The organism is Chondromyces apiculatus DSM 436 (genome assembly GCF_000601485.1).
Taxonomy (GTDB): domain Bacteria; phylum Myxococcota_A; class Polyangia; order Polyangiales; family Polyangiaceae; genus Chondromyces; species Chondromyces apiculatus.
Genome location: NZ_ASRX01000042.1, coordinates 57,672 through 115,342 on the forward strand (window position 1 = coordinate 57,672; position 57,671 = coordinate 115,342).

42 protein-coding genes and 2 tRNA genes (1 of these 44 only partly in view) are annotated in these 57,671 nt (G+C 70.8%); 20 read left to right on the plus strand and 24 right to left on the minus strand.

The window, feature by feature from the left end; genetic code table 11:
- Positions 1-138 precede the first annotated feature (138 nt).
- From CAP_RS24935 to CAP_RS24945, 3 genes are read left to right on the plus strand one after another with little or no spacing between them, the layout of a single operon-like run.
- A complete protein-coding gene (locus tag CAP_RS24935; protein WP_044245351.1) occupies positions 139-1,608 on the plus strand; it encodes a phytoene desaturase in 1,470 nt (489 codons plus the stop codon).
- The gene (locus CAP_RS24940; RefSeq protein WP_081865234.1) at positions 1,589-2,566 is read left to right on the plus strand and encodes a phytoene/squalene synthase family protein; all 978 of its coding nucleotides are present in this window, start codon (positions 1,589-1,591) and stop codon (positions 2,564-2,566) included. Before CAP_RS24935 ends, CAP_RS24940 begins: the two co-directional genes overlap by 20 nt.
- Entirely contained in the window at positions 2,563-4,014 is a 1,452-nt protein-coding gene (locus tag CAP_RS24945) for a geranylgeranyl reductase family protein (RefSeq protein ID WP_044245353.1), read from the plus strand. Before CAP_RS24940 ends, CAP_RS24945 begins: the two co-directional genes overlap by 4 nt.
- Here the strand turns inward: CAP_RS24945 and CAP_RS48630 are convergent.
- Positions 3,914-4,492, minus strand: coding sequence for a sterol desaturase family protein (locus tag CAP_RS48630; protein ID WP_231511677.1), 579 nt, complete (start codon positions 4,490-4,492; stop codon positions 3,914-3,916). The genes CAP_RS24945 and CAP_RS48630 overlap by 101 nt on opposite strands.
- A 47-nt stretch (positions 4,493-4,539) precedes the next feature.
- On the opposite strand from CAP_RS48630, the gene CAP_RS24955 reads away from it, so the two are divergent.
- On the plus strand, positions 4,540-5,349 hold the full coding sequence (locus CAP_RS24955; RefSeq protein WP_044245359.1) for a lysophospholipid acyltransferase family protein: 810 nt from the start codon (positions 4,540-4,542) through the stop codon (positions 5,347-5,349).
- On the opposite strand, the gene CAP_RS24960 is transcribed toward CAP_RS24955, so the two are convergent.
- The 3 genes from CAP_RS24960 to crtD are packed head-to-tail and all read right to left on the minus strand — an operon-like array spanning position 5,306 to position 9,035.
- Entirely contained in the window at positions 5,306-6,556 is a 1,251-nt protein-coding gene (locus CAP_RS24960) for a glycosyltransferase (RefSeq protein WP_044245361.1), read from the minus strand. The two genes, CAP_RS24955 and CAP_RS24960, sit on opposite strands and share 44 nt — an antisense overlap.
- Positions 6,553-7,470, minus strand: coding sequence for a carotenoid 1,2-hydratase family protein (locus CAP_RS24965; RefSeq protein ID WP_044245363.1), 918 nt, complete (start codon positions 7,468-7,470; stop codon positions 6,553-6,555). The genes CAP_RS24960 and CAP_RS24965 overlap by 4 nt, the downstream gene beginning before the upstream one ends.
- Positions 7,467-9,035 carry a 1-hydroxycarotenoid 3,4-desaturase CrtD gene (gene crtD / locus CAP_RS24970; protein ID WP_044245455.1) on the minus strand — a complete coding sequence of 523 codons (1,569 nt, stop codon included), beginning with the start codon at positions 9,033-9,035 and terminating at the stop codon, positions 7,467-7,469. The genes CAP_RS24965 and crtD overlap by 4 nt, the downstream gene beginning before the upstream one ends.
- 98 nt (positions 9,036-9,133) lie before the next feature.
- On the opposite strand from crtD, the gene CAP_RS24975 reads away from it, so the two are divergent.
- The gene (locus tag CAP_RS24975; RefSeq protein ID WP_044245366.1) at positions 9,134-10,045 is read left to right on the plus strand and encodes a polyprenyl synthetase family protein; all 912 of its coding nucleotides are present in this window, start codon (positions 9,134-9,136) and stop codon (positions 10,043-10,045) included.
- Between the two features lie 57 nt (positions 10,046-10,102).
- Here CAP_RS24975 and CAP_RS24980 read toward each other — a convergent pair whose 3' ends face one another.
- A complete protein-coding gene (locus CAP_RS24980; protein WP_044245369.1) occupies positions 10,103-11,719 on the minus strand; it encodes a sensor histidine kinase in 1,617 nt (538 codons plus the stop codon).
- Positions 11,720-11,722: 3 nt separating this feature from the next.
- Positions 11,723-13,621 carry a GAF domain-containing protein gene (locus CAP_RS50880; protein WP_231511678.1) on the minus strand — a complete coding sequence of 633 codons (1,899 nt, stop codon included), beginning with the start codon at positions 13,619-13,621 and terminating at the stop codon, positions 11,723-11,725.
- A gap of 249 nt (positions 13,622-13,870) precedes the next feature.
- On the opposite strand from CAP_RS50880, the gene CAP_RS24990 reads away from it, so the two are divergent.
- From CAP_RS24990 to CAP_RS25010, 5 genes are all read left to right on the plus strand, one after another.
- Complete coding sequence (locus tag CAP_RS24990) at positions 13,871-16,219, plus strand: hypothetical protein (protein WP_197041345.1); 2,349 nt, start codon at positions 13,871-13,873, stop codon at positions 16,217-16,219.
- A gap of 2 nt (positions 16,220-16,221) precedes the next feature.
- A complete protein-coding gene (locus CAP_RS24995; RefSeq protein WP_044245374.1) occupies positions 16,222-18,672 on the plus strand; it encodes a hypothetical protein in 2,451 nt (816 codons plus the stop codon).
- A gap of 87 nt (positions 18,673-18,759) precedes the next feature.
- On the plus strand, positions 18,760-19,119 hold the full coding sequence (locus CAP_RS25000; RefSeq protein ID WP_044245376.1) for an HU family DNA-binding protein: 360 nt from the start codon (positions 18,760-18,762) through the stop codon (positions 19,117-19,119).
- Between the two features lie 139 nt (positions 19,120-19,258).
- The gene (gene tyrS, locus CAP_RS25005) at positions 19,259-20,467 is read left to right on the plus strand and encodes a tyrosine--tRNA ligase (RefSeq protein ID WP_044245462.1); all 1,209 of its coding nucleotides are present in this window, start codon (positions 19,259-19,261) and stop codon (positions 20,465-20,467) included.
- A 20-nt stretch (positions 20,468-20,487) separates the two neighbouring features.
- Positions 20,488-21,522, plus strand: coding sequence for a hypothetical protein (locus CAP_RS25010; RefSeq protein ID WP_044245380.1), 1,035 nt, complete (start codon positions 20,488-20,490; stop codon positions 21,520-21,522).
- Here CAP_RS25010 and CAP_RS25015 read toward each other — a convergent pair.
- Genes CAP_RS25015 through CAP_RS25025 form a run of 3 tightly spaced genes read right to left on the minus strand, consistent with a single transcriptional unit; the run spans position 21,512 to position 27,512 of the window.
- On the minus strand, positions 21,512-24,634 hold the full coding sequence (locus CAP_RS25015; protein WP_044245383.1) for an efflux RND transporter permease subunit: 3,123 nt from the start codon (positions 24,632-24,634) through the stop codon (positions 21,512-21,514). The two genes, CAP_RS25010 and CAP_RS25015, sit on opposite strands and share 11 nt — an antisense overlap.
- Entirely contained in the window at positions 24,631-25,989 is a 1,359-nt protein-coding gene (locus tag CAP_RS25020; RefSeq protein WP_044245385.1) for an efflux RND transporter periplasmic adaptor subunit, read from the minus strand. The genes CAP_RS25015 and CAP_RS25020 overlap by 4 nt, the downstream gene beginning before the upstream one ends.
- Positions 25,986-27,512 (minus strand): TolC family protein, encoded by a 1,527-nt coding sequence (locus CAP_RS25025; RefSeq protein WP_052375883.1) that lies wholly within the window; start codon positions 27,510-27,512, stop codon positions 25,986-25,988. The genes CAP_RS25020 and CAP_RS25025 overlap by 4 nt, the downstream gene beginning before the upstream one ends.
- Positions 27,513-27,625: 113 nt before the next feature.
- Between CAP_RS25025 and CAP_RS45500 the strand changes: the two genes are divergently transcribed.
- From CAP_RS45500 to CAP_RS25045, 4 genes are all read left to right on the plus strand, one after another.
- Positions 27,626-29,017 carry a sensor histidine kinase gene (locus CAP_RS45500; RefSeq protein WP_052375884.1) on the plus strand — a complete coding sequence of 464 codons (1,392 nt, stop codon included), beginning with the start codon at positions 27,626-27,628 and terminating at the stop codon, positions 29,015-29,017.
- Positions 29,014-30,294, plus strand: a complete 1,281-nt coding sequence (locus CAP_RS25035) for a sigma-54-dependent transcriptional regulator (protein WP_044245388.1) — start codon at positions 29,014-29,016, stop codon at positions 30,292-30,294. Before CAP_RS45500 ends, CAP_RS25035 begins: the two co-directional genes overlap by 4 nt.
- Positions 30,295-30,644: 350 nt before the next feature.
- Positions 30,645-31,697: a fatty acid desaturase family protein gene (locus tag CAP_RS25040; RefSeq protein WP_044245391.1), complete on the plus strand. Its 1,053-nt coding sequence runs from the start codon at positions 30,645-30,647 to the stop codon at positions 31,695-31,697.
- Between the two features lie 34 nt (positions 31,698-31,731).
- Entirely contained in the window at positions 31,732-32,670 is a 939-nt protein-coding gene (locus CAP_RS25045; RefSeq protein WP_044245394.1) for a toll/interleukin-1 receptor domain-containing protein, read from the plus strand.
- 12 nt (positions 32,671-32,682) lie between these two features.
- Here CAP_RS25045 and CAP_RS45505 read toward each other — a convergent pair whose 3' ends face one another.
- The 3 genes from CAP_RS45505 to CAP_RS25060 form a co-directional block, all read right to left on the minus strand.
- Complete coding sequence (locus CAP_RS45505; protein WP_081865237.1) at positions 32,683-34,476, minus strand: serine/threonine-protein kinase; 1,794 nt, start codon at positions 34,474-34,476, stop codon at positions 32,683-32,685.
- 130 nt (positions 34,477-34,606) lie between these two features.
- On the minus strand, positions 34,607-35,116 hold the full coding sequence (locus tag CAP_RS48640; protein WP_231511679.1) for a Uma2 family endonuclease: 510 nt from the start codon (positions 35,114-35,116) through the stop codon (positions 34,607-34,609).
- A gap of 36 nt (positions 35,117-35,152) precedes the next feature.
- Positions 35,153-36,370, minus strand: coding sequence for a putative sensor domain DACNV-containing protein (locus tag CAP_RS25060; RefSeq protein WP_044245396.1), 1,218 nt, complete (start codon positions 36,368-36,370; stop codon positions 35,153-35,155).
- Between the two features lie 188 nt (positions 36,371-36,558).
- Between CAP_RS25060 and CAP_RS25065 the strand changes: the two genes are divergently transcribed.
- Positions 36,559-36,846, plus strand: coding sequence for a hypothetical protein (locus CAP_RS25065; protein WP_044245398.1), 288 nt, complete (start codon positions 36,559-36,561; stop codon positions 36,844-36,846).
- Between the two features lie 88 nt (positions 36,847-36,934).
- Here the strand turns inward: CAP_RS25065 and CAP_RS25070 are convergent, their stop codons facing one another.
- Both CAP_RS25070 and CAP_RS25075 read right to left on the minus strand, forming a co-directional pair.
- The gene (locus CAP_RS25070) at positions 36,935-37,867 is read right to left on the minus strand and encodes an AraC family transcriptional regulator (protein WP_052375888.1); all 933 of its coding nucleotides are present in this window, start codon (positions 37,865-37,867) and stop codon (positions 36,935-36,937) included.
- Positions 37,868-38,104: 237 nt separating this feature from the next.
- A tRNA-Met gene (locus CAP_RS25075) sits at positions 38,105-38,178 on the minus strand.
- Between the two features lie 124 nt (positions 38,179-38,302).
- On the opposite strand from CAP_RS25075, the gene CAP_RS25080 reads away from it, so the two are divergent.
- The 3 genes from CAP_RS25080 to CAP_RS25090 all read left to right on the plus strand — a co-directional run bounded on the left by CAP_RS25080 (position 38,303) and on the right by CAP_RS25090 (position 42,063).
- Entirely contained in the window at positions 38,303-40,984 is a 2,682-nt protein-coding gene (locus tag CAP_RS25080) for a metallophosphoesterase (protein WP_044245401.1), read from the plus strand.
- A gap of 255 nt (positions 40,985-41,239) precedes the next feature.
- Positions 41,240-41,593 (plus strand): ArsR/SmtB family transcription factor, encoded by a 354-nt coding sequence (locus CAP_RS25085; protein WP_044245403.1) that lies wholly within the window; start codon positions 41,240-41,242, stop codon positions 41,591-41,593.
- The gene (locus tag CAP_RS25090) at positions 41,590-42,063 is read left to right on the plus strand and encodes an SRPBCC family protein (RefSeq protein WP_044245406.1); all 474 of its coding nucleotides are present in this window, start codon (positions 41,590-41,592) and stop codon (positions 42,061-42,063) included. The genes CAP_RS25085 and CAP_RS25090 overlap by 4 nt, the downstream gene beginning before the upstream one ends.
- Positions 42,064-42,186: 123 nt before the next feature.
- Here the strand turns inward: CAP_RS25090 and CAP_RS25095 are convergent, their stop codons facing one another.
- The 4 genes from CAP_RS25095 to CAP_RS25110 form a co-directional block, all read right to left on the minus strand.
- Positions 42,187-43,461, minus strand: a complete 1,275-nt coding sequence (locus tag CAP_RS25095; protein WP_044245409.1) for a DNA cytosine methyltransferase — start codon at positions 43,459-43,461, stop codon at positions 42,187-42,189.
- Between the two features lie 36 nt (positions 43,462-43,497).
- Entirely contained in the window at positions 43,498-44,616 is a 1,119-nt protein-coding gene (locus CAP_RS25100) for a hypothetical protein (RefSeq protein ID WP_156041127.1), read from the minus strand.
- A gap of 227 nt (positions 44,617-44,843) precedes the next feature.
- Positions 44,844-44,920, minus strand: a tRNA-Met gene (locus tag CAP_RS25105).
- A 785-nt stretch (positions 44,921-45,705) separates the two neighbouring features.
- Positions 45,706-47,997, minus strand: a complete 2,292-nt coding sequence (locus CAP_RS25110) for an ATP-binding domain-containing protein (RefSeq protein ID WP_081865238.1) — start codon at positions 47,995-47,997, stop codon at positions 45,706-45,708.
- 393 nt (positions 47,998-48,390) lie between these two features.
- Between CAP_RS25110 and CAP_RS25115 the strand changes: the two genes are divergently transcribed.
- Complete coding sequence (locus CAP_RS25115; protein WP_231511680.1) at positions 48,391-49,425, plus strand: GHMP family kinase ATP-binding protein; 1,035 nt, start codon at positions 48,391-48,393, stop codon at positions 49,423-49,425.
- Between the two features lie 100 nt (positions 49,426-49,525).
- A complete protein-coding gene (locus CAP_RS25120) occupies positions 49,526-50,644 on the plus strand; it encodes a hypothetical protein (RefSeq protein WP_044245415.1) in 1,119 nt (372 codons plus the stop codon).
- A gap of 47 nt (positions 50,645-50,691) precedes the next feature.
- Here CAP_RS25120 and CAP_RS25125 read toward each other — a convergent pair whose 3' ends face one another.
- From CAP_RS25125 to CAP_RS25150, 6 genes are all read right to left on the minus strand, one after another.
- Positions 50,692-51,099 (minus strand): PAAR-like domain-containing protein, encoded by a 408-nt coding sequence (locus CAP_RS25125; protein ID WP_044245417.1) that lies wholly within the window; start codon positions 51,097-51,099, stop codon positions 50,692-50,694.
- Between the two features lie 12 nt (positions 51,100-51,111).
- Positions 51,112-51,675: a DUF3540 domain-containing protein gene (locus CAP_RS25130; RefSeq protein ID WP_044245420.1), complete on the minus strand. Its 564-nt coding sequence runs from the start codon at positions 51,673-51,675 to the stop codon at positions 51,112-51,114.
- 32 nt (positions 51,676-51,707) lie between these two features.
- Positions 51,708-55,187: a type VI secretion system Vgr family protein gene (locus CAP_RS50885; RefSeq protein WP_063748749.1), complete on the minus strand. Its 3,480-nt coding sequence runs from the start codon at positions 55,185-55,187 to the stop codon at positions 51,708-51,710.
- Positions 55,188-55,225: 38 nt separating this feature from the next.
- The gene (locus tag CAP_RS25140) at positions 55,226-55,882 is read right to left on the minus strand and encodes a YkgJ family cysteine cluster protein (protein WP_052375890.1); all 657 of its coding nucleotides are present in this window, start codon (positions 55,880-55,882) and stop codon (positions 55,226-55,228) included.
- Positions 55,883-55,919: 37 nt separating this feature from the next.
- Positions 55,920-57,101 carry a pentapeptide repeat-containing protein gene (locus CAP_RS25145; RefSeq protein ID WP_052375892.1) on the minus strand — a complete coding sequence of 394 codons (1,182 nt, stop codon included), beginning with the start codon at positions 57,099-57,101 and terminating at the stop codon, positions 55,920-55,922.
- Positions 57,098-57,671 carry part of the coding region annotated (locus CAP_RS25150) for a pentapeptide repeat-containing protein (protein WP_197041347.1) on the minus strand (this coding region is incomplete at its 5' end). 498 nt of the annotated region lie beyond the right edge of the window, so 574 of the 1,072 annotated nt are shown. The genes CAP_RS25145 and CAP_RS25150, both read right to left, overlap by 4 nt.

Sequence of the window (57,671 nt, forward strand, 5' to 3'; positions counted from 1 at the left end):
GCGTTTGTCAAAGAGTGTACAAACATTATACTGCCCTTCGTGACAACTTCCAGTGCTTCGTCGGACGCGGGACTCCAGGGGACAGGGGAAGGTGGGGGTGAGGGGGGTTGCGGGGGGCGCGGGCGGCAGCCCCACGCGGTGGTCATCGGCAGTGGATTCGGGGGGCTGGCGGCGGCGGTCAGGCTCGGGGCGCGGGGCTTCCGGGTGACGGTGCTGGACAAGCTCGATGCGCCGGGAGGCAGGGCGTACGTGCACCGGCAGGATGGCTTCGTCTTCGACGCGGGGCCGACGGTGATCACGGCGCCGTTCCTGTTCGAGGAGCTGTGGAGCCTGTGCGGTCGAAAGATGTCGGACGACATCGATCTCCGGCCGGTGACCCCGTTCTACCGCATTCGCTTCCACGACGGCGCGGTGTTCGATTACACGGGCGACGCTGCGGCCATGCGCGAGGAGATCAGGCGATTCTCTCCGGACGACGTGGTGGGCTACGAGCAGTTCGTGAAGAGGAGCGAGGAGATCTTCCGGGTGGGGTTCGAGCGGCTCGCGCACGTGCCCTTCGGCACGGTGATGGATATGGCGCGCATCGTGCCGGATATGGTGCGGCTGGAGAGCTACCGCACGGTCTACGGGCTGGTCGCGAAGTACGTGAAGGACGACCGGCTGCGGCAGGTGCTCAGCTTTCATCCGCTGCTGGTGGGCGGCAATCCGTTCTCGACCACGTCCATTTACACGCTGATCGCGTTCCTGGAGCGGCAATGGGGGGTGCATTTTCCCATCGGGGGGACGGGGGCGCTGGTGAAAGGGCTGGTGTCCTTGATCGAGGGGCTGGGGGGGGCGGTGCGCTGCAATGCCGAGGTGCGCCGGATCTTGGTGGAGCAGGGGAGGGCCCGGGGGGTGGTGCTGGCCTCGGGGGAGCGCCTCCCGGCAGACGTGGTGGTCTCGAACGCGGATTCGGCGTGGACCTACCGGCACCTGGTCGCCCCCGAGCACCGGCGGAGCTGGACGGATAGCCGGGTGGAGAGGCAGCGGTACTCCATGAGCCTTTTCGTGTGGTACTTCGGCACGAAGCGTCCGTACCCGGACATCAAGCACCACACGATCATGCTGGGGCCGCGCTACAAGGGGCTGCTCGACGACATCTTCGAGCGGCACGTGCTCGCCGACGACTTCAGCCTGTACCTGCACCGGCCGACGGCGACGGACCCTTCGCTCGCGCCGCCGGGGTGCGATGGGTTCTACGTGCTGTCGCCAGTGCCGAACCTGCTGAGCGGGACGGACTGGCCGGCGCGCCAGGAGGCGTACCGGGCATCCATCGAGCGGCTGCTGGAGGCCACGGTGATGCCGGGGCTGGGGGAGGCGATCGTGACGTCGCGGCTGCTCACGCCGCAGGACTTCCAGGACCGGTTGCTGTCGTTCCGGGGGGCAGCCTTCGGGGTGGAGCCGGTGCTGGGGCAGAGCGCCTACTTCCGGCCGCACAATGCGAGCGAGGACGTGAAGCACCTCTACCTGGTCGGGGCAGGCACGCATCCCGGGGCAGGGATGCCGGGGGTGCTGTCTTCTGCCAGGGTGCTGGATACAGTGGTGCCGGATGCCTCGACGTTCGCCTGAGGGGGCCGGCGCTGATCGCGCTGGCAAGAGCGACAAGGGTGGCGCGTCGGGCGATGCCGCGGCCGACGTCGCGGCGTGCAAGGAGCTGCTCCGGCGCGGGTCGAAGAGCTTCGCGGCGGCGTCGCTGCTGCTGCCGGAGCGGGTGCGCGATCCGGTGGCGGTGGTGTACGCGTTCTGCCGCGTGGCCGACGACGAGGTGGACGAGGGGATCGGCGGGCTCGGGGCGGTGAGGGCGCTGGAGCGGCGGCTCGATCGGGCATGCGCCGGGACGCCGGAGGAGGGGCCGGTGGACCGGGCGCTCGCGCGGGTGATGGCGGAGCGCGCGCTGCCGCGGGTGTTCCTGGAGGCGCTGCTGGAGGGGCTCCAGTGGGACGCGGAAGGGCGGCGGTACGCGACGTTGTCGGCGCTGAATGCCTACGCGGCGCGGGTGGCGGGGGCGGTGGGCGCGGTGATGGCGGTGCTGATGGACACGCGGTCGGAGGAGGCGCTGGCGCGCGCGTGCGATCTGGGGGTCGCCATGCAGCTCACCAACGTGGCGCGCGACGTGGGCGAGGATGCGCGGCGAGGGCGCCTGTACCTGCCCGAGGCGTGGCTGCGCGAGGAGGGGATGGATCCGGATGCATGGCTCGCGCGGCCGCTCTTCGACGCACGGGTGGGGCGGGTGGTGGCGCGGCTGCTCGGGGCCGCGGAGGCGCTGTACCGCCGCGCGGACGCGGGGATCGCGATGCTGCCGCGCGACTGCCGGCCGGCGATCCGGGCGGCGAGCTTGATCTACGCGGACATCGGGCGGGTGGTGGTGGCGCGGCGCCTCGACTCGGTGACGGGCAGGGCGGTGACGTCGAAGGGGCGGAAGGCGTGGCTGCTGATGCAGGCGCTGGCGTCGCCGACGCCGGAGGTGAGGGGCGGGGGCGATGCGCCGCCGCTCGCGGAGACGCGCTTTCTGGTGGAGGCACGATGACGGGCGCGATCGGACGCGAGGAAGCGCGGCGGAGGGTGCGCGAGGCGGGGGGCGACGCGCTGCTGGAGCGGCTGGAGCACCTGGACGCGACGCGGGCCGGGCGGCTGTCAGGAAAGCAAGGCGCGCAGGGCGGCGCGGCGCGGCCGCCGGACGGGAAGGCGAGGCCGGATTTCGATGTGGTGATCGCGGGGGGCGGGCTGTCGCTGCTCCTCGCGCCGCTGCTCGCGGATCGGGGGCTGCGGGTGGCGGTGCTGGACCGGGCGCGCGTGGGCGGTGCACACCGGGAATGGAACGCCGGGGTGGCGGAGGTGCAGGCGCTGTCGTCGTGCGGGCTGTTCTCGGCCGAGGAGGTGGAGCGGTTCGTCGTGGCGCGCTACCGGGAGGGGTTCTGCCGGTGGCACAGGGGCGGGACGTACCCGGTGCGGGGCGTGCTGGACCACGCGATCGACGCGCGGGCGCTGCTGGAGGGGGCGCGGGCGCGGGCCGAGGCGGGTGGGGTGACGCTGCTCGACGGGCACACGCTCTCGGGGCACGCGGAGGGGCGGGAGGCAGTGGCGCTGGCCGTGGAGGAGGGAGGCGCGCGGCGGACGCTGGTGACGCGGCTCCTGGTCGATGCGCGAGGGTCGACGAGCCCGCACGCGACGGCGGACCTGATCTGTCCGACGGTGGGCGGGGTGATGGTGGGGATCGAGGAGGGAGAGGGGCCGCTGCAGATCCAGCCGGACGTGGGGGAGATCCTGGTGTCGACCGAGGGGCTCGTGGGCGGGTTCCAGCACCTGTGGGAGGCGTTCCCGGGGAGGCCCGGGGAGACGACGGTCTACCTGTTCTACTACGCGCCGTCGGAGGACGTGGGGCCAGGGGCGCTGGTCTCGCTGTACGCGCGGTTCTTCGCGCAGTTCGGGCAGTACAAGGCGGGAGAGGCGCGGCTCCTGCGGCCGACGTTCGGGTACATTCCGGGGTGGTCGCGGCTGACGCCGGCGCCGCGGGCAGGAGGGCGACGGGTGCGGCTCGTGGGAGACGCGGCGGCGCGGCACTCGCCGCTGACGTTCTGCGGGTTCGGGTCGACGGTGCGGGGGCTTTCGCGGACGGCGGAGGGGCTGGGACGCGCGGTGGAGGATCCGGAGGTGCGCGAGGTGGCGTGCGATGCGCCGGTACACGCAGGGGCCGGCGCGCTGGCAGCGCTGATGGCGCGGCCGCCACGGAGGATGGGCACGGAGGGGATGAACGCGCTGCTCGACACGGCGTTCGCGGTGCTGCACGCGGGGGGGAACGAGTTCTATGCGTCGCTGCTCCGAGACGAGATGAGCGCGGCGGATTTCGTGGGGTTCCTGCGGAAGACGGCGGCGCTCAGGCCGAGTGTGTACCGGGAGGCGCTGGGCGCGCTGGGTGCAGGGGGGATCGGGCGGTGGGGGACGGGCCTGCTGCGGGAGTACGTGAGGGCGGGGTGAGTGGGCGGGGAAGATGCGCGGGGAGGCGGGCCACCACCCAGGGGCCGAGGAAGAGGCCATGCGGTGCGGCGTTGGTGCGGTGGTGCACGAGGTGGGCGTCGCGGACGCGGGCGAGGTAGGGGATGCGGGCGAGCCATGCGACCGGGAGTCGCCGATGCACCAGGCCATCATGGACGAGCACATAGGCCACGCCGAAGAGGGTCATGCCGATGCCCACGCCAAAGGCGATCTCCCGGGTCACGCCAGGCACGGCCAGGCAGCCGTGGAGGATGAGGGCCATGGCGAGGGGGGCGTGGAGCACGGAGAGGGCGTCGTTGCGCTCCCAGGCGCCCTTGCGTCGTCGGTGGTGCGAGCCGTGCACGGACCAGAGGGGGCCGTGCCAGAGGCGGCCGTGAAGGAGTGCGGCCCAGAGTTCCATGGCCACGGCGGTGAGGAGGGCGGTGCCGATCCAGAGGGCAGTCGCGGTGGTGCTCGTCACGGGGGAACCTCCAGGGGTGGGCCGCGCCGCGCGCGGGGAGGGGGGCGATGATCCCGGCGCGGAAGGGGCGCTGGTTCAATGCGTGGTTCGCGGGGCACGCGCGGGGGCGCATCCACGGCGCCTTCAGCGAGGTGTGGGTGCGGGGGGTGGAGGAGACGCGGGCGCTCGTGGCGGAGGCGCCGCTCCTGCTCGTCGCGAACCACACGTCGTGGTGGGATCCGCTGCTGATCCTGCACCTGTCGCAGCACACGCTGGAGGTGGACGGGCACGCCATGATGGACGCGAAGAACCTCCGGCGGCTGCCGTTCTTCGCCAAGGTCGGGGCGTTCGGGGTCGATCTGGAGAGCGCGGCGGATGGCGCGGCGGCGATCAAGTACGCGGCGAAGCTGCTCGATCGGCCAGGGCGCGCGGTGTGGGTCTTTCCGCAGGGGAGGGAGCGGCCCGCGGGGCAGCGGCCGCTGGGCTTCAAGGCTGGCTCCGCGGAGATCGCGCGTGTGGCGCGGCGGGCGCGGGTGGTGCCGGTGGGCATTCGCTACGAGATGGGGGGCGAGGAGCGGCCCCGGCTCTACGTGTCGTTCGGGGCGCCGCTCACGGCCATGCGGGAGCCGCGGGAAGCGCGGCAGGTGCAGGAAGAGGCGGTGCAGGCGGAGCTGGATCGGATCCACGAGGCGCTCTGCGCGGCGGCGGAGGTGGCGGAGGTTGGCGGAGGGCCAGGGCTCGCGGAGTTCGCGCGCCTCCACCGGGCGAAGGTGTCGCCGCTGGGGCCGCTGCTGGAGGCGTGGCTCGCGCACCTGACCCGTCCCCCCCGCGCGTCTAGGCCTCGGCTTCCCGGAGGAGGCCGCGGCGATCCACGGTGAGGACCGCGCTGCGCCACACCACCTTGCGGCTGACGAGCGCGCGGGTGAAGGCGGCGAGCAGGAGGAGGTCGGCGAGGAGGGCGTCGGCGATGGCGGTGCGCAACGAGGTGGGGCGCCCCGCGGCGCGCGCGGCGGCGAAGGCGGTGAGCAGGCGCGCGCCGAGGGCCAGCGCGATGGCGGCGAGGGCAGGCCAGGAGACCGTCGCGGTGGTCGCTGGTGCGGTGGCGGTGGCGGACGCCGTGAGCAGCGCGAGGAGGACGATGAGCGGCGTCGCGGCGAAGAGGGCGGGGTAGCTGGCGAGGAGGAGGGGGCGCTGGGCGCGGATGACGGTGAGCCAGCGGGCGTAGCGGGAGACGATGGCGGGGATGGAGCGGTGAGAGGCGAGGGAAGGGGCGACGAGGGGGGCGACGCGGATGGCGCTGCCTTGCGCGCGAAGGCGGCGGCCGAGCTCCATGTCCTCGCCGAGGTGCGCGGTGAGGGCGTCGAAGCCGCCGATGCGGTGGAGGGCGTCGGCGCGCAGGGCGCAGAGCTTGCCCACGAGGGAGCCGGGGTCGAGGCCGGCGAGGAGGGGGAAGGCGTGGAGTGAGCCGCCGAGGAGCGCGGCCGAGGCGCGGTCGGCGAGGGTGTGGGGTGGGGCGAACTCCGCGGGGGGAGCCCAGGCGGCGGCGGCGGGGTGCGGTCCGGAGAGTGGGGCGAGCAGGGTGTCGAGGTCGAGGCCCGCGAGGTCGACGTCGCTGTCCGCGATGAGCAGGACATCGAAGGGCTGGCGCTCGGCGGCGACGACAGCCGCGATCTGGGCAGCCTTCCGGTTGGGGGCGAAGGCGCGAGGGGTGGCAGTGCCCTGCGCGGTGTTGACGAGGCAGGAGGGGATCCCGGCGCTGATGAGGGCCTGGACGGCAGCGCGGGCAGCGGGGGCTGCTTCGTCGTCGTCGCTCTCCACCGCGAAGGTGCAGCGCAGCGTGGCGGAGGTGCGGGCCTCGCAGAGGGAGCGCAGGGCTCGGTCCAGGTGGGGCTCATGGCCGGCGCAGGGGCGCACGAGCAGCACCTGCAAGGCGGAGACGGGCGTCGGCTGGGCGGCGTCGGGGCGCGGGGGGCATGCCTCGGAGGGCCGCTGGAAGGCGCGGCGTGCGGCTTCCAGCGACACGCAGGCGACCACCGTGGCCCAGGCGAGCGGGAGCCAGCCGACGAGGTGCCCCAGGTCCGTCACCTGGTCCTCCGCATGCGGAACGGGATGAGGAGCCGCACCCAGGGTTGCGCGAAGCGTTCGAGGGAGAGCTGCTCGTGGACGACGATGCCCTGCTGCCCTCCGAGGCTGGCCTCGGCGAGGGAGCGTGCGTAGAAGGGCGTGTCCTCCAGGGTGCGCACGAGGCGCGGGGCAGTGCCGGGATCGACGGCCAGCGTCCTGGAGAGACCCCAGCCTGTCCTGCCGAAGGGGCGGGTGGAGCGTGCGGAGATCTCGCGGCTCTCTCCCTGGGTATCGAAGGCGCGCGCGACGAGCATGTGCGAGCCGTCGCGGCGCGTGACGCCGTAGGAGACGGAGACCTCGGCGCGCTCGGTGCTCCGGGTGCGGCCGCTGCCATCGTGGGTGCCGGGCGCGGCGCGGGCCCAGTTCCAGCCGGTGAAGCCAGCCTCCAGGGGCTCCTCCCCCGCGTTGGAGTCCAGATAGGCGCTGCCCGAGAAGCGGAGCTGGGGATGCGAGAGCGTGACCTCCGCGCGGGCGATGGGGGCAATCGGGGCCCAGGTGTGGCGCCCCGCGGCGTCGAGGTGGATCGGGGCAGGGGGCGCGCTGCGCAGCATGAGGCGCACCTGCCCGCGGAGCCGGTTCTGCAGGAGCGAGGGGAAGTGTGAGGTCGTCTCGTCGAAGGACACCAGGAGATCGCCGTCGCGCCACTCCATGACGCTCGGGCCGATGACGAGCGCATCGGGGCCTCGCTCGATCGTGTGTTTGCGCCGCTCGGTGAGGGCCCACTGGGAACGCCCGGGCCCGTAGAGGGCCACGTTCATCGCGCAGTGGTCGAGCGGCTCGCCCGCGTCACGGCCCCGGGCGGCGACGTAGTAGGGCGAGAACACGCTGCCGAGCAAGGCGATGATGGTGACGGCGTGACGGCCGTCGTCGCTCACGACATCCAGGTACCACCAGGCATAGCCGTTGCGAGCGATCGGGAGGTCAAACCCAGGTCCTCGAGCACGCTCGTCGCGGCGAGCCTCCCGCTCAGGGTGGCCATCGGGACCCCCGCCCCCGGGTGCACGCCCCCACCCGCCAGGTACAGGCTGCGGATCTTCGTCCGGGAGCCCGCCCTGGCAAGGGGGGAGCTCCACCCGTGCGACGCCGGGCCGTAGAGCGCTCCCCCCGTCCCGGGGAAGAGGCGATCGAAATCGCTGGGTGTCGTGGTGATCGACCCGTTCGAGCGCTCGAGCGATAGCCCCAGTCGCCGCAGGTGATTGAACGTGCGCGTTTCGCATTCCCGGATCTCCTGAGGTGAGAGGGGGCGCTTGTCGCCCGTGGCCGGAGCATTGATGAGGCACAGGAACCGCTCTCGGCCGGCCTCCGCGCCGTCCGTGACAGGGGGTGCCGAGGCGTCATCGAGAGAAGCGCCGCGGTCCTGGGCGCAGACGTAGACCGTCGGCTCCTCGGGGAGGCGGGCCTGGTCGAACAGCTCGTGGAACTCTCGGGGGTAATCCGAGGAGAAGAACACATTGTGATGGAGCAGCGGGAAGCCACGTGCCGTCCCGCTCAGCGCCCAGGTGATCGCCGAGAGCGAACGAGGCTCGCTGGAGTCGGGCACTTTTTTCGCTGCGGTGGATCCCAGCATCCCTCGTGCCAGCGCGCCCACGTCGCCATTGAAGATCACTGCACCTGCCGGGAGGTGCTCTCCGTCGGCGAGGCGCACGCCGCGGACCTGCCCGCCGCGCACGTCGAGTTCGGCCACATGGGCACCGCAACGGATGGTCGCTCCCTTGCGCACCGCGGCCGCCGCCACCGCCTCGGCGACGCGGAACATGCCACCTTCCACCAGCCAGACACCCTCTCGCTCCACGTGGGCGATCACGTTGAGCGTCGCGGGAGCCGCGAAGGGCGAGGAGCCGCAGTAGGTGGCGTACCGGCCGAAGAGCTGGAGCAGCCGCGGATCGTGGAAGAAATCGCCCAGCGCCTTCCAGAGGGACCGGTAACCGTCGATGCGCATGATGCCGCCGAGGCCGAGGCTCCCCGCGGCGCTGAGGAGGGTGCGCATGGTGGGTCGCTCCGCCTTGAGAAAGGGGCCGTCCACGGTACGAAAAATCTCCTGGGTATGGGCGCAGAACCGGCGGTAGCCGTCTGCCTCGCGGGGGCCGCTCAGCGACTTGATGGCCTCGATGGTGCGCTCCATCTCGGCGAAGAGGTCGAGCCGAGCGCCGTCCGGCCATGCATGCCGGGCGAGGACCTCGGCGCGCCGGAGCCGCAGGTGGTCGTCGAGCCGCATGCCGCAGGCGGTGAAGAGTTCCTCGAACACCCAGCGCATCGTCAGGACGGTCGGCCCTCCATCAATCAGGTACTCGCCTACCCGGATCTCACGCATTTTCCCGCCGACATGCGCGGCCCGTTCGAGGACGATCACCTCCAGCCCCTGCGTGGCCAGCAGCGCGGCTGCGGCGAGCCCTCCCGCCCCGGCACCGACCACGAGGATGCGCTCTCGATCGTTCCCCACGCTGTTCAACCTAGCGGAGCCAGCAAGCTGTGTCCAATGTTTGTAGTAGTTTGGATAAAGGATTGACAGTCCATTCTCCGTCACCCCAGAATTGGAACATGGACCCTGCCGACAGGATCGAGCGCGCATTGCGCGCGGCGGTGGCCCCTCTTTCTTCGCCCGATTCGCCGCCCACGCTCATTGCAGCCGTCCAGCACGCCATTTTCCCGGGAGGGAGTCGCGTCCGTCCGAGGCTATGCCTGGCGGTTGCCTCGGCGTGTGGAGACGCGGCTCCTGCGCTCTCCGAGGCGACAGCCGTCGCCATCGAGCTGATCCACTGCGCCTCCCTCGTGCACGACGACCTGCCCTGCTTCGATGATGCGCCGGTGCGCCGGGGGCTGCCGTCGGTGCACGCCGCATTCGGGCAGCCGCTGGCGGTGCTCGCCGGGGATCAGCTCATCGCCCTGAGCTTCGAGGTGCTGGCGCAGGCCGCCCTGGTGGATGCGCTGCCTGCGCCCCAGCATGCGGTCAGGGCAGTGCGGCTCACCCAGGTGGTGGGCCGCGCCGTCGGCGTTCCGCATGGAATCATCGGGGGTCAAGGTTGGGAGTCGGAGTCGTGCATTCCGGCGGCAGTCTATCGGCGGGCCAAGACAGGGGCGCTGTTCGAGGCAGCAGCCGTCGGGGGAGCCGTGGCGGCCGGTCAGGATGGCGGGGCATGGCGGACCTTCGGACAGCGGATCGGGGAGGCCTATCAGCTCGCCGACGACCTCCTCGATGTGAGCGGTGATCCCGAGGAGATCGGCAAGCCTGTCGGTCGTGACGAGGCGCTGGGCCGTCCGAACGTGGCCGTCCAGCTCGGGGTCCACGGCACCCGGCGCCTCCTGCGGGAGCTGGTCCACGAAGCGATCGAGGCCATGCCGTCATGCTACCACGCCGACGAGCTGCGCGCCTGGGTGCGCGAGCTTTCCGAGAAGCTCTCCATCGCCCGCCGACCTCCGTCTCGACTTCACGCCGGGGCCGACACGGCCTGAAGGTGCCCTGCTGCGCAGCGCGACACCGCTCGGGTGGAGCAGCGCTCGACCCAGAGGTCACTCGGCCAGGTGCAACGACACGGGCACGGTGAGCCGCGGCTTCGGGAGCGCCGGAAGGGAGAGCACGAAGGTGCTGCCGCGCCCGTCCTCGGTGACGGGGCTCCGCACGGAGATGCTCCCGCTGTGGCTCTCGGCGATGTGCTTGACCAGGGCCAGGCCGATCCCGCTCCCCCGAGCCCGATGCTCGGCGACGCGGCGCCCCCGTACGAAGCGCTCGAAGATCTGCCCCTGCTCCTCGGGATCGACCCCCGGTCCCCGGTCGCTCACCCGCACCTCGATCATGCCCTTGGTGGCCCGCGCGACCGTGACGTCCACCCGCCCTCCCTCGCGGGCGTACTTCGTCGCGTTGTCGAGCAGGTTCATGACCGACAGCTCCAGCGCGCCCGCGTCGATGAGGGCGTCGAGGGGACCGGTGGCGATGTCGAGGTGCACCTCCATGCCCTCGCGCTCGGCGCGGTAGCGGTAGAGGTCCACCGCGCGCGCCACCACCGCGCCCACGTCTCCTTCGGCGAACTGGTAGGCCGCTTTGCCTCGCTCCACCTTGGCAAAATCGAGCACGTTCTCGATGAGCGCGGTGAGACGCTCGCTCTCGCCCACGATGATCTGGAGGTACTGACGGCGCTTCTCGTCGCTCGGCACGCGGCCGCCGAGCAGGAGATCGCCGAACATGCGGATGAGCGACAGGGGTGTCTTCAGCTCGTGCGAGACATTGGCGACGAAGTCGCTCTTCAGGGCCGCGAGGCGGCGCTCCTTGACGGAGGCGAGCACCACGATGGCAAGCCCCGCGAGGGCGACCATGCCCGCAAGGCCGACCATGCCGATCTCGATGAGGCGCTGGCGCTCCACCTTCTGGCCGAGCTCCTCGGCGGTGGTGAGGGCGAGCTGCAAGCGCCAGTTGTAGAGCGTGGTCGGGAAGGGGCGGCCGACCGTGAACTCTCCCTCCTTGATGGGAGGGCCGAAGACGATCCTTCCGCTCTCGTCGATCACGTTCATGCGGCTGTTGCCGCGGTCGACGTCGCGGTAGAGGCGCGGGAGCACCTCGTGGACGAGCCGGGGGACGTCGTGCCAGGCGACGATCAGGTAGCGGCGGCCCTCACGCGTCCGTTGCCAGTAGCTGAGCAGGAGGCTCTGCTGGTCGACCACGTGGTGGAGGTGGCGCAGCTCCTCGACGGGGCCATCGAAGTTGAGCTGGGGCAGGAGGCGCGTGACGAGGAGCCGGCGAATCTGATCGTCCTCGCGGCCAGGGGCGCTGCGGGAGATGAAGGAGAGGACGTCGCGGTCGGGGCTGTCCAGATCGAGGACCAGGATCGCGCGCACGGTCGGGGTCTCGCGCGCGGCGGTGGGGAGCCAGCGCCTGGTGATGAGCCCCAGGTTGGCGACGTCGACGTGGGCCGCGACGACGTTGTCCTGCGCGATGATCAGCTTGTCGAGCCTGTCGACGCGCTCGTCGCCGAGGGTGAGGGTGGCATCGAAGACGGTCTGTTGCCGCGCTTTCTCGATCTGGAGTGTGGTGCGCAGCGCGATGCCCCCGAGGACGAGCACCGCGAGCACGATGGCCGGGACCAGCGCGAAGTAGAGCAGCCGCTCCCGCCGGCCGACGTGCTGCTCCGACATCGCTCAGCCGCTGCCTGGCGGGTCGCCGGGCGTCCCTGCCACGCCTCGCCGGATCCGCTCGTCGTCGAGGACGACGCCATTCTCGGCGAGAAATTCCGAGAGCTGCTGGCCGAGGTAGGTGAGCGCGTCAGCTTCCTGTGGCGTGTACGGGCCGCCCTCTGCGGGATCGGCCAGCTCGATGAGCCCGAGGTGCCGTTCGGCCGTCTTCACAGGGACGCAGAGGACGCTCGTGGGCGTGTGTCCGATCTTCTTCCAGCGCTCGTCGAGCACCCGCCCGTCCGTGGCCGCGTCGTCGATCACGAGAGCGTTGCCGGAGGAGAAGAGGGCTGCCTTGGCGAGCGGCGCCGTCACAGGCTGTCGTGCGAGCAGCGCGCTCTTCCCTCCGGACTGCCGTACGATCACGAGTTCCTTCCGGTCATCGTCGACGAAGGAGACGAGCCCCACGGCGCTCGGAATCTTCGCCATGGCAAGCTTGAGCACGTGCTCGGAGCCTTCGAGGGTATCGCCCATGAAGTGCAGGTCGACACACGCATCCGTGAGGGCCGGGCGAAGGTCGGTCAGGCGTCGTGCCGAAGGGGGATTGCTGGCGCGCTGCGGGGCCGCCACGGCTGGGGTCACAGGCGCTGCAGGAGTGAGCGCAGATTTGGGAGCGGCTGCCGGAGCAGACGGTGTGGCGGGAGCAGCAGGGGTGGCCGGTGTGGTGGCCGACGCCACGGAAGCCTTGGACGCGGCTGCTGGAGCTGCTGGCGCGGCGGGGGTGGTCACTGGCTTCGCGGGAGCCGGAGAAGCTTTGAGGCTTGCTGTAGGCGCTGATGGGGTCTTGGCAGAGGCCGAAGAAGGCTTGGAAGCTGCGGGAGCTGCGGGAGCTGCGGGAGCTGCGGGAGCTGCGGGAGCTGCGCGAGCTGCGGGAGCTGCGGGAGTGACGGGAGCTGTGGGAGTGACGGGAGCTGCGGGAGCTGCGCGAGCTGCGGGAGCTGCGGGAGCTGCGGGAGCGACGGGAGCTGCGGGAGCGACGGGAGCGACGTTAGCGACGGGAGCTGCGGGAGCCGCTGGTGTCCCCGGGGCCGACTTGACCGGCGCCGGCGGAGCTTCGGGAACTGCCCTGCTGCTCGTCGGTTGCCCCGCAGTGGCGGCCGGTACGCGCCGGGTCGATGCCTTGCCTTCCCGCAAGGGGCGGGTGAACTCGATCTCCTCGGAGCGCCAGTCCTTCCAGGTGAGTGTCGCCAGGGGCGGGCGCTCGGGTCGCGTCTTGTAGGAGTGATCGAACACGGCCAGACGTATCAGCTTGCCAGGACGGGCCCTCTCCAGCGCCTTTCGAATGCCCACCACCTGCGTGCAAAGGAGCGCCTCGGCATCCTCCTCCGAAGTCCCCGCCGCGACCGAGAAGACGGCCTCGCGGTACGTGAGCGGGAGATCCTTCGTGGGTGGCTCATCCCGCAGGGAGAGAACCTCGAAGCGCGGCGCGCCTGGCTGCAAAGGTGCGTTGCCGTCGATCGTGGTGGAGGGCAGGGGTGCGGGTGGGGTCCCGAGCTTCGTCGTCACCTGCTCGCGTCCTCGCCTGGCAGCTCCGGCTCTGGGCGGGAGCCCGGCGATGACGTCACCCTGGGCCGGGTACTTGATCGGCTCGTCACGGCGAGATGCCGGAGCGCCGCTCCCCTTGCTGTCGGGCGGTGGCGCGCCGTCCGTTTCGCGGCGGAGCACGTACCGCAGGCGCGAGGCCCCGTCCGTCGCGCGGTAGCCATCGTCGAGCACGTCGATCGACATGCTGCTCATGGGCCCCTCCTGCCCGCTGAGCGCCCGCGCCTCCTGCAGCGCTTTCTGCCACTGGTCCGCCTCGATGTGCAGGCGCTTCACCGGTTGCTGTCCCTGACCCAGCGGCGAGATCTCGACGTACCAGCGCATGGAGGCGGCGTCCCGGGATGCGCTGGCGGTCCACGCCGGCGACCGCGCGGAGGCACGGCCCTTCCTACTTACCTGAGCCGCGGGACAGGGGTCAACGCGCCCCCACCCCGACGTGTCGACGCCTCCGTCCGCGCAGCGCCGCCCCAGGTCGTGTAATAGAGCCGCGTGGTTCCCCCCCGCGAGGAAACAGAGGCAGCCGCAGAGGGCTCCGCCAGGCCAACCGGCTCTGCCATCGAGTCTCCTCTTCCCGTGCAGGACGCAGCGCGAAACCCAGCGTCGGATGTGGCGCAGGACGCCAGCGCGGAGGCCGAGGAGGGAGGGGCAGGGGAGGGAGAGGCAGGGGAGGGGAGCGCGCGGGTCTCGGCGCCTCCTTCGGAACGTTCCGGGCGCCTCGTCGACACCCTCGCTCGGTTCGAGCCGGCGCTCTACGCCCTCTGGTCGGGGGCTTGTGTCCTCTATGCCGCCGTCGCGTTCTACGGCGCCATGCACCGGCAGACCGGGGGTGTGTGGTCGGCGCCGCTCGACGACGTGTTCATCCACTTCGACTACGCCCGCGCCGCGGCGCGGGGCTATCCGTTCCAGTGGACGGAGGGCAACGGCTTTTCGAGCGGCAACACGAGCATCGCGTATCCCTTCGTGCTCGCGCTCGGGTACCTGATCGGCTTCCGCGGCTTGCTCCTGATGGAGTGGGCAGCCCTCGTGGCCTGCATGTCCGTGCTGGGCTTCCTGCTGGTCGGCGGCCGGATCCTCGACCGGGTGGGCTTCTGGGCGAAGTACCTGCTGCCGGGAGTCGTGCTCGCGGTGGGGGCGCTCGACTGGTCGCTCTTCAGCGGGATGGAGAACGCCTTCCACCTCGCCACCTGGGCGCTCGCCACGGGCGCCACGCTGAACCTGGTCGAGGCTGCGGAGCGCCTGGAATCGCCGCGCGTGCTCCGAGCACTCGGCTGGCGCGCGGGGGTGGCTGGCGCGTTGCTCTACGCGACGAGGCCGGAGTCGGTGGTGTGCATCGCGACGCTCGGGATGTTCGCTGCGCTCGCCGTCATGCGCGCCCGTGGCGGTCTCCGCGCGGGCGGTCGCGCTGCGGGGGCCACCCTGCTGCGCGTGGGGATCCCGGGGGCGCTCGCCGTGGTCGCGCAGTCGATCGCCAACCGGGCGTTCACCGGGGAGTGGTCCGCGAACGGCGCCATCGCCAAGCTCGCCCTCAACAACCCCTACATGACGGCCACGGAGAAGTGGGACACGTACCTGTTCCTCCTGAAGTACGTGATCGTGCGCAACACCGAGCACCACTTCGCCGACGCGCAGCCCTGGGGGTGGATCATCCCGATGCTCGCGCTCGTCCCGCTCGCGAGCAGGGCGACCCGGCGCTTCGCCCTGCTCCTGTGGGCGCAGATCGTCGGCTGGCTCCTGCTCGTCGCGCTGAACGGGCAGGTCCGCTGGCAGAACGAGCGCTACACCATGCCGGCGGTCGCGTGGCTCCTCGTGCTCGCTGCCGCGGGCATCGCGCTCCTCGTGAGCCGGTCCTGGGGCGCTGCCCGCGAGGCGTCGGCGCGCCGCGAGGGCAAGGCCGCGCGCATCTTCTGGGGAGTCCGCGTCGCCCTGGGCGTCGCCCTCTGCGCGGCGCTCTGGGTGCACCAGCTCCCGCGCATGCGCGACCAGATCTGGTTCTTCGCCCGGGCGAGCCGCAACATCCGCGACCAGCACCTCGTCGCCGGCTCGATCCTCAAGGAGATGAACGTCCGCCGCATCCTGGTGGGAGACGCCGGCGCGCTGATCTACGCGGCGGACCGGCCAGGGCTCGACCTCATCGGCCTCGGCGGCTACCACGACCTCCCCTTCGCCCGGGCCGGGGTTCACGGCCTCGGCGCGTCGCTGGAGCTCGTCGAGCGCATCCCGCCCGCCGATCGCCCGGACGTGATGGCCATCTACCCCACCTGGTGGGGGAACCTGCCCGCCATCTTCGGCAAGCGGCTCCTCGGCGTCCCCGTGGTCGGCAACGTGATCTGCGGCGGCGCCGAGAAGGTCATCTACCGCGCGGACTGGAGCCCGCTCGAACAGGTCGCTCTGCCTTTCGACCTGCGCCGCGGTGAGCAGATCGTCGACGAACTCGACGTCGCCGACCTGCTCAGCGAGCGCGCGCACGGCTACCAGCACCCGCACCCGCAGGCAGGGTTCGTGGTCTTCAGCGTGCTGCCGGAGCCCGTGGTGCCCGGCGAGGACAGGTTCGACGCAGGCCGCGTCATCCCCGGGGGCCTCAGCGAGTCGGTGCGCCTGCGCGCTCCGAAGGGCAAGGGGAGGCTCCTGGCGCGGACGGTGAGCGCCCACCCGGTGACGGTGGAGGTGCGCGCCGACGCGCAGGTCCTCGGGACGCTGCAGTTCCCTGGCAGGTCAGGCTGGTCGGAGGCGAGCCTGGACCTCCCGCCCGGGCTGCCCGAGACCATGGCGCTGACGCTCACCCCGAACGGCGGCGAGTGGGCGGACCACCACCTGTGGGTCCTTGAAGGCGGCGACGGAGAGGCGCCCGCGCGCGAGCGGGTGCGGGATGAGCGCGACGGTGAGCCGCGGCGCGGGAGCGTCGAGGCGCCGCCCGGGCGCTGAGCGTGCGCTTCGGCCTGCCGCGGGACCTCGCCCCGTGGATCGCGCTTGGCCTGTCCGCGCTCCTCGCGGCATTCCTTGCCTGGCGCCGCGCTACCTCCACCCCCTCCACGCATGCCCGCCCAGCCTACCGGCGCATCCCCGCGCTCTTCCTCGGCGCCGCCGCGCTCTCCGCAGCGCTGCTCTCCGCCGCCTACGTACCGGTCTACCTCCGCGGCGGCCCGCGCATCATCGACGCCACCAGCTACTGGCTCGAAGCGCGCGCCCTCGCCAGCGGCCACCTGAGCTGGCCCATCGAGGAGCCCGCCGCCTCCACCCTCGGCCGCTTCCTCGTGCGCAACGACAGCGCCTCCGCCACCCAGACCTTCCCGCAACCCCCTCTCGCTGCAGACGCCCCTCAACCTTCCCTCTCCCCGTCGCCTATTCCCCCACCGCCTCTCCGCCCTCCTCCGGACCCCCGCCCGCCAGCCCAGGTCGCCGTCATCTTCCCGCCCGGCTACCCGGCCGTGCTGGCGCTCGGCTTCCTCGCAGGCCTCCCCGGCCTCCTCGGCCCTCTCCTCGCCATGGCGCTCGTGCTCGCCACGTGGGACCTCGCCACGCGCCTCTTCCCCGGGACCTCGCGCGCCACCCCGGGCAGCCCCCGCCTGCCGCCCATCCCGTCCCTCGCCGCGCTCCTCTCCGCCCTGTGCGCCGCGCTTCGCTACCACACCGCCGACACCATGTCGCACGGCCTCGCAGCCCTCTGCTTCACTGCGTCGCTCGCCTTCGCCCTGCGTGCCCTCGATGCCTCCAGGGCCCACGCGCCTCCCTGGAACCCCGCGCTCCCCGCCCTCCTCTCCGGCCTCTTCACCGGCTGGCTTGCAGCGACGCGCCCCCCGAGCGCCCTGGCCCTCACCGCGCTTCTTCTCTGGCTGCTCGCACGACCTCCCCTGTCCCCATCCCCCACCGCCTCCTCTTCCCCCTCCTCCCCATCCCCCGCCGCCGCTGCCTCTCCACCCGGGCCTTCTGCGCGCCTGCGCCTCGCCTGCGCCATGGCCCTCGGCGCCCTCCCGGGGCTCGCCCTCCTCGCCCTGCACCAGCGCGCTGCCACCGGCACCTGGATGTCCTCGCAGGCCCTCTACTACGCCACCTCCGACGGCCCCCCGGGGTGCTTCCGCTACGGTTTTGGCGCCGACATCGGCTGCCTCGGCGAGCACGGCGACTTCGTGCGGCACAACCTCGCCCACGGTTATGGCGCCCTCGCCGCCGCAGCCACCACCCTCCGCCGCCTCAAGATGCACCTCGTGGACCCCTTGAACGCGGAGCCCCTCTTCGTACTGGTCCTCGCCGGCGCCGTCCTCGCCTGGCGTACCGACCGCACCCGCCTCCTCCCGCTCGCCCTCCTCGCCCAGATCGCTGCCTACGTCCCCTTCTACTTCGACGGCAACTACCCCGCTGGCGGCGCCCGCTTCTATGCGGACGTCCTCCCGCTGGAGCACGTGCTCGCTGCCGCCGCCCTCGTCACGCTGGCCCCCCGCCTCTCTTCCTCGCTCTCCCCCTCCCTCGCTCCGGGAGCCACGCGCTTGCTCGCGCTCGCAGCCGCGCTCTCCCTCTCCGGCTTCGCCTTCCGCGCGAGCTTCGATCACGCCCAGCTACGCGACCGAGACGGCGGCGCCCCCATGTTCGACCCCGCGGTCCTCGCCCGCGCCGGCATCACACGCGGCCTCGTCTTCGTCGACACCGACCACGGCTTCAACCTCGGGCACGACCCTGCGCCGGGCGCCGCCGTCCAGGTGCTCCGCCACCGTGGCGACGCGCTCGATGCCATGGCCTGGGAAGCGCACGGCCGCCCACCCGCATTCCGCTATCACTTCCGTGGCCCGACCAGCGCAGCCCCCGCGTCCACGCCTCCACTGCACGCGCCCTGGCTCCCCATGGACGCTGCCCTCCCGGGCTGGCTCGAACCGCTCCCCCTCGATCCTCCCGACGCCGAACTGCACATCGAGGGCGAGTCCCTCTGGCCCCCGCGCGCCCAGGTCCGGGCATGGGCCCTCCCCGAGCATGCCGCGGGCACCTGTGCCTCGGCGGATCGCTGGCTCGTCGCCAGGAGCGCGACCCCCGGCGAGGGCGCCTTCGTGCAGGTCGCGCTGCCCTCCCCCTGGCTCCGCGGCGCCTACCTCTCTCCACGCGTCGCCACGCCGTCCACCACGCCGTCCACTGCCACGGGCGCCATTCGCCTCCTCGTCGACGGCGCCCTCCTCCATGAATGGCAAGTCACGTCGCCCCCCGATCCGGCCGCCATTTCCCCTCCGCCAGGCCCCCGCTGCGCCTGGCTCGAACCCCACGCCATTCCCGAGGGAGCCCGCGACGTCGCGCTGATCCTGGTCCCCCTCGCCCCGGAGGCCGCCCTCTTCTCCCTCGATGCCGTGCGGGCGACCCGCGCGAATCCGGTTGACCAGGGCGCCCGTAACAGGTGAGCATTGCACGAGTTTTTCGGCGCCGTGAACGAGCCAGGCGGGAGGCTCGCGTTCGGAGAGGCGCCGTGGAGCGGGGGGTAGACCATCATGACGAAGAGCGAGCTGATCGACGCAATCGCGGGACGCGGCGAGCTCACGAAGGCGCGGGCAGAGATGCTGGTCAACTGCGTCTTCGACGCCATGACCGAGGCCCTCCAGCGCAACGAAGGCATCGAGATCCGAGGCTTCGGCAGCTTCACCGTGCGCCCCTACAAGCCTTACAGCGGCCGCAACCCGCGCACCGGCCAGCCCGTCCCGGTCCCCGCCAAGCGCCTGCCCTTCTTCAAGGTCGGCAAAGAGCTGAAGGAGCTGGTGAACAGCAGCCGCCAGTTCGCCATCACCGGCGGCGATGACAGCGACGACGACAGCGACGACGACATCATCGAGGACGACGACGAGGACGAGTAGCGCCTGCCCGCCCCCGGCAGCCTGTGCTACGCAGCGCAGCGTGACGACTCCTGCCGAACGCCAGCCCGTCGAACGTCAGTCCGTCGAGCGCCAGCCCGTCGAGCGCCAGCCCGTCGAGCGCCAGCCCGTCGAGCGCCAGATGGAGACCCTGTGCCGCGGGGTGGTCGACCTGCACGTGCGCGCCGAGCTCGAAGAGCGGCTGCGCGAAGGAAAGCCCCTCCGCGTCAAGGCCGGCTTCGACCCGACCCGTCCCGACCTCCACCTCGGCCACACGGTGCTGATGCAGAAGATGCGTCAGTTCCAGGACCTGGGCCACCACATCATCTTCATCGTCGGCGACTTCACCGCCATGGTCGGTGACCCCACCGGCAAGAGCGAGTCTCGCCCCCGCCTCACCCGGGAAGAGGTGCTCGCGGCCGCCGAGACCTACAAGGACCAGGCCTTCAAGGTCCTCGACCGCTCCCTCACCGAGGTCCGCTACAACTCCGAGTGGCTCGACAAGCTCGGCCCCGCCGGGATGATCGAGCTCGGCGCCAAGTACACCGTGGCCCGCATGCTGGAGCGCGACGACTTCTCCAAGCGCTTCAACGAGCAGCGCCCCATCCACATCCACGAGTTCCTCTACCCCCTGCTCCAGGCCTACGACTCGGTCGCCATCGAGGCGGACATCGAGCTCGGCGGCACCGACCAGCTCTTCAACCTCCTCGTCGGCCGCGACCTCATGCCCCGCTACGGCAAGCGGGCGCAGATGGTGATGACCACGCCCATCCTCGAAGGCACCGACGCCCGGCTCCTGGAGGGCAAGATCACCGGCGTGAAGATGTCGAAGAGCGCTGGCAACTACGTGGGCATCAGCGAGCCTCCCTTCGAGATGCTCCAGAAGCTCATGCTCGTCGATGACCAGGTGATCTGGCGCTACATGGACCTGCTCTCCAGCAGCTCGAACGCGCAGATCGCGGAGGCGCGCGCGGCCGTGCAGCGCGGCGAGAAGAGCGTCATCGCCGTGAAGGAGGCCTTCGCCGAGGAGATCGTCACCCGCTACCACGACGCCGAGGCCGCCCGCGCCGCCCTGGAGCGTCGCCGCAGCGTCGCCGCGGGTGGCCTGCCCGAGAACATCGAGGAGATCCCCATCACGATCCCTCAGGACACCGTCTTCCTCCCCAAGGCCCTCTCGCTCGCCGGCCTCGCCCCCTCCACCTCCGAGGCCACGCGCCTTGTGAAGGGCGGCGCCGTCCACGTGGACGGCCAGGTCATCAAGGACGAGCGCCACGCACTCTCCAAGGGCAAGCGCTACCTGATCCGCGTCGGCTCCAAGAACCGGCGCTTCGCACACCTCCTCGTCGACTGAACGCCCTGCCCCGCGCCGCTGTGACCTCGCCGCGTCGCCGTGATCTCCTGGCCGGCGCGGCCTACGGTGCGCTCGCCACGGCGCTCGCCCTCCTCGCCCCGGCGTGCACCGGCGCCGCCCCCGCGCACCCCCCACCGCGGCCTGTCGCGCCACCCCTCCCTCCACTCGCCACCACCGACCTCACCCGCCTCCTGCCGCTCGCAGGCCTGCGCTGGCTCCTCCTCCTCAAGCCTCGCGAGATCGCCGCCGTTCCCTGGCTCATCCCCTGGATCGGCGTCATTGCTCCCGAGCAGAACCTCGACCGCTTCGCGGCCGCCACCGGCGTGGACCTGCGCCAGCTCCCCGAGGTCGTCATCGCCAGCTACCCCGACGCCCTCGTCTACCTCGCCCGCCACACCGGCGACCCGGCCACCGTCGAGCGCCTCTTCCGCGCGCGCCTCACCGGCAACGTCCGCCGCGCCGCCGAGCGCCCTGACCTCGTCCGCCTCTCCGGCGACCTCGGCACTGCCCGCCGCACGCTGGTCCTGCTCGGCGCCGACGCTGCGGGCCTCCAGGACGGCGGCAGCACCACCCGCGGCCCGGCCCGCATCGCCACGCTCTACGCCCTGGGCAAGCTCCGCCGCTCCCCGACCGTGCTCACCGAGGAGCCCCTGCGTTCCCTCGCGGCCCGCCTCGACCCGGCGCCCCTCCGCGCGCTCGCGCCGGGGCCCTTCGAGGGCGAGCTTGCCCGTGGCGCCCGCGGCCTCCTCGCTGGCGCCACCGCCCTCGGCGTGACGGCCCGCCCTGGCACCCAGGAGAAGATCCTCGTCGAGATCGTGATCACCGGCGACTTCACCACCAGCGCCCCCGAAGCCCGGGAAGCCCTGCTCGCCGCCTGGAACGAGCTGGGCCTCACCCCCCTCGGTCAGCTCCTCGGGCTCGACACGCCCGACGCGCCCCCCGTGGCCTCCCACGCACCGGACGCCGTCGCGCTCTCCATCGCGCTCGACCCGGCGCTGCTCGCCCGGGGCCTCAAGGCCCTGACCAGCGCCGAGGTCGAGGAGATCATGCGCTGACGCCTGGGTCGTGCAGCGTCGGCGCGTGCCCATGCCCGTGCCCGTGCCCGTGCCCGTCGCCTCCCACGTCCCCCGCGGCCGGCTTGCGGCGCATCCTCTCCTTGGCGCGGTTCGTCACCACGTAGAAGGCGGGCACCACGAACAGGCTGAGCACCGTCGAGACGGTCAGCCCCCCGAGCACCACCGCCGCCATCGGGCTGCGCGTCTCGGTGCCCGAGCCGATGCCCAGGATGGGGGGCACGGCCGCCATCATCGTCGCGATGGTGGTCATCAGGATGGGCCGCAGCCGGAGCGGCCCCGCCTTGAGCATCGCCGGCAGCGACGGCAGCCCCTCCTCCTCGTGCACCTGGTTCGCGTACTCCACGAGCAGGATCGAGTTCTTCTTCACGATCCCCATCAAGAGGAGCACCCCGATCATGCTGAAGATGTTCAGCGTTTTCCCGCTGACCAGGAGCCCCAGCGCTGCCCCCGACAGCGCCAGCGGCAGGATGGTCAACACCGTCACCGGGTCGAGGAACGAGTTGAACTGGCTGGCGAGGACCATGTACGCGACGAGGATCCCGATCAGCAGCGCGAACACCAGGCCGCTCGTGGTCTCCGAGAGCTGGGACGCCTGACCGCTCGCCACCGTCCGGTAACCGATCGGCATGTCCCGCGACAGCTCCTCCACCTTCGCCATGGCCTCGGCCTGCGAGTGTCCCGGCGCCACGTTCGCCGAGATGCTGATCGCGCGCTCCCGGTCCACGCGGCTGATGGCCTGCAGCACGCTGACCTCTTGCTGCGTCGTCATCAGCGAGAGCGGGATGGTCTCGCCGTTCTGCGCCCGCATCCGGATGGCGCCGAGGTCCTCCGGGCGCGAGCGCTGCGCGGCCAGGAGGCGCATGCGGATGTCGATGCGCCGCCCCTCGGTCGCGAACTTGCCGACGATGTTCCCGCCGACCAGCGCGCTCACCGTGTTCGCGATGTCGCTCACGGTGACCCCGATGTCGTTGGCGCGGCGCCGGTCGGGCACCACCTGCACCTCTGGGTTGCCCACCTGGTAGTCGCTCCGGAGGTCCGTCACGATCCCGGTCGCCTCCAGGTCCTCCTGGATCTTCAGCGCCGCCGCGACCAGCTTGTCCCAGTCCCCGCCGCGCACCGTGAACGACACCGGCGAGCCCTGCTGGATGCCGAAGCCCTGCTGCGAGGGGTCCTGCACCGAGGCCCGGATCCCGGCGATGCCCTGCAGATCCTTGCGCAGATCTGCCATCAGGAGCTGCGCCGACAGCTTGCGCTCCTCCGGCGGGACCAGCGTGAGCTGGATGGAGCCCGAGGACCCCGACAGCGTGGTCAGCACCCGGAGCACCTCGGGCCGCTTCGCGAGCAGCGCCTCGGCCCGATCGATGAGGGGCGCCGCGGCGGAGATGCTCGTCCCCGTCTCCGTCTGGATGCGCACGTTGAGCCGGCTCTGATCCTGCGACGGCACGAACTCCGTGGCGATGTAAGGCACTGCGAGCACCGTCGCCCCCAGCATCACCAGGGACCCGAAGAGCACCTTCCACGGGTGCCTCACCGCGCCGCCGAGCGCCCAGGCGTAGCCCCCCTCCAGCCTGGCGAAGGCCTTGTCGACGGCGAGCCCGATCCGGCTCCGCCCTTCGCGTGACGTCGAGAGGATCTGGGCGCAGCGCGCGGGCGCCAGGGTGATGGCCTCGAAGTACGAGAGCATCACCGCGATGGAGAGCGTCACCCCGAACTGGAAGAAGAAGCGCCCGATCACCCCTTCCATGAAGATCACCGGCAGGAAGATGGCCACCACGGCCAGGGTCGCCGCGAGCGCCGCGAAGGTGATCTCCTTCGTCCCCTCGGCCGCGGCCCTCGCGCGTGGCTTGCCCATCTCCGCGTGCCGGTAGATGTTCTCCATCACCATCACCGCGTCGTCGACGACGAGCCCCACGGCCAGCGACAGGCCGAGCAGGGTGAAGGTGTTGAGCGTGAAGCCCAGGAAGTAGATCACGGCCACCGTGCCGAGCAGCGACATCGGGATCGCCAGCACCACGTTCAGCGTGCTCGACAGCGACCCGAGGAACAGCCAGCACACCAGCGCGGTCAGGATCAGCGCCAGGCCGATCTCCAGCTCGATGTGGTGGACGGACTCCTCGATGAACGTCGTGGTGTCGAAGAGCACCTCGACCTTCATCCCCTCGGGGAGGCTCTTCTGGATCTCCGCCACCTTCTCGCGCACCCCGGTGGCCACCGCCACCGCGTTGGTGCCGCGCTGCTTCAGGACGCCGAGCGCCTGGAGAGGCACCCCGTCGAGCCGCGCGATGGTGGTGACGTCCTCGAACCCGTCCTCCACGAGCGCCACGTCTTCCAGGTACACGGGGGTGTTGTTCACCCGCCGCACCACCAGCTTCCGCAGCTCGTCCAGCTTGAGCGCCTCGCCGAGGAGCCGCACGCTGAGCTGCCTCCCCCCGGCCTCGAGCTGCCCGCCGGGGACCTCCAGGTGCTCGCGCTGCACCGCCCCGATCACGTCGTTGGCCACCACGCCCTTCTCGGCGAGCCGGCTCGCATCGAGCCAGATGCGCACGTTCCGGCTCAGAGAGCCGCTCAGCGTGATCTGACCGACCCCCGCCACCGTCTGCAGCTTCTCCTGCACCTGGTAGCGCGCCACGTCGGAGAGGAGCTGCGGCGAGAACGGCCCCGACACCCCGATGGTCAGGATGGGCGTGTCGTCCGGGTTCGACTTCGACACCGTGGGAGACGACACGTCCTTCGGGAGCTGCCGCTGCACCTGCGCCACCCGCGCCTGCACGTCCTGCAGCGCCAGGTCCACGTTGCGCGAGATGTCGAACGTCGCCGTGATCCTCGCCGACCCTTGCCGCGCCGAGGACGTCATCTGCTGGATGCCCTCCACCTGCGCGAGGGACTGCTCCAGCGGCTCGATGATCTCCCGCTCCACCGCCGACGGCGACGCGCCGGACCAGGACACGCTCACGCTGATGTTCGGGTAGTCGACGTCGGGGTACTGGCTGATGCCGATGCGGGTGACCGCCACGATCCCGAACAGGATCGCGCACGCCATCAGCATCCACGCGAAGACCGGGTTCTTGATGGAGACGTCGGTCAGGTTCATGGCGTCGCTCCCGTCCCCGTCGCCCCTGCGGGAGCAGCCCCGCCTGCCGGAGCAGCCCCGCCGCCCTTCCGCCTCCCCTTGCCCCCGTCCGGGCTCCCCGCGTCAGGAGGCGGCGCAGGCGCCTCGGGGGCCGGAGGCTCACCGCTCTCGGGAGCGCTGCCCTCCGGAGCGCCGGCGTCCGGCTTCACCCCCACCTCGGCCGCGATGACCCCCGCCAGCTCCTCCTCGCTGATCTGCTTCGGCTTCACCTTCGCCCCCTCGCTGAGCGCCTCGGCCCCCCGCACCACGAGCTGCGCCCCCGCCGTGAGGCCCGAGCGCACCTCGACCCAGCCATCCTTGGTGCTCATGCCCAGGTTGACCACCTTCTCGTGCGCCACGTCGTTCTCGACCACGTACACCACGTACCCGTGGTCGGTCGCGCGCACCGCCAGCCTGGGGATCACTGGCGCGTCGCGCTGCGCTTGCAGGTCGAGCGCCACGTCGCAGAACGACCCCGGCCTGAGCCAGTACTTCGATCCCTCGTCGAGCACCTCGCCGGTCACCGCCACCATGTGCGTCGTCGGATCGGCCGCGCCCGAGACCAGGGTGATCTTCGCCGTGAACGAGCGCACCGTCTCCCGCATGGCGAACTTCGCCACCATCCCCGGCTTGATACGCGGCGCCTCCAGCGGCTCCACCTGGAAGCGCAGGAGCAGCGGCTCGCTGCGGATCAGGGTCGCCATGATCGTCCCCGCCTGCACGTACTGCCCGGTCTCCACCGTGCGGGTCTGGATCACGCCCGCGATCGGCGCCCGCACCTGCGAGTCCCGCAGGTTGAGCTGCGCCGTCTTCAGCGCCTGCGATGCCACGTCCCGATCGGCCCGCGCCGTGAAGCTCCGCGTCCGGTAGGTCTCCAGCTCCTCGCCGGGGATCAGCCCCGGGTTCTTGGTGCTCGCGCCCTCGCGGCGGGCCAGCATCGCCTCCGCGTCGCGCACCGCCGCGTCGGCCTTCTCGACCGCCGCCTTCGCGCTGTTCACCGCCAGGCGGAAGCGCTCGGAGTCGATGAGCACCAGCGCGTCCCCCTTCTTCACCTCCTGCCCTTCGGAGAACGCCACCTTGTCGACGGCGCCTGCCACCCGGGCGGTGACCTGCACCCGCTCGAAGGCCTCGATGGTCCCCGGCGCGTTCACGATGTAGGCGACCTTCTTCGCCTCCACCGGCATCACGTCCGCCGCGAACGACACCTGGCGCATCCCGCCCCCGCGCCCCCCACCGGCAGGCTTGCCGCCGCCCTCCTTCCCCGCCTCGGCGCCTCCCTTGCTGCAGCCAGCCCCGAACAGCACCGACACGGCAAGAATGATCGCGGTGACTCTCACGGATTGCTCCCCTGTGAAGGCGTTGCGCCTGGCGCCGGCGGGTTCGGCGGCGTGCTCGTGGCAGGTTGATTGGGCGGCGTGCCCGTGGCGGGCGTGCCCGTGGCGGGCGTGCCCGTGGCGGGCGTGCCTGTGGCAGGCGCGCTTGATGCTGTGGTGCCCGGGGCCGGCTGAGCCGGTGCTTCACCCCCGGCCGGCGGGTTCGACGCGTTCCCCGAGGCAGCCTGATCGTCCAGCGGATCCAGCCCCAGCGCGTACCGCAGCTCCAGGTACGCCTGCTCCATCGCCAGCCGCGCCGTCTCCAGGTTCACCTCGGCCTCGTACCGGCTGGCGTTCGCGTCCACGAGCTCGATCGCGCGCGCGAGCCCCTGCTGGTACAGGATCTCGGTCTCGGAGCTGTTCGCCCGCGCCGCGACCACCGCCTGCTCCGCGATCTGGAACGCCTCCCGCGCGGCCTTCAGCGAGGCCCGCGCCAGCCCCAGGTCCACCGCCACCGAGCGCCGGAGCTGCCGCTCGGCGAGCGCCTGGGTCTTGGCCTGGGCGACCCGCGTCTTCCGGTCGGCGTAGCGCGCGCCAGCGTCGTAGATGGTCCAGTTCAGGTTGAGCTGCGCCGACAGATCGTACGCGCGCCCCGTGGACCCTGCGTTCGGGACCACCCGGAGCTGACCCGAGGCGCCCAGCGTCGGCGCCAGGCGGTAGAGCGGCTCCTCCGCCGACGCCTCCAGCGCTGCCGTGCGCTCCTCCGCCGCGCGCAGATCGGGCCTCCGCTGCTCGGCGCGGCGAATGATCTCCTCCGAGCTGCGCGGCCCCCCCGCCCGCGCCGCGCGCGTGGTCCGCTCCGGCGTCGCCAGCGGCCCGGTCACCGGCTTGCCCACCAGGAACCCGAGGTTCAGGTAGGCCTGCGTCAGGGTCCCCTGGAGCCGCACCACCTCGCGCGACGACGACGCCGTCTCGATCAGCGAGCGCGTCGCGTCGTTGGAGCTGGCGAGCTGCGCCTCCGTGCGCGCCTGCGCGTTCTGCTGGTTCGCCTTCGCCCGCTCCAGCCGCCGCTCGGCCACGGAGAGGAGCCGCTCGCTGGTGAGCACCACCAGGAACGCCCGCGCCGTATCGAAGGCGAGCACCCGCCGGTCCTGCACCGCCCCCCACTTCTCCGCCTCGCGCGAGTGGCGCGCCTGCGCGTAGCTCGGGAACGCCGAGGGGTTGATGATCGGCTGGTTCACGGTGAGCGCGGCGCTGGCCGACAGGTGCCGCCCTTCGAAGTCCTCGGCCGCGTTGAGCACGGCCGCGCCGCTCGCGCTCAGCGACGGCAAGAACGCCGCGCGTGCCCGCTCGACTTGCCCCTCCGCGGCCTCGACGCGCAGCGGCGCCTGCAGCGAGCGCTCGTTGTAGGTGAGGGCCTGCTTGATGGCCTCCTCCAGGGTCAGCGGCGGGTCGGCGCGCGCTTCACGCGCTTCACCATCAAGCAGGAAGAGTGCAGTGCAGGACAGGAGAGAGAGGAACCAGCGGACCGCCGGGGCGCGCCTCATGCCCTTACCTCTACTTCGGGCGCGTCGCGGCCGATCCGTCCCCACATGCCGATCGGCGTTTTCGTCACGGGTCATGACACCTGTCAGGATTCGGGACATCATCCCGTCGTTTCATGAGGTTGCCGCGCGTACCCCTGACATGGCTGCTCGGTGCGGTCACCATCCTCGCCTCACTGATGTTCGTGGTCTCCGTGGTTTCGTTGACCCGCATCATCCGCATGTCCAGCGAGCAGCGCCTCGAACGCGGCCGTGACCTCGTGCAGCGCGAGCTCTCGCGCTGGGAAGCCGAGCATGACCTGGACGGAGGCGGCACCGCGCGCACCATGGTCGTCGGCCTCCGGGGCGGCCTCACCACCACCCAACCCCTCCGCGCGGGCCTCACCCCCGAGGTCGACCAGGCCCTGAACACCCTCGTCACCACCGCCGCCGGTGAAGGTACGGTGTTCAAGGAGGTCGAGGGCGCCGAGGGCAAGGACGGCACCATCATGCTCGGCGCGCGGCGCCGGCCCGACGGCCGCCTCATGTGGGCCGCCTACAGCGTCGGCCCCCCCAGGTTCGCCGACACCTGGCGCCAGACCGTCATCGTCCTCAGCCTCGCCACCGTGCTCCTCGGCGCCATCGCCCTGGTCACCGTGGTGGGCACGACCCGCGGCGCCCGCGCCCTCAAACGCTCCCTCGCCGCCCTGGAGCAAGACCTCTCTGCCGAGGTGGCGCGGCCTGCCATCGTCGAGCTCGCGGGCGTCGCCGACGGCGTATCGAGCCTCGCCCGCAGCCTCGCCGAGTCCCAGCACGAACGCGAGGCCCTCGCTGGCGAGCTGCGCCGCTCCGAGCGCCTCGCCGCCCTCGGCCGCGTCGTCGCCGGCCTCGCGCACGAGGTCCGGAACCCCCTTGCCGCCATGAAGCTCCGCGTCGACGTCGCCCGCGGCACCGATTCCGTCCCCCCCGAGGTCGTCACCGAGCTGGAGGCCGTGGACGAGGAGATTGCCCGCCTCGAACGGCTCGTCACCGACTTCCTCGTCGTCAGCGGCCGTCGCCTCGGCCGCCGCGTCGACAGCGACCTCGGCGAGATCGCCCGCCGCCGCGCCTCCCTCCTCGCCCCCTGGGCCAGAGAGCGCGGCATCTCGCTCGCCGTCGCGGGCAGCGCCCACGCCCACGTCGACCCCGACGCCTGCGCGCGCGCCGTCGACAACCTCCTCAAGAACGCCATCGAAGCCTCCCCTGCCGGCGCGGAGGTCAGCGTCCGCGTCACCCGCCGCGACGAGGGCGCCGCGCTCGACGTCGAGGACCGCGGCCCTGGCGTCCCCGAGGCCCGCGTCGTCGAGCTGTTCGAGCCCTTCTTCACCACCAAGCCCGACGGCACTGGCCTCGGCCTCGCCGTCTCCCGCGCCATCGCCGTCGCCAGCGGCGGCCACCTCTCCTACCAGCGCGAGGAGGGCGTCACCCGCTTCGCCCTCTCCTTGCCCTCGTCGTCCTCTGGCGCGTCGCCGCTCGGAGCCCGCGCGTGAGCACCATCCTCATCGTCGACGACGAGAAGGGCATCCGCGACGGCCTCGCCACCGCCGTCGCCCGCGTCGGCCACCGCGCCGTCACCGCCCCGAGCCTCGCCGAGGCCCGCGCCCGCCTCCTCGAAGCCGGCGCCGGCACCTTCGACTGCGCCCTCGTCGACATCCGCCTCAAGGACGGCAGCGGCCTCGACCTCCTCCGCGAGCTGCAAGCTGGCCGCCACCGCGACCTCCCCGTCATCATGGCCACCGCCTACGACGACAGCGAGCGCACCATCGAGGCGATGCGCGACGGCGCCTTCGACTACCTCACCAAGCCCTTCGACCTGCCCCGCCTCATGGCCACCGTCGAGCGCGCCGTCAAGCAACGCCGCGCCTCCGAGACCACCATCGAAGCCTCCGCCGAGAGCCCCCCGCTCGTCGGCCGCAGCGCCGCCATGCACGCCGTCTGGAAGCGCATCGGCCGCTCCGCCGGCTCCGACGCCCCCGTCCTCGTCAAGGGCGAGGGCGGCGCCGGCAAGAAGCTCGTCGCCCGCGCCATCCACGACTACTCCCGCCGCGCCAGCGCCCCCCTCACCAACGTCCGCGTCGACGCCTCCACCGACCTCCCCGAGCTGCGCGCCGCCCTCGCCGCCGCCCCCTCCGGCGGCACCCTCCTCATCGACGGCGCTGGCGACCTGCCCCCCGCCGTCCAGAGCCACCTCGGGAGCTGGGTCGCCGAGGAGCACCCCGTCCGCGTCATCGCCCTCGCCCGCCTCGCCCACGGCGCCGCCGAGGTCCCCCTCCTCCCTGAGCTTTACTACCAGCTCGCCGTCATCGAGATCTCCGTCCCTCCCCTGCGCGAGCGCCGCAGCGACATCCCCCTGCTCGTCTCGCGCGCCCTCTCCGGCACCCGCGCCCGCGCCATCTCCGAGGAGGCCATGGCCGCCCTCGTGCGACATGACTGGCCAGGCAACGTCCGCGAGCTGTTCCTGTGCATCCGCCGCGCCGCCGAGATGTGCCGCGGCGAGGTCATCGACGCCGACGACCTCCCCCCCGAGCTGGCCATGCCCGGCCTCGCCTCCGAGCCCGCCGACCCTTACCTCGGCCTCCCTCTCCGCGAGGCCCTCGCCCGACTCGAGCGCGATCTCCTCTCCGCCGCCCTCCGCCGCGCCGATGGCAACCGCACCGTCGCCGCGCGCCTCCTCGGCATCCCCCGCCCGCAGCTCTACACCAAGCTCGAAGAGCACGGCCTCTCCGAGCGGAAGCCAGGATCAGCGGGGGGCAAGGCGCCGGGGTGAGTGACGCAGCGCCCCGCACCAGAGAGCTAGCGCCAGCCGAAGCGCGGAAGGCAACGCCCTAGGGGTGACGACGACGGGTGTCGTTCGGGAGCGGGCGTGTCGTTGAAGTGCCTGCCAGGCTTCACGTTCGCGCCTGCTTACAGGGCTCCTGCAGACAGCGCATCGCAGCAGCGCGATCGAGGGCGCGTCGTGAGCGCGCGGCGATGTGGCCGCGTTGTGACGAGAGCCCACCCCCCTCGTGATACGCACCGCGGCCCCATCATTACATTCTCCGTACCTGACAACGGAGACGGGGAGCGGTTGAGACCTGTGACTTGACCACGCCTTCTTCGAGGAAGTGAGTCGAGAACATGCTGCCCACGGTTCCATCGTACGTGCGCGACCTGAAACACGCGCTCGGTCCCGAGATCTTCCAGCCGGCGCGCGCCCGCCTGGCCTGGCTCCCCGTGTACCTCGCGGTCATCGCCGCTGCGGCCGTGGTCATCGCGGCCCGCCTCGTCCCCTGGCCCGTGTCCATCCTCCTCTCGCTGCTGATCGGCTGCGCCTTCGCGGGGATGACCTTCCTCGGTCACGAGATCCTCCACGGCGCTGTCGTGCGTGGGCGTCGGCTTCGCTACCTGGCGGGCACCATCGCCTACCTCCCCTTCACCATGTCGCCGCGCGTCTGGATCGCCTGGCACAACCGCGTCCACCACGGCCACACCAACGAGCCCGGCGTGGACCCCGACGCCAACCCCACGCTCACCCAGCACGCCCGGAGCCGGCGCGTCCGGTTCGTCACCGACCACTTCACCCTCGGCCGGCGTAGCTGGACAGGGCCCATCGGCCTGCTGGTCGGCTTCTCCGTCCAGACCTCCAAGGTGCTCGTGGCCGCGCGCGCGTGGCGCTACCTGAGCCCGCGCGAGCACCGCCTCGCCATCGCCGAGACTGCCGGGGGCGTGGCCCTCTGGGCCCTCGTCGCTTTCCTCGTCGGCCCTGTGCCCTTCCTCCTGATCTTCTTCCTCCCGCTCCTCGTCGCCAACGTGATCGTGATGTCGTTCATCCTCACGAACCATGGCCTGAGCCCCATCCACAAATCGGGCGACCCCCTCCTCAACTCGCTCACGGTCACCACGCCGCCGTGGATCTCCTGGCTCACCCTCGGGTTCGGCTTTCACGCGGAGCACCACCTCTTCCCCTCGATGAGTTCCCGCCACGCCCCCCGCGTCCAGGCCCTGCTCCGCGCCCGCTGGCCGGAGCGCTACCAGGCGATGTCGCTCTGGCGCGCGCTCGTCGCCCTCCACCGGACCGCCCGCGTCTACAAAAACGACGTCACCCTGGTCGATCCCCGCTCCGGCCACGAATGGCCCACCCTGGCTCCGCGCCCTGCAGCCGTTCCCGCCTCTCCCCCCGACCGGAGTTGACTGACCGGGGGACAATGGTAGTGGCCAGGGAGCCATGAAGATCTTCGTGAGCCACGCCCCCGCCGATCTCGCCCTCGCGAAGGCCCTCGTCGAATGCCTCACCACGTGCCTGGACCTCGCCAGCGGCGACATCCAGAGCAGCTCCGTCCCCGAGTACAAGCCCCCGGCCGGGACAGACATCGCCCTGGCGCTCAAGGACGAGCTGCCCGCCACCGGCGCCGTCATCGGCCTCGTCTCCCCGAGCGCGCTCGCGTCGAGCTGGGTCCCCTTCGAGCTGGGCACCGCCTGGGGTGCTGGCAAACCCATCTTCCCCATCCTCACCCACGGCGTCGACCTCTCCGCGATCCCGGCGCCCCTCACGGGTGAGCACGCGATTCGCCCCTTCCATGCGCCCGACATCACCCAGCTCGTCGAGGCCCTGGAGAAGCTCGTCGGCGCCTCCTTGCGCCCTCGCCCCCAGGTCGACGCCGCCATCGACAGCTTCGTCAAAGGCCAGCCGAGCTACGACACCGCGCAGGCCTCCCTCGACCTCAGCCGCCTCGCCGCCAAGAAGGGCTCCGAGCCCTACTTCGACGGCTACTCTTTCTCCGAGCTCGTGCAGGCCCTGAGCGCCCTCGAGGTCCTCGTCCCCGCCGACATCGCCAGGACCGAGGAGCCCGTGAAGAGCAACGCCCTCCAGCTCTTCGTCGCCAACGCCGACCTCATGACCAACGGCCTGGTGAGCACCTGGGACGCCGACAAGGGCGGCGGCTTTCTCTACCACCAGGTCGCGCTCAAGCTCCTCCCCTACCGCGTCGTGCAGTACGACAAGCTCCCCCCGAACCGCACCTACAAGCAGATCAGCCTGAGCCCCGTCGGCGAGAAGTTCGTCACCTACTGGAACACGGTCGAGGCCCGCAAGAAGTCGGAAGCCGCCGACGCCGAGGCGGGCGCCGAGCCGAAGAAGACCCCTTCCTCCGCCCCCGAGGCGTGAAGGCCCGCCGCGCTACTCCCGGCCCGGCGCCTGCTCGACTGGCGGGGATGCGCCAGGAGCCTGGGGCGGCTCGTCGAAGACCCCTGACGGCTGCTGGGTGAGCGGCGGCGGCCCCTCGAAGGCCGGCGGCGCCGACGCTTCGGGCAGCACCATCACCTCGTGCTTCAGCCAGACCGGAGGCTCCTCCGAGGCCTGCCCGTGCGCCGACGCGGCGGGCACCCCCTGACGGCTCCGCACCCTGCTCCTCGGGCGAAGCGTCGCCGCGGCAGCGCGATCCCCATCCAGCGCCTCTCCCGCGCCGAGCGCTGGTGACCGAGACGTCGCCGCAAAGGACCCTTCCCCGTCGCGACCCTCCCGCCTCTCCCGCCCCTCGCGCCAGCGCGGCGCCGCGACCGGGGTCACCGCCGGCTCTGTCTCGTGCCTGGAAACCTGCGCGGCAGAAGGCAGAGGAACAGGCGTCGCCTTGTCGGGCCCCCGCCGCTCCAGCAGGCCCCCCCTCGAGCCGCCCATCACCCCTTGCGCCGCGCTCGACAGCGCCTCGCCATTCACCGCCACCCCTGCCGCCCCCAGCGCCAGCAACGCTCCCGCGAGCACTGCCAGCAGCATCGACGACGACCGCAGCCGCTTCACCGTATCGTGCGACCCCACCCCCGTGGCGCTGGTGAGCGTACGCGGCACCCCCCCCGACGCCGTCGCGGGCACCCCCATGCTCCCCGCCGGACCCAGCGTGCTGTGCGGAGACACGCTGTGCGGCGAGAGCGTGGGGAGCGGCACCGAGAACGGCGGCGAGAGCGGCGGCGAGAGCGGCGGCGAGTGCAGTGAGGAGAGCGGCGGGGCCCCTTGCGGCAGCACCCCCCCGTGCATCGACGCCCGCCCCGTCTCGTTGCTCCACGACTGCGAAGGCGGCCGGAACGTCGTGTTCAGGCTCCACGGCCCCCCCGCGATGGTGTGCAGCTCCTCGACCATCGCCCACACCGACTGGAACCGCTGATCCCGCTGCTGCGCCAGCGCCTTCTCGAAAAACGCATCGATCGCCGCCGGCAGCGCCGGCTCGAAGCTCGTCGCCCTCGGCACCTGCCCTGACAGCAAGCACCGCATCACCTGCCCGATCTGCTCCCCCGGAAAAGGAATCGTCCCCGTGAGCATCCGGAACAGAATGACCGCCATCGACCACAGATCGCTGCGGTGATCGATGTCCTTCTCCGCGAGGATCTGCTCCGGGCTCATGTAATGAGGCGACCCCAGGATGTCGCCCGCGCAGGTGACCTCCTCGTCGAACCGCCCCCCCATCCTGGTGAACTGCTGATCCCGCACCTTGACGATGCCGAAATCGAGCACCTTCACCACCTCCCCCTCTTCCCCCTCGATCCGCGCCAGGAAGATGTTCCCGGGCTTCAGGTCCCGGTGCACCAGCCCTGCCCCGTGCGCGCGCCGGATCGCCTTCCCGATCTGGGTGAGCAGGTGCACTGCTTCATGCAATGGCAGCCGCCGCTGCCGGTGCAACCTGGCCCCGAGGTCTTCCCCCTCCAGCAGCTCCATCACCAGGTACGGCACCCGCTCCTCGATCCCGTAATCGTGGACCGGCACGATGTGCGGGCTCTTCAGGTTGGCCGCGATGCACGCCTCCCGCTCGAACCGCCGCGCGAACGGCGCCGACGCAGCGAGCTTCGCGTCCATGAACTTCACCGCGACGGTGGAGGCGAGGTGAACATGGCGCGCCACCCACACCGTGCCCATACCCCCGCTCGACAGAGGTCGTTCGAGACGGTACTTGCCGCCGATGACGGCACCCGTTGCAATCTGCATGGTTCCCAGCCCCCGCCGACACCCTGAATGGCAGGCGAGCGAGGCGCCAGTACAAAGGGCGACGCCGAACCACCCCCTGGGGGAATCTGGTTGCAATCACAGCCCTGGGCGGACCCTGTCCCCGCAATCGTCAGACCGGCCACGCCAGCCGCCCCCCCGCCCGATCAGTCCTGCACGTCGCCCTCGCCAGGCACCTCGTCCCCCAGCCTGTCCAGCTCCACCCACAGCGCGTCGAGATCCAGCGCGAGCCCTTCGCATCCCGGCACGTCCTCGATCTTCCCCCGGAAGCACCGCTGGCCCACGTGTACCGCTGATCCGCCCCCAGCTCGTAGATCTCCAGCGTCTGCATCGCCGGGTCGAGCAGCCAGTACCAGCGCACCCCGAACGCCGCATACTCCCGCAGCTTCTCGATGCGATCCCGTCGCGCATCTCGCGGCGTCGGCGAGACCACCTCGATCGCCACATCCGGCGCGCGCCGCACCGCCCCACGACGCGGCGGAGGAGGCTGCCCCGGCAAGATCACCGACACATCCGGCTTCCGCCCGCTGCCCCTGCGCAGCAGGTACTTCAGCTCGGACCCAGCGACGAACCCCCCGCGAGGCCTGACCCACGCTGACAGCACGTGGATCAACCAGACCACGGCGCTCTCATGCGTCCAGAGCCAGCGCTTCCAGACTCAAAGCGGCAGGTACTGGAGCTTGTCGCCGACGCCCTGGAACGTACCTGCGTGGCCGTCCTGCGACACGATGATCGACAGCCGTTTCGGCTGCTTCGACACGAACGCTGCTGCTGCGCGGTGGCGCGTGCCTCGGCCTTCCAGGGACCAGGACACCCTTTTCTGCCTGGCGTTCAAGGTGAAGACATCACCGAGATCTTCTCCCGGCGCGGGAAGCATCGCTCCAAACGCGAGCACTTCCAGCTTGTGGCTCATGACCACGGCCCCATCGACGGCGGTCAACCGGATGACCTGCTCCCGCAACTGGTTGACGCGCTCGGTGGCCTTCCGCGCATCGTCCTCTGCGTCCACCTCCTCTTTCGTGAGACCGGTCTTCCCCGATGCGAAGCCCTGGTTGAAGAGGTAACCGTTCTCCTCGTGCGCTTCGGCCTCCTCGAAAATGGCGGCGCCCAGGTCCAGAGGTGGATCGATCCTCGTCGCTTCCTTGTCGAGCAGCGCTCCTTTCTTGCCGAAGAGGTGCTCCAGCTCCTCGTCGGGTCCGAGGATGGCGAGGAGGCCTCCGCGGCCCAGGCCGACCATCCCCCGGACGATGGACAGCACCTCTCCCGAGACGAATCCAGGCAGTTCCTTGGCCAGTTTGTCGAGCACGGCGCGCTCGACGCTCTCAAGCTGCTCGCGGTCCTTCGACGACGAGAGACGCAGTTCACCCCGTTCGTAGTGAACCATCTCGCGTTCTCCTTCACCCACTGCGAGAACACCTGGCCGCGGAGCGGTGACCCGTACGAGCCGATCTCGGCTGGGGAACTGGAACTTCGGAGGGTCTCCGATGCCGGCGATGTGCAGGTCCTTGCCGGCGGGAGTCACCACCAGAAAGGAACCGGGCCACGTGCAGGCCAGCGCCAGCTTGGCGACATGCCCCACGTTGAACACGGAGGGGTGCGCGAACTGAACGAAATTCGACGCGGACCCTACCGCGGTGAAAGGGGTCAGGTCCTCGGCATAGACGATGCCCACGGGGTTCAGGCGCCCTTCCTCCGTCGCCACGGAAGCGAAGAACATGACCTCCACGAGCCTCTGGAGCGTTTCGGGGGCCGGGAGCAGCGAAGCCGCGGGTGGCGTGTTCTGGGATGGCTGCTGTAGCTTCCGAGAGAGAGCCCCGGCTTGTTCGTGCTCGCGGACGAATGCTCTCACGACATCGGAGAAGCTCTTGAGCGCCATGGCTCTCTGGCTACCACGGAGATGCCGGAGGCGCCGATGACCTCTTCTCCTCCTGCGGCGCCTGCGAGGGATCGTTTCAGAAGTCACGGCTGCAGGCGTGCGGACCGGGAAGACATCGGTCCGCGGTATCAGGTTCGTTCGAGGGAAGGGAGGTTGGCGGATGACGGCGAGCGTGGCATCCTTTCAGGGTGCGGTGGAACGACGAGAAAAGCCGGCGCTTCCAAGCTCTGCGCGCGACTGAGGCGCGAGGTACGCTGACCGAGCCTGAGCGCGCCGAACTCTCTTCTCTGCTCGATGATCTCGATGCCGATGAAGCAGATGCGCTGCGCCCCTCGATGGAGCAAGCGGCCGCGCGGGTGGCAGAGCTGACCTCGGAGAAGGTGCGGCTGGACGCCCAAGCCGAAGCGCTGGCGCGCATCGTCGCCGAACAGGAGAGGCTCCTGACGGAGGCGACGGATTATCTGAGCTCGAAGTGAGCCACCGCCGCATTGAAGCGCTTGAACAGACGATTCTTGAGCTGCGCGGGGCGCTCGTAACCGCCGGCCGTAACTTCTGCGTCTTGCCTCAAGCGATTGGCAGGTAGATCTCCGTGCGCAGCTCCTCCGGCGGCGTCTCCCCCGGGGTGTTGCGGTAGATCTCGAAGCTCGGCCCATCGCTCACCCGGTGTCCGCTCTGGGGCAGCCAGCTCCCCATGAACTGCGCCCAGGTGTCCCCGAGCTTCGTGTACGGACCCACGTGCGTCGTGCAGGCGTACCGCCGCGCCGGGATGCGGATCTCCGTCACTCCCTCCGGCAAGATCACGTCGTCCGGCACCGAGATCGCCGCGTCGGAGCGCAGCGCGCTGGCCGCCGTCGCCTCGGGATCATCGTGGTAGAGCGCGATCATCTCCGTGTGCGGCGGGCGAATCAGCCCCGCGCGCCCGGCGATCTCCCCGAGGCGACCGAAGGCCTCCGAGATGTGGTGGTAGGGACCCACGTGCCGGATGGCGGCGAGGCGATACTCCGGCAAATCCTTGAGATCGACGTGCATGGCAGGTTCTCCTTTCGTGTTCGTGAAAGACAGAGACAGCTCGGGCCGTTGACCCGGGTGGAAGTGAAGACCGCAGCGCGCCGCCAGCTCGCGTTGCGGAGCCCGCGCACACGCCGCCCGCGCCTCGCTCGCCTTCAGCCGGAACGCGGAGGGCGACACGCCGTAATGGTCCCCGAACGCGCGCGTGAACGACTCGTGCGTCTCGTAGCCCGCGTCGAACGCGACCCGCGTCACGGGCGCGTCTCCGGTGGCGAGCTGGTGGGCCGCGCGCTCCATGCGCAGGCGCCGGTGCAGCTCCAGCGGCGTCTCCCCGAGCATTCCCCGGAAGATGCGGTGGAAGTGGAGCGGCGACAGCGCCGCGGTCCGCGCGAGCGCGGTGAGATCGAGCGCGTCGTCGAGCTGATCGAAGATGCGCTCGACCGCGCCCCGCACGGCCATCTCGTAGAAGGATCTCGTCTCGCGCTTCACGAACCGGAGGCTACCGCCCGGCCCGCGACCGCACTTGACGCTCCTTGCCAATTTCCCGGGCGCCGGTTTCCCGCGCGTCGTGCGCCCGCGCGTCGTGCGCCCGAGCGTCGTGCGCCCGAGCGTCGTGCGCCCGAGCGTCGTGCGCTCCAGAAACGCGAAACCCCTCCGTCATCGGGAGGGGTCCGGGGTGCCGCGCCCGCGAGGCCTTCCGGGGAAAGCATCACGGCACAGCGCGAGTTGCGCGGGCAGGATTTGAACCTACGACCTTCGGGTTATGAGCCCGACGAGCTACCAGGCTGCTCCACCGCGCGACGCCAATCTAGCGAGGGTCTCGGTTCTGTCAAGGACCCGACGCTGCGATCCTGAGGGTGCTGGCTCTTCCGCAGGCACGCGCCTTGAGAGGCTGACCCCGGGGCGGGTGGTAGAGTGCGGCCCATGGGTGTGACCCCTGCGCAGGTCTTTCTCTCGCATTCACCGAGCGATGAGCGACTCGCGTTCAACCTGCGGAAGCACCTCGCGCCTCTCGAAAGAAGCGGCGTGGTCGAGCTGTGGCACGACGGCATGATGCGCGCGGGAGAGGACTGGAGGGCGGTCCACCGCCACCACCTCGAGGCCGCGCAGATGATCCTCCTGCTGGTCAGCCCTGACTTCCTCGCCTCGGATCGCACCTGGGAGGACGTAAACCTCGCGCTCGCCCAGCGAGACTCGGGGAGAACGCAGGTCGTGCCGATCCTTCTCCGTGATTGTACCTGGATGGACACCCCGCTCTCGCGGCTCCAGGTCCTCCCGCGCGATGGTCGCCCCGTGTCCAGGGTGAGGGACGAGGATGCTGCCTGGAGCGAGATCGTCCAGGAGATCCAGACACTTCTCCGCTTCAGAGCGGAGCGGAACGAACCGCCCCGGGCCGTCTTCGAACCGCGCGCGGAGCGCCATCAACCCGTCCACTCCGCCGTCAACCCGTCGGCGGCCCGGGACGATTCCCTCCGGCCCGTCACGAGGCCGTCGGTCATCCTCCCCATCGGAGACATCTTCCGGACGGTAGGGCAGCCGGAGATCACCTATGTCGAACCGGCGCAGTTGCCTCGCCTCCGCGCGTACTTGCAGGTGATGGGGCAGGGCCTGGTGGTCGAGGGGCCGAGCGGCGTCGGAAAGACCACGCTCGTCAAGAAAGCGCTGCGCGAGGTCCAGGCGGCCGAGCAGGAATGGTTGCTCGGACAGCGGGAGAGTGATCGCGAGAAGCTCGACGCCCGGCTCTCGGCGGGCTTTTGCGGTCACCTCATCATCGACGACTTCCATCGCCTCGACAGGGCCAGGCAGGCGCGCGTCGCCGACGCCATGAAGATCATCGCGGACACGGACGCGCGTGACGCCAAGATCACGGTGATCGGCATCAACCCCGTCGGCGAATCGCTCGTCAGCGCATTGAGCGATCTCACGGGGCGGTTCGAGTCCATCGCCATGGGGATGCAGCCGCCCGAGAAGATCGACGCGCTGGTCCGGAAGGGCGAGGAGGCAGCGAACATCGCCTTCCTCCAGCGCGCAGAGTTCATCGTGGCGGCGGCGGGCAGCTTCTTCACCGCGCAGCAACTCTGCTACGAGGCCGCGCTCAAATCAGGCATCGAGAGGACGGCGCCGCAGCTCACCGACGTCGACGTGGGCTTCCGGGACGTCATCGACACGGTGATCAAGACCCTCGACAGCAGGTACTTCAGCGCGCTCCGGGCCTTCGCTTGCCACGACGAGAAGGTGCCCCCGCGCGGCGCGAGCCTGGCCCTCCTCTGGCTCCTCTCGCAGAGCAGCGAGGGCCACGTGGCCCTCGACGACGTCCACTACCGCTTCGCGGACCCGGACGTTCGCAGCGCGCTCGCGCTACTGAAGAGCAGCTACCTGTCGAGGTGCTTCGAGGCGGCGCCGGAGCTGAAGAGCCTGCTCTACTACAACAGCACGGCCGGCGTGATCAGCATTGAGGACCCTCGGCTCGCCTTCTACCTGCGTCACATGTCGTGGCCCGGGTTCATCAAGCGCACGGGTCACCAGAACGTGCGCCTCGGCGAGGAGACGCTGGTATTTTCGAAGCGCCAGCCCTCGGAGCGCCCTCAGGCCGCCCAGCGCGTCGTTCACGTCCTTCACCTGTCCGACCTGCACTTCAGCCAGGTGTCGCAGGCCCATGTGTGGTGCTCCCAGCTCACCGAGGACCTCAGAGAGCTGGAGTGCGAGCGCGTGGACGTGCTCGTGCTCTCCGGCGATCTCACGCAGCGCGCGGATGCGAAGGAATTCCAGGCCGCCCAGCTCTTTTTGAAGGCCCTGAGCACCGCGATGCACATCTCGCCTCAGCAGGTGGTGGTGGTGCCCGGAAACCACGACGTGAGCTGGCCCCTGTCGAAGGCGTCCTACACCCTGCATCGACGGGACGACCTCGATGTCCCCCTCGAAGAAGGCCGGTTCATCGCCCACGGCCAGGAGGTCGTCGAGCTTCGCGACGAGGCCGCGTACCCGAGGCGGCTGGAGACGTTTGCCGCCTTCTACGAGCAGATCAAAGGGAGCACCTATCCCCTGGAGTATGGGTCTCAGATCGACGTGCAAGACTTCCCGCGAGAGAACCTGCTCATCCTTGGGCTCAACTCGGCGTGGGAGACGGATCACCACTTCAGATCACGCGCGAGCATCCACCCGGAAGCGCTGGCCTCGGCGCTGGCCCGCGTTCGCCAGAACCCAGCGCATGCGTCGCGGTTCAAAATCGCCGTCTGGCACCACCCGATCGCGGGCCCGGACGAGGACCGGATCAAGGATCACGGGTTCATGCAGCAACTCGCCAAGGCCGGGTTCCGTCTCGTCCTGCACGGTCACATTCACAAGGCGGAGAGGGGCTTGTTTCGCCACGACATGACGGAAGAGGGCCGCCGGATCGACCTCGTGGCGGCTGGAACGTTCGGAGCGCCGAGCCGGGAATGGGTGCCGGGCTATCCGCTCCAGTACAACTTGCTGCGCGTCTCCGAGGACCGGGTGGTGGTGGAGACGCGGCGCCGAGAGGAACCGAACGGCGCCTGGCAGCCCGATGCCCGCTGGCTTCAAGGTGCCGGAAAAGACCCTCTGCCGCGTTACACGATTCCGGTGTGAAGCGCTCAGGCTGCCGGAATTGCTGCTGCCGCTGACACCGAGCCGCGTGACGCGTTCAGGCTGTCGGAATCGCTGCTGCAGATGACGCCGAGTCCCGTGCGGAGCTGCGCACAACCTGCCTCTCCCAACCGCTGAGTCTCCCCGAGGGGGCGCGTCTGCTCACCCGCCCGGAAGTGCTCGCGGGGCGGCCCCACACGCTGCGCCGTGCGCCACAGGAACCTTGACAGACCACCCCGGCTCACAATAGTTAAGCGAGTGCTTAACCAAAGTGCCCCCCTCGATCTCCTCTTCCAGGCGCTCGCCGATCCGACGCGCCGCCTGATGGTCGAGCGGCTGAGCCGTGGCCCTGCCTCGGTCAGCGAGCTTGCCCAGCCGCTTGCCATGTCGCTCCCGGCGGTGCTGCAGCACCTCCAGGTGCTGGAAACCAGTGGCCTCGTCCGCTCCCAGAAGACCGGACGGGTGCGCACTTGCCGCATCGAGCCCACGGCCCTGCGCACGGCGGAGCAATGGATCAGCGAGCGACGGGCGCACTGGGAGCGCTGCTTCGACCGCCTCGGCGATTACCTCGCCGAGCACCCTGACGACCCGCAGAAAGGAAACGAATCATGAAGGAACGATCCGTCACCCATGCCACCTTCACCATCGAGCGCACCTACGACGCCTCGCCCGCGCGCGTGTTCGCCGCCTGGGCGAACCCCGTGGCCAAGCGCCGCTGGTCCGTGTGTCACGACGAGGGCGGTGCTGCCGAGTACGCGCTCGACTTCCGCATCGGCGGGCGCGAGCGCCTCCGTGCAAGCTCGCCTGGCGGCACGACCCACGCCGTCGACGGCCATTACCTCGACATCGTGCCCGACCAGCGCATCGTCTACGCCTACGACATGCTCCTCAACGACGCGCGCGTCTCCGTCTCGCTGGTGACCGTGGAGTTCAAGCCCGAGGGCACCGGCACCCGCATGGTCTTCACCGAGCAGGGCGCCTTCCTCGACGGCCACGACACCCCCGCCCAGCGCGAGCATGGGACGAACGTCGGGATGGACAGGCTGATCGAGGAGCTGCAGCGCGAGGCCGTCGCCGCCTGACCAGGTTGCGGCCATGGAGCCCCGGCCCAAACGAAAAAAGGCCCGGTTCCTTCTGGGACCGAGCCTTACGTTTGAACGGTGGCGGAGATGCTCTTCGCCATGATTCGCGAGCGTTGTCGACCTTCATGCCAGCTCCTGAGTCGTCTCGCGAGAGCGGGCGCGGTTGCCTTGACCCGTCCCGGGATGAGCCGAGTGCTCGCCCTCAAGTTCCAGGAATTGGGGCGGCACGTCGATGTACGACTTAGGCGCTTCCAAATCATCTCTGCGTGGCGGCATCAGCTTCAGGTCACCACGCACTGCGGAGATGCCGAGGAGCTGAGTCCGAATCGCGCGGCCGAGCACCTCGCCGAGGAGCGAAGGAACGGCATTGCCAACTTGGCGCTGCACCGACGTACGGCCACCCTCGATGGCCACGTCGTCGGGGAAGGTCTGAATCCGACAGAGTTCCCGGCTGCTGAGCCGCCGGTTTTCCCAGTGAAACGGTCCCACCGCAGGGCCAGGCTGGGCCTGGATCGTCCATGAAGGCTTCGCCTTGGCGAGCTTCAGCAAGAATGTCCAGTAGCGGCGCCGCCAGCCGAACAGTGGGCGGCCGGGGCGCAGTCCCTCCTCCTTCGCGCGCTCAATGCCTCGGTCCGTGTGCCAGAGGTAGTTCTGACCCTCGGGGATTGAGGCGAGCAACTCAGCCCACTTACCGCGAACGACGAGATCTTCGTTCTCTGCGGGCCTCACGTCAGCGAGGGCGTCCCAGGCAGTGTGGAGGGGCTCAAGGCTCGTATCCTTGGAGAGGGAGGATTCCTCTGGGTCGCCATGAGTCGGCTTGGGGAACCGGAAGGTTTCCTCCTCTCGCGAGGCGACCACAAAGACGCGCTCGCGGAGCTGCGGGACGCCGTAGCTCGCGGCGTTCAGCACTTTCACAACGGGCCGATAAGCGCTGTTCGTCTTCTGGTTGATGTGCTCGATGCCATCGAGGAGATGACGCAGGCCCTCGTCCTTGCCCGAGTAAATGAGGCCTCCGACGTTCTCAAGGAGGAAAGCACGAGGACGGGCCTCTTCGAGCACACGCAGATACGCACTGAGCGTATCCGCGCGGGGATCCTGAAGGCGCGCCGAGTCGCCGCGAGCCCAGTAGCCGGCCTTTGAGAAGGGCTGGCACGGTGGTCCGCCGATAAGCAGATCGATCTCTCCCGGCTTGGCACAACAAGCCTCAAGCATCTCATCGGTCGGCACGTCAAAAATGCTCCGCTCGACAACGCGCCATCGTGGGCGGCTGGTGCGGAGGGTCTCACAGCAGTCGTGGTCGAGTTCCACGCAGACGCCGGTTTCGAAGCCCGCCGCCTCGAAACCGTAATCCAGGCCGCCCGCGCCACTGTAGAGGCTGATCAGCTTCGGTTTCGCCATCGCGGTGTACTCCTAGCATCCGGCCGGAACAGGTGCTCACCCGTTCGCTACAGCGCGAAAGACATGCTGCACAGAGTCGCTCCACCTCCCGTCCAACTTTACGAGATGAGAGAGCTTTCCAGAGCATTTGCCGTGTGGGTCGAGGGACACCGTGCGCGCGAAGCGAAACTCCCATCGCTCCGTGACCGCGTGAAGACAGGCGGCCACGACGTCGAAATCCCGGGGGCTATAGTAGCGCGAGCAAGGATCGGCTTTGGAGGCCCTTGTCCGTTGGAAGTCGACGCGCACGAGCCCCGCTGCGCTTCTCTCGCGCAGGACGTTCTTGCATTCCACGCTGATCGGGCGGCTCCCCTCGAACCGCAGCAGCACATCGGGTCCACCTTCCTCGTCCGAGCGCGTGCAGTCGGTGACACCCGGAACCACCGCGAGTCGCCTCACCAGGTGAGTCTCCGCGACCCACCCACGAACCGCCATCTTGAGCCTTCTCGCGCTCATGATCAGGTCGAGAACTTCCGTCTCACTCATCTCGAACTCGCGCGCGAGGTCATGCAGCCTCGCTGCGCTAGGTACGAGGACAGAGGTACTCGGCGGCAGAACGTTCAATGGCCGCGTCGAGACTTGGTCGGCGAGAAACTGACGGTGACCCTGATCCTCGCCGAGAGCCTCTTGCTCGAAACGGATGTAGCGAAGAAAATTATCCGCGCTGCCGCCGACGAGCACTTCGGCGGGCTCGCTCTCGCTGCCGCGGGATCGCCGATCGCGCTCCCAAGCGTGCCAGCCGTTGCGAATAACGGTATCTACGTGCTCCTGCTTGAACTCGACACTGATGAAGAAGCGCGTCGGATTGTGGAGGACAGGGTCTGCGCCGACGAAGAATCCGAGTTCTGGATTGATCCCCAAGAAAAGCGTTGTGTAGAGCCCGTAGGGGTCCTGCCAGAGTTCGTGCATCGCACCGTCATCGGGGCCGTACTTCACCTGGAACCGATGCTCGTCGTCAGGACGGTTCTTGGTGAGCTTTGTGTTCGCCAGGAATGCATAGGCGATGATGCCAAGTCGCTCACCCGCCACTGTTTCGAAGGTGATGCGGAATGGAGCCTGATGGGCGGGCGAACGGTGAATGATCCGACAGCCGGATCTTTCGAGCGCCTTCACCATGAAGTCGATGAGCGGCTCTCGGTCTCGACTCAAGACTTTGTAGCTTCTCGGAGCCTCTACAAGCTGAGACACGTAACGATGGTATCGCGAGTTGCTCGCGGGTGTGGCCGGCGCCCTTGCCATCCTCATCGGCCTCTTCCGAGCCGACATCTCAAGCCCGAGCGACAAAATGCCGAAGGCCCCGATACTTCGGAGCCTTCGTGCGTGCTGAAATCACTGTTCAGCGTTGGTTGCGCGGGCAGGATTTGAACCTACGACCTTCGGGTTATGAGCCCGACGAGCTACCAGGCTGCTCCACCGCGCGGGTCGGAACTTAGTCACATCCCCCCTACAGTCAAGCGGTTTGTGTTCGCGTCGGTTGAAGCAGCACCGTGCGCGCCGGATGCACAGCCACGCAGCGAGGGCGTCTGACGAGCGTTCAGGGTCGGAACGGGTTGCCCCGAGTCTGCAGACGGCTGCCCCGAGTCTGCAGACGGCTGCCCGGAGTCTGCGGACGGTTGCCCGGAGTCTGCGGACGGTTGCCCCGAGTCTGCAGACGCTTGCCCTGAGTCTGCAGACGGAACTCCCGACCACGTCAGACGCAACTCCCGACCAGGTCAGCGCAACTCCCGACCAGAAAAACAAAACTCCCGACCAGATCGGCGCGACTCCCGACCACGTCGGTCCAGCTCCCGACCCCGTCGGCCCAGCTCCCGACCACGTCGGCCCAGCTCCCGACCCCGTCGGCCCAGCTCCCGACCACGTCGGACGCAACTCCCGACCACGTCGGTCCAGCTCCCGACCAGGAAAACAAAACTCCCGACCAGGTCAGTCCCAACTCCCGACCAGGAAAACAAAACTCCCGAGCAGGACGGCGCAACTCCCGACCACGTCGCCAAAACTCCCGACCACGTCGCCAAAACTCCCGAGTACGTGGACAAAACTCCCGACCCCGTCGGCCTCACTCCCGAGCAGGACGGCTTACTCCCGACCAGGTCGGCACAGCTCCCGAGTAGGGACCCTTACTCCCCGACACCCGCTCCGGCCTCCCGCGGGGGCCCCCGCCTCCCTCGCGCCCTCTCGCGACCCCCCCGGGCGTCGCTCTGGGCGTCAGTCCAGCCAGGAGGGCAGCAGCGTGGACGGCGCGCCGGAGGACACCACCCAGAGCTGGTGGGCGGCGCGGGTTGCCCCGATGTGGAGCAGGTGCCGCGACTCGTCGTCGCTGGGGTAGGTGGCTGCGTTCACGTCCACGAGCACCACGTAGTCGTACTCCAGGCCCTTTACCTGCCGGATCTCGGTCACCTCCACGCCGGGACGGAAGGCGAACTCGTAGGAGCGGATGCGGCGCAGGTGCGGGATCTCCGCCATGCGCAGGGCGTCGTAGTAGACGTCGGCTTGCTCGGGGTGGCGCGCCAGGACGGCCAGCGTCGCGCGGGGCTCGCGCTGGAGCAGCGGACGGATCGCGTCGGCGAGGAAGGCTGCGGCGGCGCCCTGGCTCGGGAAGTGGTGGTGCTCCACGGGCGCGCCGGAGCGCGGGGCCACGGGGGGCGTCGGGTCGGCGAGAGGGCCGAGGACGGCGCGGGCGAACTCCATCACCTCGCGCGTGGAGCGGTAGGCGATGCGCAGCGGCTCCACGTCCACGCGGGAGAGGCCGAGCTCGTCGAGCGTCTGCCGCCAGTCGCGGAAGCCCGAGTCCATGAACAGACGCTGCGCGGTGTCGCCGGCCAGGGTGATGCTCCGGGGCTGGTTGACCACGTGCATCAGCACGGACAGGTCGACCGGGGCCAGGTCCTGCGCCTCGTCGACGAAGAGGTGCTCGTAGAGGAGCGGCTGCTTGCCCTTCTTCAGGTCGCCGCGGAGGAGCTGGTAGGCGCGCAGGAGGAGCGAGTCGTCCTCGGGATCGAGGGTCGCGCGATCGTCGCGGTCGCTGCCGTCCCTGCCGTCCACGCCCTGCTGGCGCTTCTGCTCCTCCTCGCTCACCTCGGGCTCGTCGGCGGCGGCGGCCTTGCGCTCCACCCGATCGCCGGGGTCCAGATCGAGCACGGCGGGGCAGCGGTCCGCGCACCAGCGCCAGGCGCGCTTCACCTGGTCGATCCCGAACTCCGGATCGTTGATCTCCGCGAACGCCTCCAGCACCCGATCGCGGTCGCTCAGGACGTCGGCCCAGAAGTAGAGGACGCCCCGGGCATCGCGCCGCAGCGAGCCCTCTTCGAGCACCTCGCGCGCGCGCCGCTCGAAGAGCCGGAGCATGGCGGGGTGGGTCTTGTAGCGGGTGACCACGCTCGGGGTGTTCTCCTCGACCGGCGCCTCCAGCCAGGGGAAGGTCTTGATGCGTGTCGAGCGCGCCCACTCCGCGTAGGTCTCCACGCCGATCCCCGGCAGGTTGAGGGCGGGGAGCACCTCGCTGATGTAGGCGCGCAGTGCGGGGCTGCCGACGATGACCAGCATCTTGTCGGCGGTGAAGCGGCGGCCGCCGTTGTAGGCGAGGAACGCCATGCGGTGGACCCCGATGGTGGTCTTGCCGCTACCGGCGCCGCCCTGGATGACCACGATGCCGGTGTCGGGCTTGGAGATCAGCTCGAACTGCCGCGGATCGAGGAGGGCCGCGATCTCCGGCAGGTGCCGGTCCTCGCGCGCGTGGAAGGCCGCGCCGGTCCCGAGGGCGCCCGAGCGGCCCGCCATCTCCCGCATGTCCTCGGGGCGGATGGCCACGCCCTGGCCACCCGCGAGGGACGCGGCGCGGACGTCGAGAGAGCGCCACGCCCCGCTCACGCCGCGCACCAGCGTCGCCTGGGGCGCGGAGATGCGGAGCAGCTCGCTGTCGTCGATGGTCACCGTGCGCCGGGCGAGGATCGTCCCCTCCACCTCGCGCTCGCCGAAGGTCTCCTCGTAGTCGGTGCCCTCCTCGTAGCGGTAGTAGATCTGGCTGACCGGGGCGTGACGCCAGTCGACGATGCGCACCCCGGCCTTCGCGTCGACGTGGGTGGTCTTGCCGATGAGGACGTCGCGGTCGGGCTTCCCCTTCTCGCGCAGGCGCAGGTGCCCGAAGTACGGCGATTTCGGGTCCACTGGTTCGACCACGTGGGCGTTGCGCTGCGCCGCGATGCCCGTGACGCGCTCCATCTGCTGGACGAGCGCCGGCACGTCTTCGAGGCGGGCGGAGGCGATCTGATCGCGCAGCGAGAGGAGCTGCTCGTCGTAATCCGACTTGGGCGGCGGCTTCACGGGCGGCAGCGACGCCAGGTGCTCCCTCACGCGGGCGAGGAGCTCTTCTTCCTCCCGCACGATGCTCGCCTGGTCCTCGTCGAGGGGAGGTGGCGCGGGCGGAGCAGCCGCGGCAGTGGTGCCGGGGGCGGCGTGCTGGGACTGGGCGGAGGAACCTTGGAGATCGTTCGGGTTCACGGGGTCTTCAGGGATGCAAGGCAGGGCAGAGAAGGCAGCCTCGCCGCGTTCGGCGGCCGGACCTCATGACCGATCCGGAGCCTCAAGGCAACAGATGGCAACAGGAGGGGTCGTACTCCTACCTTTCGATGGCGTCTCTGCAAGGTTCTCGCAAGAGCCGACCTAGTCGCCTTTCTCGCACCTTGCCGCCTATCCCGCAGGGGCGTGCACCCCGCGCGCTCTGTCGTTGGCTTGAGCCCTGCTAGTGGCTGCTGGGAAGAAGGCGCCGCGCAACGCGGCGGGTCGCCGCCCGGAAGCTCGGGTGGGTCCATGAGCGCAGCGGAGACATCTCCGCGGGCGCCGGGCCTGGAAGGAACGCCAGAAATGTTCGACGCAATGACATCTGCCGTCGCGATGCCCATTCCCACGATGCGGCCTGTCTCGGCTCCGCTCAGCCGGGTGGTCGTCAGCGCGCCCATGCGGGTGTCGTTTGCGGGGGGTGGTACCGACCTGCCGCACGTGGCGCGCCGCACCGGGGGGCGGGTGGTCGGCAGTGCGGTAGGCATCCGCACCACCGCCACGGTCGAGCCGTTCGACCGTGGCTGGGTGCGGCTGGCAGCGCCCGGCGGCGGTGTGCTCCGCCGCAGCGCGGACCCGGCGCGTCAGGACCCCTCCCTGCGCTTGCTCGAAGCTGCCCTCGGGGTCACCGGCGTGTGTGACGGCGTGTCCCTGGAGATCGACACCGAGGTCGAGCCGGGCGCCGGTCTCGGGGGCAGCGCCGCGGCCACCGTCGCCGCCCTCCTCGCGCTGCGCGCCGCGAGCGGCGAGATCCCGACCGCCCTGGAGCTCGCGCGCGAGGCTGCGTTCGTGGAGCGGGGCCGCCTGCGCATCGCCGGGGGGGACCAGGACCCGATCTTCGCCGCGCATGGCGGGGTGCTCGACCTGACCTTCAACGGCCAGGGCTGCGCCGGGGTGCGCCCCGTCTGCCGTCCTGGCAGCCGCGCCGCGGGGGTCGTCGCCGCGCTCCAGGAGGGCATGCTGCTCGTCGATACCGGCGTGCGCCGCGTCTCCGGCGACGTGCTCCGCCAGCGCTCGGCGCCGGACCCGCAGGTGATCTGGTCGCTGCTCTCGGCCGCCGCGCAGGTCGCGCGCGGGTTCGCCGAGGGCTCGCTCGAGCAGGTCATCGAGGGCATGCGCCAGAGCGCCGCGGCCAAGGCCAAGGCGGCCCCTGCCGAGAACCTCCCCTGCCTGGAGATCGCCGAGGAGGTCAGCGGCCGCGGCGCCGAGGTGGTGCGCGTCTGCGGCGCGGGCGGCGGTGGCCACGTGCTGGTGTGGGCTCCCCCGGAGCGCCATGAGGGCCTGCTCGAAGCGCTCTCGCGGTGGACCGTGCGCAAGCCCGAGCTGGACGTGCCGGGCGCCCGCGTCGAGAAGAGGGGTTCGAGGATCTGAAGCGAGGTGCGCCGCGAGGAACGGCAGGCAGCGCGGCGGGTGGCGCGGCGGAGGTGATGCACCGCGTGACGCGGAACGACCGTTTGCCTAGGGTCGCCCCATGCGACGACCCGGCGCGACGTTCGCCCTCCCCTGCCTGCTCGCCGCGGGCTGCGTCACGCCCGAGACCACCGCGACGACCTGCGCCGATGTCGCCATCGCGAGCCCCGTCCTCGTGCTCGAAAGCGACCTGCGCACCACGAGCGGCCTCGGTCGCCTCGACGCCGAGGGCTGCCTCACCGAGGCCGCCGGCGGCCTCGCCCTGAGCGGCGACGCCACCCTCTCCCTCGGCGCGCGCCAGCTCTTCGTCCTCGACCGCTCGGCGGCGCTCGTCCACCGCGTGGACCCCGCGTCCCTGCAGCTCGGCGACACCTTGCGGGCCCAGGACGAGGGAGAGGTCCGCGCCAACCCCCAGGACGTCGGCGTCGACGCCTCGGGCCGGCGCTGGGTCACCCGCTTCGACCACCCCTCGGTGCTCGTCGTCGAGCGCGGCGCCATCACCGCGCGGGTCGACGTCGCCCCCTACGCCGACGCCGACGGCAACCCCGAAGCCGCCGCCATCCACGTCGCCGACGGCCTGGCTCACGTCGCCCTGGAGATGCTCGACAGCGCCGCCACCGACGCCATCTATCCGCCCACGGGTCCCGGCGTGGTGCTGGCCATCCCGACCGACCTCGCCGCGCCGATCCATCCCATCCCGCTCGTTGGCGCCAACCCCTTCGGCCGCTTCATCGAGGCCCCCTGGGACCCGCGCCTCCTCGCCGTCGCCACCCCCGGCGACTTCGGCGCGATCGCGGCCACGGACGGCATCGATCTCGTCGACACCGTTGCGCAGTCCGCGCGTCAGATCCTCTCCGAGGAGGTCGCGGGCGGCTCGGTGACCGACGTCGCGCTCGTCAGCCCCACCGAGGGCTACGCCATCGTCGCCGGCCCCGAGGAGGGCGTGAACCCCACCCGCGTCGTCGCCTTCGACCCCGAGCGCGGCGAGGTCACCCGCGTCCTCGTCACCGCCGAGGGCTACTACCACTGGGGCCTGCTCGCGGTCGGTGACCTGCTGGTGGTCGGCGACCGGACGCCCGGCAGCGCCCGCGTGGTCTTCTTCGACCGCGCCACGGGCGCCGAGATCGGAGCAGTCCTCGCGCAGCGCCTCGCCCCTGTCTCCTTCGCACTCATCCCCTGAAGCGACGCACACGGCGCGATCCCGAGGTGGGAGCGCAGCGCCTTGGCTCAGGGCATCACGAAGACCTTGGCCTGCGAGGGCGCCGTCACCAGGCCGGCGGGCATGTTCGCGTTGGTTCCGTTGTGAGCGCTCAGCGCGGTCAGGTACACCGCCTGGCGCCCCTGGAAGTACACCTTCGAGCTGCCCAGCTTGAGCTGCGCCGGGCCCATGTTCATCCCGGAGACCACGCCCCCGTTCACGCCGGCCTCGTCGCCGCTGCTGTTCGGGACCATCGACCCGACGAGCACCGTCTCCTTGTTCTCGATCAGCACTTGCAGCGACACGTTCTGCGCGCTCGCGAGCTGCGCCACGTTGGGGTAGGGGACCGGCACCGGGGGCGCCGGCGGGGCAGGGGTGAGACACACGTCGGGCGTCCCGAGCAGCACGCCTCCCGCCTTGGTGGATGCAGGCAACATCGTGAACCTCCTTCAGCCGAGCAGCACCCGGCGCCCGTCGATGCTCGTGTCTTCCCTGGAGACCAGCGCCGTGCGCCGGGCGTAGATGGAGCACACATCCTCGACGATGGTGCGGGCCCTCCCTGCGCGCGTCTGCGCCAGATCGGTGACGTCGCGGAACGTATCGCGCGCGCGCTCCACGATCTTCGTCGCCGTCAGCTCGAAGCGCTCCACCTGCTGCACCACCGCCTGGGCCGTGGTGGCGATGCGCCGCGCCACCACGGTGACCTCGCCCGTGGTCACCTCGGCGTCCTCCGCGCGCACCTTGAGCTTCGGCGCCTCGACCTCGACCTCGGTCTCCGCGCGGACCACCACCCGGCCTCCGGGCGCGGCGAGGATCAGGTCTCCGGCGGGCGCCGCGATCTCCGCCGAGCCGTTGACGTACCGGACGAGGAGGCGACCGGCGCGATCGGAGATCTCCACCCCTCCCTCGCGGAGCACCACCCGCTCCCCGTCGGCCAGGGTGGCCAGCTCGTGTTCAGGCGCAGGTGTCAGCGTGGGTGTGGGGGCTGGAGAGAGCGCGATGGCAGCGGACATGGGGGTGTTCTCCGGGGACGGCGCGGCGCCGCTCACATCAGGTTGATCTTGCCCTGGCTCATCAGCGTGATCTGGGAAGCGGACAGGTATGCCGACGAGCCGGCGAGCCGCAGGTAGTTGCTGCCGCCCGAGGACTGCAGCTTCGCCTCCATGGTCGAGAGCGTGAGCGAGGCGTTGGGGTTGCCGAGGGTCACGCCCTGGGCTGCGCTCACCTCCAGCGACCAGGAGCCCGAGAGCAGCTTCGCCGTCGCGGCGCCGCTGATCTCCACGCCCTGCGTCGCCGTCGCCTTGACGTTCTGGGTGGCGGTCATCTCGATGTTCCTCGTGGCGGTCGCGGAGATGTCGCGCAGGGCCGAGGTCTTGACGTCCTGGGTGGCCTTCAGGCCCATGTCCCTCATGGCCGTCGCCTTGACGTCCCGCCCGCCGAGCGCCGTGAGGTCCTGCGCGGCGGTGAGATCGAGGTCCGTCCGCGCCTTCGCGTCCATCTTCAGGGCCGAGAGGAAGAGCGTCTTGCCCGCGGCCACGTCCACCTCGCCGGGGGAGAGCAGGCTCGCCGTCTCGCCCCCCATCACCAGCACGTTCCCCTTGCTGGTGTCGGGGGCCACGGTCGCCTTCTTCCCGAGGCCGGTGACGCTCTGCAGCTTTCCCACGGGCACGTCCGTGGTCCCCATCGCGATCAGGGCCGCGGTCTCGCCCCAGACCATCACGTCTCTCTTGCCGAAGATCTCGGTGCTCGACTCCGAGCCGAGCACGTGGAGCGGGGGCAGCCCCGACGCTGCGACCTTGAGGCCGGTCGCGACCTTCGCCGTCGCGGCGGGGATGGAGCCCGTGTACATCGCCCCGGCGCCGATCCACTTCGCCTTCAGCTCGGCGGCGGTGCGCACGCCATCGAACAGGCCGAGGAGCCCGGTGATCACGCTGAACAGCGCGCTCCCCACGCCGATCGCCGTCTTCGTGGTGTCGAGCGCGATCTTGCCGTGGCGCAGGCTCTGCGGGCTCAACCCGTCCTTCCACGTCGGGTAGTTGTCGCTCACCCACTTGTCGTCGCTCGCCTTCCACTCCGCCTTCATGGGGTCGTCGACGCTCTTCCCCTGGCTCCAGTAGAGCTGCTTCGCGACGGCGTTGTTGGAGCCGATGGCCGCGTCGCGGCTGTCCTTGAGGTTCTTGCAGTCCTTGCACGCGGAGAGCGCCGTCTTGAACGCCTCGAACTGCTTCCTGGTGTCCTCGTCCATGCCCGCCGTGTCGAGCGCCAGGAGCGCCGCGAGCGCGTCGGCTTCGGCCGTCACCCCGCCGTCGTAGTCGCTTCGCGCCGCCTCCACGTCGGCCTGCATCTGGACCTCGAAGTTCGGGTTCGACAGCTCCCGGTTGACCGAGATGATCCCGTTCCGGTCCTCCATCACCCCGATCAGCGCCAGCCACTTCACGTCCAGATCCTGCGCCGCCTGCTGCTGGGTGGCGATGAGCAGCCGGGCCTTCTCCGTGGCCGTGAGCGGCGGCGCCCCCGGGTACTTCTGCTGGAGCAGCAGGTAACGCTGCTCCTCCTCGAAGCTTCGTGGATCCTTGGCCGCGAGGTCCTCGCGCTCCATGCGCTCGGCGAGCGCCGTCAGCTCCTCCGCGTCGCCGGGCGGCTTCAGGGCCGCGGGGAGCTTCGCGGCCGCCTCGTCGCGGCACTTGTTGCACTTCTCCTGCGCCCTGCGCGCCGCCTGGCTCTTCTCCAGCGCGTCCTGCGCGCACTTCTTCTCCAGGTACGTCACCTGGTTCAGCGCCGCGTCGAACGCCCCCTGGAGCACGCCGACCAGCGGATCCAGCGTGCCCACTGCCGCGAACAGAGCAGCCTGCAGCAACCCCGGCTTCTCCGCGACGTTGATGATGTTGCCCGAGTAGTTGTAGTCGAGCAGCGCGCTCACGCCCGCCCCGAAGGCGCCCACGCTCGACATGCCGGCGACCGCCACCGAGCTCTGCGCCCCCAGGGTGGTCAGCATCGCGCCTCTCTCCGGGGAGTTCGGCGAGCCGAGCTGGAAGGTGGTGCTCGCGTGCGGCGTCGAGAGCTTGATGCGCTGCGCCCCCTCGGTGTCGTCGAGGTTCAGCTCGTTGCCCGAGCCGGTGCGGAGGATGTTTCGAGCCGCGTTGTCCCGCGTCACCGGGCTGCCCGTCTGCGGGTTCGGCACGGTCCCGGCGATGATCGGCCGGTCCGGGTCGCCGTCGATGAAGGTGATGGCCACCTCCACCCCGTGCCGCAGCGGGAAGTGCATGCCGTAGCCAGGGCCTGAGTGGGGCTGGATCATCCGCAGCGGGCGCGAGGCCTGCCGCTCGCCGGGGTTGCCGGGGTTGGTGGTGTCGAAGACGAAGCGCACCCGGTAGCGCCCCTGCTCGTCCAGCTCCGCGTACTGGCCCTTCTCCTCGGTGTCGATGACGCCGGTGAGCACCCCGCTGATGCGCGGCTTGGGTGTCACCCGCGGCGGCCGGTACGGCAGCCCCAGCGGGATGGCGCGGAACTGGTTCTCGTAGCGGGCCTCGGTGGTCGTCGCCTGCCCGAGCACCGGCTGCACCGCGTGGTGGCGCACCTCCATCAGGAGCAACCGGATGTCGCCGCGCGGGTGGCCCTCCAGGCCGAAGTGCGCCCCGGCGGCGAAGCGCTGCACGTCGCTCTGGCCCGTGAAGACCCGCGCCCCCACGGCGCGCTCCTCGCCCCGGATCCGCGCGAGCGTCTCCCCCTCGTCGGGCGTCTTGAAGTGCGCGCCGTACTCCACGACCCTCCCGCCGTAGCCGCCCTCCACCTGCTTCGAGGCGATGAGATCGACCGCGGGCGTCCGGTAGTTGTAGTCGCGGACCACGTACTCCGAGGGGACGAGCCGCGCGACCTCGTCGAGCACGTACACGTCCTGCTGCTCCCCCCGCTCCCGGAACGCCGCCGAGGGCGCGCCCACGATGGGCCGGAAGCCCTGGTTCACGTCCGTGAAGACCATCACGTCGCGGTCCTCGACGTGCTCGAAGAAGAAGCTGATCCCGAGGTGCTCGGTGAGCCGCGAGATGAACGCCAGGTCTGTCTCCTTGTACTGCACCACGAACTCGCGCTCGGGGTAGCGCTCCTGGAAGCGCATCTGGAAGTCCAACTCCGCCCGGAGGCCCGCGAGCTCCAGCTTCTTCGCCACGATCTGCGGCACGCTGAGGTCGAGGTACATGTCGAGCGTCTCGTGCAGCGTCAGCCGGAAGGCGCGCGGCGCGATCTCCAGCCGGTAGGTCGCGCGCATCTCCGGCGAGTCGAGCTGATCCCGCACCGCGGCGATGATCCCGTGCACCCGCCGCTGCTCCTCGCCGTCCCGCTCGAAGACGAGCGTGGCATGGGCCCCCACCAGCTCCGAGGCGTCGAGCGGCTCCGGCCCCACGGCCGTCGCGAGCACCTCGAACGAGAAGAGCTGCGAGATGGCCTCGCTCCCCGTCAGCTCCGCGATCTCCACCGTGCCCGCGGGGATCGCCTCCGACTCCAGCCGAACCGAGAGGATCTCTTTCATGGGTCTGCTCCGCTTCTCTATCAGGGCGCTCAGGGCGCTCAGGGCGCCGGGATGCGCCGCTCGAAATCGGTCCAGATGCGGCGGTCGCGTCGGCAGTCGTAGCTCCGGCACACCCCGGGGCGCTGGGCGTAGATGGTGCAGCCGCCCGAGCGCTCGTCGATGTGGACGCAGTACCCGTCGGGGCGCTGCGCGATCTGGTAGGGCCGGCCGTAGTCCCAGCGCACCACCCGCTCGTCGAGGTCCTGCACGCTCAGGGCGAAGCGCAGCGCGCAGCAGCGCGCCTTGCAGAGCGGGATGCGCGCCTCGCAGTCGATCTCCGGCAGCGCCGCGAGCGCGTACTTGTCGGGGATGTCGCTGAGCATCACCCCCGCCTCGGTCCCGGAGCGCTCGTTCTCCCGGAGCACGGTCAGGTGCTTGCGCTTCTCGTAGGCTTCGAGGGGCACGTGGCCCTGCCCGATGAGCACCTCCGACAGGGCGCTCACGGTCGCGGACAGCTCGGCGAGCCGCGCCTTGGTCTGCATCTCCACGAGGTGCACGAACCGGAGCGCGCGCTCGAGATCCTCGGTCGTGGCCGCGCGCTGTGGTGCAGGCGGCGCGAGCGGGTCGACTGCGCTGGGCACCTCGCGCGCGCCCGGCGCCTCGCGCGCGCTGACCTCGGGGAGACTCTGGGGGTGGGGTCGTTCGGGGTTCGTCATGCTCCGGGGGCTCGCGGGCGCTGCGGGCGCTGGTGGTTCATGCCTTCGGTCGGAAATCTTCGGCCCTGGCGCGCTCCGGGTCGGTGGGGCGGGCGCCGCCGAGGTCCGCGTCGGCGAGGTTCGCCTCCTGGAGGCGTGTCCGGTGCAGGTTGGCCCGCCCGAGCCGCGCCCCGCGCAGATCGGCGCCCTCCAGCCGGGCGTGGGAGAGGTCCACGTTGCGCAGGTCCGCCTCGCGCAGCAGCGCCCGCCGCAGGTCGGCCTGGCCGAGGCGCGCGTTCGGCAGCGCCGCCCGGTCCGCGCACGCGCCCTGCAGCGAGGCCCGCTCCAGGCTCGCGTCCACGAGCGAGGCGCCCGAGAGGTCGGCCTCGTCGAGCACCGCGCCGTCCAGGTTGGCCCGCAGCCCGGTGAGCCGCGTGAGCCGCGCCTTCCGGAGCGTCGCCCCCGCGAAGCTCGTCTGCACCGCGATGGCCTCGACGAGCTTCGCGCCCGTGAGGTCGGCGCCGAGCAGCATGGAGTTGGTGAGATCGCAGCGGGACAGGTCCGCGCCTGCCGCGTTGACGCCTTCGAGGAGCGTCTGCACGAGCGACCCTCCGGTGAGCAGGGTGGTGCGCAGGTCCACGCCCACCATCACCGCCTTGAGCACCCGCGCCTCGCGCAGATCGGCGCGCCCGAGCAGGCAGCCCGACATCTGCGCCCGGTGCACGCGGGCGCCGCGCAGGGTGGCGCCCGAGAGGTCGGCCTCGGTGAGGTCCGTGCCGTCGAGCGACGCCTCGTCGAGGCAGGCGGAGGCGAGGGAGGCCCGCCCGAGCGACGCGAGCCCGAGATCGCTCTTGCGCAGGTTCGCGCCGGAGAGGTCGGCGAAGGTGAAGTCGAGCCCGCGCAGATCCTGCTGTGCCAGGTCCACCCCGGCGAGGCGCGCGCCGGCCAGGCACGCCCCTTCGAGCTTCGCCGCTCCGAGGCGCGCCCCGCCCAGGTCGGCGCCCTTCAGCAGCGCGCCGCGGAGGTCCGCGCCGGCCAGGTCCACGCCCCGGAGGCTCGCCCCGCCCAGGTCCGCTCCCCGCAGGTCTGCGCCGCGCGCGTGGCTCCGCTCCCAGCGGGTGCCGGACAGGTCCACGCCCGCCAGGGTCACGCCGTCGAGGCTCACGCCATCGAGCCGCTCACCGGCCAGCGTCCCCTTGCGGGCGAGGTGGGACAGAAGCTCCGCGCGTGAGCTGATCACGAGCGCTCCGCGAGCTTCGACTGGGTCACGATCGCGCCCTCCAGCCGCACCCGCGGCAGCTTGGCTTTCCAGGTCTCGGCGCCGTGCAGGTTCGCGCCGGTGAGGTCGGCGTCGGTGAGATCGGCGGCCTCCAGGTTGGCGCGCATCAGGTTGGCGCGCGCCAGGGTCGAGCCCGCGAGCCGCGCCCGCGCGAGGCGCCCGTCGGTCAGCTCCACCCCCGCGAGGCTCGCGCCTTCCAGGGAGGCCTTCACGAACGAGGCTTGCCCGAGCGTCGCCCCGTCGAACCTCGACCCGTCGAGCAGCGCGCGATCCCACGTCGAGCCTGCCGCCCGAGCCCCACGGAACGAGCACTGGGGCAGCACGGCGCCGTCCATGCGCGTCTCTTCGAGCACCGCCTCCTCGAAGGAGGCCTTGCGTCCCTTCGCGTCGTAGAGGCGCGCTCCGCGCAGCGTCGCCCGCGCGAAGGCTGCCTCGTCGAGCGCGGCGCTGCCCAGGTCGGCGCCCTCGAGCGAGGCGCCCTCGAAGCGCGCCTTCTGGAGCGCCGCCCCCTCGAACCGTGACCGCGGCGCC

Bases quoted from the DNA above. Each gene is read 5' to 3' on its own strand.
- CAP_RS24940 (WP_081865234.1), top strand. From the start codon at position 1,589: ATGCCTCGACGTTCGCCTGAGGGGGCCGGCGCTGATCGCGCTGGCAAG.
- CAP_RS24945 (WP_044245353.1), top strand. From the start codon at position 2,563: ATGACGGGCGCGATCGGACGCGAGGAAGCGCGGCGGAGGGTGCGCGAG.
- CAP_RS24955 (WP_044245359.1), top strand. From the start codon at position 4,540: ATGATCCCGGCGCGGAAGGGGCGCTGGTTCAATGCGTGGTTCGCGGGG.
- CAP_RS24975 (WP_044245366.1), top strand. From the start codon at position 9,134: ATGGACCCTGCCGACAGGATCGAGCGCGCATTGCGCGCGGCGGTGGCC.
- CAP_RS24980 (WP_044245369.1), bottom strand. From the start codon at position 11,719: ATGTCGGAGCAGCACGTCGGCCGGCGGGAGCGGCTGCTCTACTTCGCG.
- CAP_RS50880 (WP_231511678.1), bottom strand. From the start codon at position 13,621: ATGCGCTGGTACGTCGAGATCTCGCCGCTGGGTCAGGGACAGCAACCG.
- CAP_RS25000 (WP_044245376.1), top strand. From the start codon at position 18,760: ATGACGAAGAGCGAGCTGATCGACGCAATCGCGGGACGCGGCGAGCTC.
- tyrS (WP_044245462.1), top strand. From the start codon at position 19,259: ATGGAGACCCTGTGCCGCGGGGTGGTCGACCTGCACGTGCGCGCCGAG.
- CAP_RS25015 (WP_044245383.1), bottom strand. From the start codon at position 24,634: ATGAACCTGACCGACGTCTCCATCAAGAACCCGGTCTTCGCGTGGATG.
- CAP_RS25025 (WP_052375883.1), bottom strand. From the start codon at position 27,512: ATGAGGCGCGCCCCGGCGGTCCGCTGGTTCCTCTCTCTCCTGTCCTGC.
- CAP_RS45500 (WP_052375884.1), top strand. From the start codon at position 27,626: ATGAGGTTGCCGCGCGTACCCCTGACATGGCTGCTCGGTGCGGTCACC.
- CAP_RS25040 (WP_044245391.1), top strand. From the start codon at position 30,645: ATGCTGCCCACGGTTCCATCGTACGTGCGCGACCTGAAACACGCGCTC.
- CAP_RS25045 (WP_044245394.1), top strand. From the start codon at position 31,732: ATGAAGATCTTCGTGAGCCACGCCCCCGCCGATCTCGCCCTCGCGAAG.
- CAP_RS45505 (WP_081865237.1), bottom strand. From the start codon at position 34,476: ATGCAGATTGCAACGGGTGCCGTCATCGGCGGCAAGTACCGTCTCGAA.
- CAP_RS25060 (WP_044245396.1), bottom strand. From the start codon at position 36,370: ATGGCGCTCAAGAGCTTCTCCGATGTCGTGAGAGCATTCGTCCGCGAG.
- CAP_RS25080 (WP_044245401.1), top strand. From the start codon at position 38,303: ATGGGTGTGACCCCTGCGCAGGTCTTTCTCTCGCATTCACCGAGCGAT.
- CAP_RS25090 (WP_044245406.1), top strand. From the start codon at position 41,590: ATGAAGGAACGATCCGTCACCCATGCCACCTTCACCATCGAGCGCACC.
- CAP_RS25095 (WP_044245409.1), bottom strand. From the start codon at position 43,461: ATGGCGAAACCGAAGCTGATCAGCCTCTACAGTGGCGCGGGCGGCCTG.
- CAP_RS25100 (WP_156041127.1), bottom strand. From the start codon at position 44,616: ATGGTGAAGGCGCTCGAAAGATCCGGCTGTCGGATCATTCACCGTTCG.
- CAP_RS25115 (WP_231511680.1), top strand. From the start codon at position 48,391: ATGCCCATTCCCACGATGCGGCCTGTCTCGGCTCCGCTCAGCCGGGTG.
- CAP_RS25120 (WP_044245415.1), top strand. From the start codon at position 49,526: ATGCGACGACCCGGCGCGACGTTCGCCCTCCCCTGCCTGCTCGCCGCG.
- CAP_RS25125 (WP_044245417.1), bottom strand. From the start codon at position 51,099: ATGTTGCCTGCATCCACCAAGGCGGGAGGCGTGCTGCTCGGGACGCCC.
- CAP_RS25130 (WP_044245420.1), bottom strand. From the start codon at position 51,675: ATGTCCGCTGCCATCGCGCTCTCTCCAGCCCCCACACCCACGCTGACA.
- CAP_RS50885 (WP_063748749.1), bottom strand. From the start codon at position 55,187: ATGAAAGAGATCCTCTCGGTTCGGCTGGAGTCGGAGGCGATCCCCGCG.
- CAP_RS25140 (WP_052375890.1), bottom strand. From the start codon at position 55,882: ATGACGAACCCCGAACGACCCCACCCCCAGAGTCTCCCCGAGGTCAGC.